Here is a 57,671-nt window from a genome sequence, read left to right as displayed (position 1 = left end):
CTGGCTGCATGGTGGGAAAAAAACAGTGGCAGTTGTCCGCAGGTACCGGCAGGTACCCGCCTGGGTGCTCCTTTACAGCGTCCTTCAAAAATCATTTGTATTGGTCTGAACTATGCTGACCACGCAAAAGAAACAAACGCACAGATCCCACAGGAGCCAATTGTATTCTTTAAGAGTACTTCCTCCCTGGTAGGTCCTAATGATGATCTGACCATTCCACGCAACAGTGAGAAAACTGACTGGGAAGTAGAACTGGCAGTAGTGATCGGTAAGAAAGCCAGCTACGTTGAAGAAAAAGACGCGCTGGATTATATCGCTGGTTACGCATTGCATAACGATTACAGCGAACGTGCTTTCCAGCTGGAACGCGGCGGACAATGGGTAAAAGGTAAGAGCTGTGATACATTCGCTCCGCTGGGCCCATGGCTGGTAACCAAAGATGAAGTAAAGGATGTGGATAACCTGCGCCTCTGGCTGACCGTAAACGGTAAGACTATGCAGGACGGTACTACCGCTAACCTGATCTTCAAAATACCTTTCCTGGTTTCTTATCTGAGCCAGTTTATGACCCTGCTGCCAGGTGATGTGATCTCTACCGGTACACCAGCAGGTGTTGGTTTGGGTATGAATCCACAGGTATACCTGAAAGCAGGTGATGTGATTGAACTGGGTATCGACGGACTGGGTACTTCAAAGCAGACAGCTGTTGCATTTAAATAACTGAACAATTAGGAATTAGGAATTAAGAATTAGGAATTGTGAATGAAGTGTGTACATCAGGTACAATTGATTGTATCTTTTACGTTCTTCATTCCTGATATCTGTTTTCAGCGGTTTATCGCCAATTCCTAATTCCTAATTGATAATTCCTAATTGTTTATGAAACGTTATTGCCTCGCACTTGATCTTGTAAACGATCCTGTGCTGATAGCAGAATACGAAGCCTATCATCGTGAGATATGGCCGGAAATAAGAAAGAGTATCGTTGACAGCGGTATCACCAATATGGAGATCTATCGCATTATGGATCGTCTTTTTATGATCATGGAGGTAAACGAAAGTTTCTCTTTTGACGCAAAAGGAGCGGCAGATGCGGCAAATCCGAAAGTGCAGGAGTGGGAAAAGCTGATGTGGAAATATCAGCAGGCCCTGCCGGTAGCTAAACCGGGTGAGAAATGGGTGATGATGGACAGGATCTTTTCACTACAGTAATGTAGAAAGACTGCAGTAGGGAAGTATAGCTTTATAGCCACTGATAAGGAAGATAAACGTTATGAAATAATGATTATAGACGCACACCAGCATTTCTGGCAATATCACCCTGTAAAGGACGCCTGGATCACAGATGATATGAAAGTGATTCAGGAAGATTTTCTGCCACAGCACCTTTTGCCTGTATTACAGGAAAATGGTGTGGATGGTTGTATCGCGGTACAGGCAGATCAGTCAGAGACTGAAACCGGCTTTCTGCTGGAACTTGCAGATCAACACGCTTTTATCAAAGGAGTAGTAGGATGGGTGGACCTTCGTGCGGAAAATCTTTCCGACAGACTGGCCCATTATCGTCAGTATGAAAAACTGAAAGGTTTCCGACATATTGTGCAGGGAGAACCTGATCCTTCTTTTATTCTCAGGGAAGATTTCTGTAAGGGAATACGGGCACTGGCTGCGCATGATTTCACATACGATATACTGGTGTATCCTGTGCAACTGCCCGCAGTCGCAGCATTTGTACAACAGTTCCCTGATCAGCGGCTGGTCATTGATCATATGGCCAAACCTTACTTTAAAACAGGTGATATCAGCGCCTGGGAAACACATATGCGGGCAATCGCGCAGCAACCTAATGTCTACTGTAAACTCAGTGGACTGGTGACAGAAGCAGACTGGCAACAATGGGAAGCAGCCCATTTTGCACCTTTCCTGGATGTTGCGCTCGAAGCTTTTGGGGCAGAACGACTGATGTTCGGTTCCGACTGGCCGGTATGCAAGCTGGCTGCCAGCTACACAGAAGTGAAAGCAATTATTACCGATTATATCAGCCGTCTTTCCGATGCGGAAAGAGCGGGCATTATGGGCGGAAATGCGGTGAGGTTCTACGGACTGTAGCACCTTCGCCTATTTAAAATTATTTAAACCATTGACATGGATCTTGGATTAAAAGACAAAGTATTTATAGTAACGGGAGGAGCGAAAGGAATAGGAGAAGCGATCTCAAAACTGATCGCCGCTGAAGGTGGTATTACTGTTATTGCTGGCAGAAGCACGGAGGACAACAATAAAACTGTAGAGGCAATCATCGCTGCCGGCGGACAGGCAGTTGAAGTAACCGGAGAACTGGGTGAAGTGGACGCCTGCAAACGTGTGATCGACTTCACTATACAGCGGTTCGGACGTATCGACGGACTGGTAAACAATGCCGGTGTAAATGATGGCGTCGGACTGGAAAATGGTAGTCCGGAGAAGTTCATGGCTTCTTTGCAGAAGAACATTTCCCACTACTACAACCTGGCGCACTATGCGTTGCCATACCTGAAAGAAACAAAAGGTAATATCGTCAATATTGGGTCTAAAGTGGCAGACACCGGTCAGGGTAATACTTCCGGTTATGCTGCATCCAAAGGTGGTATCAATGCCCTGACACGCGAGTGGGCGGTAGAACTGCTGCCTTATGGTATCCGTGTGAATACAGTGATCCCTGCAGAAGTATGGACGCCATTGTACGAAACCTGGATCAATTCTCTGCCAAATCCTGAGGAAAAACTGGCTTCTATCGTTGCCAAAATTCCTTACGAAAGACGTATGACCACTTCAGAAGAAATAGCGAATATGACCGTTTTCCTGTTGTCAGGCGTATCATCCCATACCACCGGCCAGATCGTTTACGTGGATGGAGGTTATACACACCTTGACAGATCCATCAGCTAGTTGCCAACAGCAATTTTCATCATATAAATTATACTTATGGCCGGAGCCGCAATGCCCACTTCCACAGTTAAGGCAAACATCGATACAAAGAAGAGTTACCTGTTTCCGTTTATACTGGTAACGAGTTTATTTTTTCTATGGGCGCTGATCCATAATATGAGCCCTATCCTCATTCCACACCTGAAGAAAGCTTGTCAGCTGACAGACATGCAATCTGCATTTATTGACTCTGCGGTCTTCGCGGCCTACTTCCTGATGGCATTGCCGGCAGGTGCGGTCATGAAAAAGTTCGGCTATAAAGCGGGTATCATTCTGGGCCTGTGCCTGTATGCAGTGGGTGCATTTCTCTTTCTTCCGGCCGCCAGCACCCGTGATTATACTTTCTTTCTGGGTGCTTTGTTTATTATCGCTACTGGTCTTACTTTCCTTGAAACGGCTGCAAATCCTTATGTATCAGTATTGGGTAGTCCTGAAACAGCTACTACCCGTCTGAACCTTGCCCAATCCTTTAATGGTGTGGGTGCGATGATTGCACCGATATTAGGCGCGAAATTTATTCTTTCCGGTACAGAACTTTCTAAAGAACAACTGGCCGCGATGTCTCCGGATGCATTGCAGCAATACCTGGTTGGAGAAGCGAGTACCGTGAAGATCCCTTACCTCGTGATCGGCGTGGTGGTATTACTGATTGCGGCGCTTTTCGTTGTGACGAAAATGCCGGAAGTCGTTGAACAGGAGGATGAGAAATTTGATGAAACAGCAGGTACAAAAGGCAGTATTTTCAGACACAGACATCTGATCGCTGCGGTTGTGACAATGTTCTTTTATATCGGCGGACAAGTAGGCGTTAATGCTTTCTTTATCCGTTTTGCGAAGTATACTGCGGGTATTGGTGAAAAAGAAGCTGCTGTGTTGCTGGGTTCTGTAGCAGGTCTGGGCTTTATGATCGGTCGTTTCTTTGGTACTTTCCTGATGCGTACAGTTAAACCACAAACATTACTGGCACTCTACGGTGTGGTGAATGTGGCACTGATACTGATCGCTATGACGACCAAAGGACAGGTCGCTATATGGACTGTACTGGCGGTACCATTTTTTATGTCTATCATGTTCCCGACAATATTCTCACTGGGTATCAAGGGACTGGGTGGTGATACAAAATTCGGTTCTTCACTGATCATTATGTCTATCGTAGGTGGCGCTATTTTTCCGCCGCTGATGGGGCTGATCTCTGATAATTCAAATATCCAGATGGCCTATATCCTGCCATTGATCTGCTTTGCAGTAGTGGTATGGTTTGGTACAAAAGGGTACAAACTCGATAAAGCACACTAGCTCATTCGTGATATTAATCAAGAGGTTGTTTCAATCGTACATCTGAAGTACATTGAAACAACCTCTTTTCTTTTATTACTTTTATTACTTGTTCAGCAGCTCACTGAGTTTTTGTAATAACTCTTCGCCGCGCAGATTTTTAGCTACGATGATGCCATTTTCATCTATCAGGAAATTGGCGGGTATCGCTCTTACACCATATGTCTTTGCAATTTCGCTTTTCCAATAGGTCAGTTCTGATACCTGTGTCCAGTGTAACTGGTCTTTTTCTATTGCGTTGATCCATCCTTCCTTACTTTTATCCAGTGATACACCGAATACGCTGAAGCCTTTATCCTTGTATTGCTGGAAGGCAGCAACCACATTCGGATTCTCTCTGCGGCATGGTCCGCACCAGGATGCCCAGAAGTCGATCAGCACATATTTGTGGTGATCATCGGAGAGTTTTACCGGTTTACCTTCTGTATCGTTTGCTGTAAAGTCAGGCGCTTTTTTCCCGACAGCCACGGTCTTCAGTACTTCCTTAAACGCCTGTAGCGATTTAACGTATGGCGTTTGGTGCAGAGATGGGTCGAGCAATTGTATATTTTGTTCTATTTCTTCGGCTGTCAGTCGATAAGCATAGTTTCTATACAATAAATAGGCGGATACCAGTGATTTTGAATGGTCTTTGATATACTCGCTGATATTGACGTCTTCCAGTTTTTTAAACGCGGTAAACTGGTCCTGCAGGGCAGAGCCGGATACTTCAGCATGACTGTAATAAGCAGCAGAATCCAGTTTCACCTTCACCTGGCGCTGGTCCAGGAAAACATATAGGTTTGGTCCGGTGGTATCCAGGGTCAGGCCATAGAGTTCAGGCAGTTTGAGACTGGTGCGGAACGAGAATTTACCATTTTTGATCTTAGCTGAATCGATGGTATTGAATGTCTTGTTATCAAAGCGTTGCAAATAGACCGTTCCTGTGGTTGCGGGTGTTTCACCCTGAAGATCCAGTTTTTGGGTTGTCTGTGCGCTGGTGCTCATGCCTGTAAGCAATAGTGCCACTGGTAGTAACTTTTTGTATTTCATGATTTCGTTTTGCCAGTTTATAACTTGGGTTTATACAACGATTCCTGCCCCAGAAAACATTCCTGTATTTGGTGGTGAAATACATCGGTTTTTTACCAGAAGAGGGAGTATTAGTTGGCGGTTTTAAAAGTCTACTTGTTTTGTAGACATTGCAAATGTATAGATTTATTTTTTAACACCAATGATAATTCCCGAAGCCCAAACCTGCTTTGTCAGTACCAGATCTTCTCTTGCTTCCAGGTCTTTTATCAGCTGTGTGGCTTTTTCCTGGTGTCCTTCCGGCCAGTTAGGCTGTGGCAGCATATCGTCGATGATATAGAGGCCGCCTTTGTTCAGCATGGCCAGTGTTTCTTCCAGCATGAGGTATTTTCCGTGCCAGGTATCCGCGAAGATAAAGTCAAATTTCCGGCGTCTGTTTTCCTTTAACCATTCTCCTCCGTCAGCATTGACAAGTTTTATTCTGCTGTCATCGTTCAGAAAACGGATAGCGATATCCAGGTATTCCTGTGCATTATCAACTGATATCAATGTACTTTCTTTATCCATACCATCCAGTATCCATGAGGTAGAAAGTCCGGTACCTGTACCAAGTTCAAGAAAGCTGCCGTAGGGTTTCGCTGCCGCCAGGCTGCGGAGCAGGGAGCATGTCAGTGGGTCAGAAGCCATCGTAAATCCGGATGCGTTCGTTGCATCAACAATGTACTGATAGTGGTCAGGGTATTGCTGGAGTATGTCCTGTGTCATGAGCTGTTTATTAAATAGGTCCTACGACAAGTTAGTAAAAAAAATCACTTACTTTCGGTATTATGAAGCGCCTGTTATCTCTGATATTCCTGTTTACCTATACGGGCACAGCCGCACAGCAGGTGCAGCTGGATATCAACCACGTAGTAGGAGGGCTGCCGATGCAACTCAAAACAGCTACTTACAGCAACACTGCAGGCGATACCTTCAATATCACGCTTTTCAGATATTACCTGAGTAATTTCTCTTTCTCTGATGCAACCGGAAAGACAGTGGCTGCGGAGAAGGGATATTTTCTTGTCAGTGAAGATAGTATTCCATCCAGAAAATTAGTGTTGCAGCAGTGTCCGAAGGGGCGTTATACGCAGCTGCATTTCATGATAGGCGTAGATAGTGTATTGAATTTCAGCGGACCACAATCAGGCGCGCTTGATCCGATGTATGGGATGTTCTGGACCTGGAATAGTGGCTATATTATGGCCAAACTCGAAGGTAATTCTCCTTCCTCCCGTTTGCCTAACCACATGATACAGTTTCACATAGGAGGCTATAGAGCACCACATGTCACACAGCGCATGGTTACCCTGACGCTGCCGGAACCTTTGGTTGTAGGTCAGGGAAAGACACCACATTTATCACTGGAGGCAGATGTTGCTACCTGGTTTGATGGTGCTTATAAAGTCATTTTCACACAGTTAGCCGGATTCATGGCGCCAGGTACAGCGGCGGACAGGATCGCGGATAATTATCAGCATATGTTTTCCGTTAAGAAAATAGTAAATCAGTAACGGCACATGACCCGGAAGGTGATATATCTGCTTTGTGCTTTCTGCCTGTGGTACTGGCTCATGGGAGAAGATCGTGATGCACTGACGGCTCACGCTCCGGTGGTGGAATACTATCAGCTGAAAATACCGGACAGCCTGCCCCCGCCGGTCTACAATTTCAAAAACAACCCGCTTACAAAAGAAGGGATCGCCTTAGGCAGACACCTGTTTTATGATCCCAAGCTCTCCGTAGATAGTTCTATTTCCTGTGGTTTCTGTCATCAGCAGTTTGCCGGTTTTGGTCACTATGACCATGCCCTCAGTCATGGGGTACTGGGCAGAACGGGCAACCGGTCGGTGCCTACATTGTTCAACCTGATCTGGCAAAAGGACTTCATGTGGGATGGAGGCGTCAATCATCTCGATATTCAGCCTTTAACGCCCATTACAGACGAGAACGAGATGGGAATGGATCTCAGGGCATTAATTGATCGTTTGCAGGGAAATCAGACCTATAAAAAGCTTTTTAAGGCAGCCTATGGTTCTGAGGAGGTGACCAGTGAGCGGATGTTTAAGGCACTGTCACAATTTATGGCGACCATGCTCTCCTTTGAATCAAAATATGATAGCGTGATGCGCCGGGAGCCGGGCGTGACTTTCACAGCAGAAGAGCAGGGTGGGTACCGGACGTTCATGCAGAAATGTGCCAGCTGTCATAAACCGCCTTTGTTCACTGATTACAGTCTGCGGAATAACGGACTGCCATATCTGCCTTCTATGAACGATGTAGGCCGTATGCGTATCACCAACAATACAGCCGATTATCTGAAGTTTAAGGTGCCATCGCTGCGCAATGTACTTGTTAGTTCACCCTACATGCACGATGGCCGTTTCTTTGATATTTTCCAGGTATTTGATATGTACGATCATGGGCAGGAAAAAGGGAATACCATTGATCCTCTTGTGAAGAACGGTATTCCCCTGAATCCGAAAGAACAGCGTCAGCTGTATATGTTTCTGAATACGTTGACCGACAAAAAATTCATTAAAAACCAGGACTTCAGCGAAATCCTGATCACCGATTAAGGCTTACAGTTTCCATTGCTCTATCAGTGTTGCTACCTGCTGTTTATAAGTCGCCAGATCTGCCAGTGTTTGCTGAATGAAACTGTTATCATCCAGTTTACCGACCACGGCTTCCATCTCTGCTTCATTTTCATAAGTCATCTGACGGAATGGATTCTGGTAATCTTTTGCGCGGGAGCGGTAGATATTTTCCGTTAGGTAAGTCTGCATATGCAGGGACTGCATCAGACAATCTTTCAGGAAAGCAGGTGTGAAATCCCGGGCTTTCTTCTCTTCTATATATAACAGGGAAGCAATCGCATGCTGCAGTTTATCTGTTGCATAATGTGCGCCGATCGTCTTATAGTTTTCATGCAGTTCAGACCAGCCTTTGATAGTACCTGTGCGTATCTGATTTTTCAGATCTGCCAGTGTTTCTTCTTTCATCAGTTGTCCGCCTACATTATGCCATGGACCCCGTTCTGCTGTTTCAACAATACCGCGCAGTGTTGTGAAGTTGTGCGTTTCATCCTGTGCGATATAGCTGAAGATATTTCTTATGGCGTAGAGGTTGATCAGTTCTCTGAAGAGTGGATATGAACGGTGTACTTTCAGCAGTTGTACTTTACGCGAACTGTTTTCCACATTGGACGCATAGATCGTTAATCTGCCTGCTTCTTCCGGATCATGCATCAACAGGTCTTTTCCTTTTTCCTGGAAGTCATGTACAGACAGCGAACTGTTATCATGTTCATGTTTCAGGTACCATGCCTGGCCGGTAGCGATCTCCATCAGTGCCATCGAGTGGATCATTTCTTCCACACTATCCGGCGCGAGGTAATCGTATTCTATCAGCTGTGTTTTATCTGTACGTTTATCGCGGTCGATATATTTCCAGGAGTTACGGGCCAGTGCATACATGTTGTGCATGAACCAGTAGCCTGTCATGATCCGGAGTGTATTGTGCTGTTCGTCATTCAGTACAAGACTGAATGGGAAAGGCACATCCATTTCATACATGTAGGTGCCTTTGGCGATCAGCATAAAGCTGGCAAAGCGTGAGTTATGTTTGAGGCTCACACAGAGTCCCGGCCAGAAGCCGCGTCCTGCGATGACTTCGCCATCTGCGCCGCGTGAGTTATGATTGGAACCTATTGTAGCGCCGGCTGCCATATTACTCTGTCCCATGATCAGTGCTGCACACAGGAAGGAGTTGTTATGGTGTTGCTCATGTGCCGGAAAGATCAATGAATTCAGTACTTCACAACAGGAGATGGTTGCATTGTTGCCCAGGTAGGAGTTAATCAGACGTGCGCCGTATTTCAGCTGCGAATGAGAGGCCATCACGAAACGTACCGCTTTCACACCATAGAATACACGACAGCCGTAACCAACGATGCCATTTACCAGTTCGCAGCCTTCTCCGATCTGGCTGGTGGCTTCTGCCGAACTGTTGATAGTAACATTCTTGATCTTATTGGCGCCTTTCAGATAAGCATCCGTACCGATCGTCACATCTTTGATGATCTTACAGTTCTTGATCACACTGCGGTCGCCTACCATACCGTAGTAACCGCGTTTTTTATCAAACTGATTTTCTGTGAATACCTTGAACTGTTGTTGCAGGGCTGCATCGTCGCGATTGCGTGTCCAGAGCCAGGCATCACCCGGTAACATACCATCGAAAGGCATCACGCTTCTGCCACCGTTTTCATTGCAGAGTTCCAGCCAGATACGCAGTGATTCTGACTCGCCTTCCTTCACGATACCGTTACCGAATTTGGCGTGATCAGTCGTTGTCATTTCATTGACATTACAGATGATCACTTCGTTGCCGATAATATAGTGAGATAGATAGTTGACGTTATGGATAACTGCATTGTCGCCGAAATCGCAGGAGGAGATCGTGCTGTTATACAGACCAACGGGTAGTCTCAGGTTATGGAATTCAAGATAGTAAGGTTCCAGTTTTCCGATACGCACCACACCAAAGAAGTGGCAGTGTTTTACCAGTTGCGGATTGAATTCGTTGGCAACAAAAATGTTATTCCAGTCATCTGAGGTATTATCATTACGCACCAGTATTTCAATCTCAAGCGCCGTGAGTTTACGGTAGTTGGTTTGCTGTTTACCCAGTTGACTGTTCCGCAGGTAATACTCGTCTTTGCCTTCAGGCAAATAAGGAGCCGCTACAAAATTGTAGCCTAACTCGGTGAGTGGCTTCTTCTGTATTACATTCATCAAAAAAGAGTTGAAGTTTTACTATTCTACGGTTACTGATTTGGCCAGATTTCTTGGCTTATCCACATCAAATCCTTTTAGTACACCGATATGATATGCAAGCAGCTGCATTGGAATTACGGATACAATAGGTGCTACCAGTTCATCAGCAGCAGGCACTTCGATGATATCATCTGCCAGACCGCGGATCGTCTGATCGCCTTCTGTTACGACTGCGATCACTTTCCCTTTACGCGCCTTTATTTCCTGGATATTAGATACTACTTTCTCGTAATAGCTGTCTCGTGTAGCAACAAAAACAACAGGCAGGTTTTCATCAACCAGTGCAATCGGCCCGTGTTTCATTTCAGCAGCAGGATAACCTTCTGCATGGATGTAAGAGATCTCTTTCAGCTTTAAAGCGCCTTCCAGTGCTACCGGGAAATTATAACCACGGCCCAGGTACAGGAAGTCGCGTGCGTCTTTGTATTTATCTGCCACCTGTCTGATCTGCTCATTCAGTTTCAGCACGGTTGCTACTTTATCAGGAATAGCATCCAGTTCATCGATCAGGTGCTGTAAGCGTTGCTGTGTAATGCTGCCTTTTTCCTGTGCGACTTTCAGACCTATCATACACAGTACTGCCAGTTGCGCGGTGAATGCCTTGGTGCTGGCAACTCCTATCTCAGGACCGGCATGTGTATAGGCGCCGGCATCGGAGATACGTGCGATAGAAGAACCTACCACGTTACAAACGCCGAGTATGATCGCGCCTTTCTGTTTTGCGCTTTCGATGGCGACAAGGGTATCGGCTGTTTCACCTGACTGAGATACGGCAATGATCACATCACCTTCTCCTACTACCGGATTGCGATAGCGGAATTCGGAAGCATATTCCACTTCCACAGGAATGCGGCATAATTCCTCGATCATGTATTCAGCTACCAGTCCGGCGTGCCAGGAGGTGCCACAGGCAACGATGATGATACGTTTTGCCTGACTAAGCATAGCTGCATGCTCACGGATACCGCCCAGTGTCAGTGTACCACGTTTCGCATCCAGACGGCCACGCAAGCTGTCGAAGATGGTTTGTGGCTGTTCAAATATTTCTTTCAGCATGAAGTGATCATATCCGCCTTTCTCAATGGCAGCCAGTTCGATATCCAGTTTCTGGATATAAGGCGTCTGCCGTTCATTGGAAATATTCTTCAGGATCAGTTCATCTGCTTTGATAATAGCAATTTCGTAATCGTTTACATACACTACTTCTTTGGTGTACTCCACGATAGGGGAGGCGTCGGAAGCAAGGAAGTGTTCTCCTTTACCTACACCGATCACCAGTGGACTACCCTTACGGGCAGCAATGAGGGTATCCGGATTATCCTGGTCAACGATCACGATCACATAAGCGCCTACGACTCTTTTCAGGGCAATACGCAGGGCTTCTTCCAGACCGCATTGGTTGCTCGTCTGTATCTCTTCTATGAAGTGGATCAGGACTTCTGTATCTGTATCGCTTTTGAAGATATGGCCTTTCTTCAGCAGCTCCTGTTTAAGCTGGGCATAGTTTTCTATGATACCGTTGTGGATCATAGCGAGTTTGCCATTGCCGGAAGTATGAGGGTGAGAGTTACGATCACTGGGTTCGCCATGTGTGGCCCATCTGGTGTGTCCTATGGCTATATGACTGTGTGTGTCTTTCCCGCTGAGAAAGTCTTCCAGTTCTGCTACTTTTCCTTTCTTCTTATAGACTTTCAGTTCTCCATTCAATAGTGCTACGCCTGCACTGTCATATCCGCGGTATTCTAATCTTTTCAGTCCTTTTAATACGATTGGGTAGGCTTCCCGTTGGCCTATGTAAGCGACTATTCCGCACATAAAATGTTTTTCAGTTTACATGGATAAAGCGTGCAAGTTGTATAAAAAATGTGAAAAACGTATAAAAGATTGCGAATTATGGCCCAGAATAACAAAATGAGCCTCATGCTCTTAGTCGTCAGAATATTCTTTAGGTACTATTACTTATACTTTTTGGGCCACTCACCATCATCAAATTGTATGCCTGCCTGGAAAATTCGTAATTTGTCCCCTTTAACCGAACATGAGGTCCTATGAGATATGTAATAATACTATTACTAAGCTGCCTGGCATGTGAACAGGCGCCACCTGAAAAACAAGCGATTCCGGTTGCGGAAGACAGCACTTTTCTTACCGGCACTTTCTACCTGGTGCGTCATGCTGAACAGGCTGGAGTGGATTCTGCGCTGGCTGAAACAAGCCATCAGCAGGCAGGTGCACTTTACCGCTTACTGCAGGACTCAGGTATCCAGAAGATCTACTTTACCCGTTATCCCGGTAGTCTGGACATGGCGGACTCTATGTATCAGTATCTGAGTCTTGACACCGCTTCTTATGTAGCTGATTCCTCCGGAGAGGGTTTATTATATGAGATCACCCGTCAGAAAGACTGGGGAAAGAAACTGCTGGTGGTGGGGAATAACCGCGCGCTGGTGCCGATCATGCATTCGCTGAAGGCAAAGCCTAAGATTGACTCTGTTGCCGGAAAAGATTACAGCAGTCTGTTTATCGTCAGAAAGTATAAGGATAGTGTACGTTGTAAAAGACTGAACTATTGACATAAAAAAACCGGAATAGGAAGGAGGTCTGATATCTGCCCTGCTATTCCGGTCCGGTCACTTTGTGACACTTTTATAAAGTATTGTCAGCGTGGTTGTTATGAGTTTGCTATATCGATGACCAACCGTTTCAAGCCATTGTATATGAAGTTGTTACGGACATGAGGTGGACTTGATGCGTATCTGAGCGTTTTTTATCAGAGCATTACTCCCTTCAACAGCGTATAAGCTACTGAGAAATAGATCAGCAAACCAGTCACGTCTACCAGTGTCGCCACAAAGGGCGCTGATGACGTAGCCGGATCTGCCCCCAGCTTTTTCAGGAGCAATGGCAGCATAGAGCCTGAAAGCGTTCCCCATAGTACGACCCCGATCAACGAAATACCTACTGTTAAGCCGATCAGTATAGTATGATCGCCGTAGGTATGAAAGAAGGCATTCCACAACAGGATACGGATAAATCCGATCAACCCTAACACACTGCCCAGCAACAGGCCGGAGATGATCTCTCTGCGCATCACCTTCCACCAGTCAGCAATACTGATCTCACCCAGCGCCATCGCCTGAATGATCAGGGTGGAGGCCTGAGAACCACTATTACCACCACTGGAGATGATCAGCGGTACAAAGAGGGCCAGTACCACTGCCTTAGCTATTTCGTCCTCAAAGAAGCTCATTGCGGTCGCTGTCAGCATTTCTCCGATAAAGAGTACAACCAGCCAGCCGATCCTCTTTTTCATCAGCTTAAGGAGGGGAATATCCAGGTATGGTTCATCCAGTGCCTCGGTACCACCGATACGCTGGATGTCTTCTGTATGTTCTTCATTAGCGATCCAGAGGATGTCATCGATGGTGATGATACCCAGGAGGATGCCTGTGTCATCCACGACCGGTAGTGCGACCCTGTTTTCCATACGGAACACCTGGATAGCTTCTTCCTGGTCATCGCTGACATGTAAGGCGACGAAGCGGTCATCCATCAGGGTATGCACCACGGTATCGGGTGCTACCAGCAGAAACTCCCTGATCCGGAAGTCATCTATCAGTTTTCCCTTTTCGTCTACCACATAGATCACGTCGATGGTCTCACTGTCTTTACCGTATTCCCTGATATAGCGTAGTACCTGTTTCACGGTCCATTCCTCCCGTACAGCGATGTACTCAGGCGTCATGATACGTCCCACGCTGGTTTCAGGATAGCCCAGCAGGCTAAGGGTGATCTTACGTTCTTCCGGGTCAAGGAGCTTGATCAGCTCTTTTACCACGTCGCTATGTAATTCCCCCAGGAAGGCGGTACGGTCATCCGCTGGTAGTTCATTCAGCAGCTCAGCGACTTTTGCAGCGGGCAGTTCCCGGATCACGTCTTCCTGTATATGAAACTCCAGGATCCTGAATGCTGCAGAAGCACGGCCTATGGACAACTGATTCATGATCACGTCAGCATGCTCCGGCAGCTCGTGAATGAGCTCGGCGATGTCTGTGATAAGCTGGTCATCCAGGTACACTTTCAGTTCCGGGTAGTTCTGCTCAGCGACCAGCGTCTCAAATTTTTCCAGTAATACTTCATTTTCCATATTCCAAATGCTGTCAGTGAGGCGAAATTAAAGAAAGTTGAGGTCCAGATTACAATATCTCTCCTACATGTTTGCGGATATTGGTCGAAATCGTGTCCGTAGGCAGGTCATTCGCGTCAAATCCAAAGGGGTCTTCTATCTCTTCCGCGATCAGCTCAAGGCTGGCCAGTACATAGAAAATGAATACCACCACAGGTATAATAAGATAGTGCAGGGTAAATACGTAGCCCAGGGGCAGGGTCATTACAAAGAAAAAGATAAACTTTTTAATGAAGACACTGTAGGAAAAAGGAATAGGGGTATTCCTGATCCGCTCGCAGGCACCGCAGATATCCGTAAAGGCCAGCAGTTCGGAGTTCAGCGTAAGCAACTGTTCTCCGCTTATCTGTCCCTGACGGTACAGTTCATGGACATGCGCCATGATCTGGCCGGCTATCTGATTAGGTACATGTTTATCCTGCTGCAGCTGCATATTATCTGCCTGTTGAAACTCTTCGGGCTTATACAGGTTACGCAGATGGTTCTTCAAACCAAAGGCATAATTGGGGATCATGATCCGGAAGAACTCACGGGAAGCGGTATTCGAAGCTGGTAACATGGCATTCAGTTTAAGTGCCAGGTTACGGCTGTTGTTCACCAGTGCTCCCCACAGCTTGCGGCCTTCCCACCAACGGTCATAGGCCGTATTGGTGCGGAATACAAGCAGGAGGGAGATGACAAAACCCAGTAATGAATGGATCAAGGTGATCTGTTTCAGATCACTGTTGGGGGACAGCTTCAGTAATTCCAGTTCCAGAAATGCGATCAGTGCAGAATAGGCAGACAGGGCTATAAACATGGGAAACAGCTTCCGGACAGTGTCTGCCTTATGGAAGCGGAAGATAAAAGTAAACCAGGCTTTTGGGTTGTAATCAATCATATTTAAGTGTATACATTTTCGCAAACCTAAAAATTTTACACATGATTTTGATAACTTCCTGCTTTACCTTTATTTTACGCTTCCTTACATTATATTATGATCAAGCCATATTTATACGTCGACAAGACAAAAGGCAAGGGCCGCGGAGTGTTTACAAAAGAAAGAATACCAGCTGGCACACGCATAGAAACCTCGCCTGTACTTGTTTTGTCCTATGACGATACCGAGATTGTCGATAAAACGAAACTGCACAATTACATTTTCTTATGGGGTGTTCGTGAAACCCGTTCCTGCATTGCGCTTGGTCTCTGTTCCATCTATAATCACTCTTACGATCCTAACTGTGTGTACGAAATGGACTTCGAAGAAGAAACTATGAGTATCATCACCCGTAGAGAGATTAAAAAAGGAGAGGAACTCTGTATCAACTACAACGGTGATGTGACCGATTCATCGCCGGTTTGGTTCGACGTCAGAAAGAAATAGCCGGAAAATAAGGCCCAGCCGCCTTTTCCGAAGAAATAAATAAGGAATTGAGAAATTCCTTATTATTGTATCAAAATATATAAGTGCTTATATAATTTTACTATGAGCTTTTACGCATCACTGGGATACCTGGTTTTTGGCAGCCGTCTCAGACGGTTGAGTGAATACTTCCTTATGGAGGTCAATAAGGTCTATGAACAGGCTGGTATTGCCTTTGACGCCAGCTGGTTCCCGGTTTTCTATATCCTTTCCCGTCAGCAGAACATCCCGCTGATCGACATTGCCGAACAACTGGAAGTCTCTCACTCGGCTATCAGTCAGCTGATCACCAACCTTAAAAAGAAAGGCCTGGTGAACACCGCCCCCTGTCCTGATGACGGACGCCGGCAGCTGGTGATGCTCACAAAACAGGGAGAGGAATTGCTTCAGCAGGTACAGCCCATCTGGACTGCTATTACTACGGCTATGGAAGAACTGACGGAAGAGCACAAACAAAGTAAACAGCTGCTGGAAGCCATCAGACAGGTGGAAAGCGCTGTACAGGGAACGTCCCTGTCCGCAAGGATACAGGCGTCTATGAAAAACTGATCACGACTCAATCCAATCAACAATGATACACCAATTCAAGTACGGTATTGATCAGCTCACCGTGGCGAAGGCGCTGGATATCGCGTCAGGAAAGCTCTCCGGTATACTGGTACCGGAAGTGACTGAACGCATTAAGGCCAGCGCTGCCCACGTGCAGACCATTGTCGCCGCTCACAGCACCGTATATGGTATCAATACAGGCTTCGGGCCGCTCTGCGATACCAAGATATCCGAAGAAGATACCCGTGCCCTGCAATACAATATTCTTCAAAGTCATAGCGTAGGGGTTGGTAATCCCATCCCCGAACTGGTAGCCCGCGTCATGCTGGTCACCAAAGTACAGGCCCTGGCACAGGGATATTCAGGGGTAGCATTGGCTACGCTCGAACGTATCATCTGGCATATAGAACATAATGTAACGCCCGTGGTACCTGAAAAAGGTTCTGTTGGTGCTTCGGGTGACCTGGCGCCTTTGTCACATCTCTTTCTGCCGCTGATCGGTCTTGGAGAGGTATACTATAAAGGTCAGCGACAGCCTTCCGCAGCTGTTTTACAGACGGAAAAACTGGAGCCGGTTATATTGGGTCCTAAAGAAGGACTGGCGCTTATTAACGGTACGCAGTTCATTCTCTCCTTTGCCGTTACTGCTTTACAGCGTATGCATAATGCACTGGAAGCTGCTGATATCATTGGCGCATTATCGCTCGAAGGACTCATGGGTACTGCCCGTCCTTTTGATCCGCGTTTACATGCGATCAGACCCTTCCCCGGTAACCAGCTGGTGGCACACCGACTGAAGACCATGCTGGAAAACTCCGGTATTATGGCGGCTCACGTTGATTGCGGTCGTGTACAGGACCCTTATTCCCTGCGTTGTATGCCTCAGGTACATGGGGCATCCCGTACCGCATGGCATCACCTGCGGGAACTGACTGTGATCGAACTGAATGCAGTGACGGACAACCCGATCATCTTTAGTGCGGAGGATACGATCAGTGGGGGAAACTTCCATGGTCAGCCGCTGGCGATACCACTTGACTATGCGACTGTCGCCGCAGCAGAACTGGGTAATATCTCCGATCGCCGTTGTTATATGATGATCGAAGGCCGCTATGGATTGCCAAAACTCCTGATCGAAGATGCCGGACTCAATTCCGGTTTTATGATACCACAATACACAACGGCTGCCCTGGTAACAGAGAATAAGACCCTTTGTTTCCCGGCCAGTGCCGATAGTGTACCGACTTCCCTTGGTCAGGAAGACCATGTATCCATGGGTTCTATCAGTGGTCGTAAACTGCACCAGGTGATTGATAACCTGGAATATATACTGGCAGTCGAACTGCTCTATGCTGCACAGGCGGTGGATTTCAGACGGCCTTTACAATCAGGGCCTATCCTGGAAGCTGTACATTCCTTTGTACGTGAAACAGTTCCCTTCGCAGCCAAAGACAGGATCTTTGCTTATGATATCAAACAGCTGCATGGGCTGATCACCAATCAATCTTTAGTGAACGTGGCTAACAATGCCGCACTTGACAATCACCTTTCTCTAAACGGTATTTATCATGAACAGTTCGGACTTTATTAAGACATATGCGGCACACCCGCATTATAAAGCGCCCCGTGGCAATCAGCTGCACGCGCGCTCCTGGCAGACAGAAGCGCCTTTACGTATGCTGTTGAATAACCTCGATGCAGAAGTGGCGGAGAATCCTGATGAACTGGTGGTGTATGGTGGTATCGGTCAGGCAGCACGTAACAAAGAAGCCTTACAGAAGATCATTGAAATCCTGCTGGAACTGGACGAAGACCATTCTTTGCTGGTACAATCAGGCAAACCTGTAGGCGTCGTACGTACCCATCCGCAGGCGCCACGTGTCATGCTGGCGAATAGTAACCTGGTGCCTAAATGGGCTACCTGGGAACATTTCAATGAACTGCGTGCAAAAGGATTGATGATGTACGGACAGATGACCGCAGGTAGCTGGATCTATATCGGAACGCAGGGGATCTTACAGGGTACTTACGAGACGTTTGTAGCCTGTGGTCGTCAGCATTTTAATGGTGACCTGAAAGGTAAACTGCTTGTGACTGCCGGTATTGGTGGTATGGGTGGCGCACAGCCACTGGCAGCAACCATGGCAGGGGCCGTATTCCTGGGCGCAGATGTGGATGAATCACGGATCCGCAAGCGTCTGGCCACTCGTTATATCGATCGTATTACACACTCCTACGAAGAAGCGATTGCCTGGGCAATGGATGCTAAAGCCAAAGGTGAGGCATTGTCTATCGGCCTGGTAAGTGATGCGGGAGATATGCTGGAACGTTTACTGAAAGACAATATTATTCCTGATGTACTGACTGACCAGACCTCTGCGCATGATCCTATCAATGGATATGTGCCGAATGGTTTGTCGTTAGAAGAAGCAACGGCATTACGTAAAAAGGATCCGGCAGATTATAAGGCCCGCTCTTTGAAGAGTATGGCCCGTCACGTATCCTTTATGCTGGCTTTACAGGAAAAGGGCGCTATTACCTTTGACTATGGTAACAACCTGCGTGAGTTTGCACGTGAAGGCGGAGAGCCCAATGCATTCAACTTCCCCGGATTTACGCCTGCTTATATCCGCCCATTGTTCTGTGAAGGGAAAGGCCCTTTCAGATGGGTGGCTTTATCCGGCGATCCTGAAGATATTTATACAACCGACAAGGCATTGATGGAAGCCTTTCCGGAGAATACAGCGCTCATTAACTGGCTGAAGAAAGCACAGGCACAGGTAGCCTTCCAGGGATTGCCTGCGCGTATCTGCTGGCTGGGACTCGGTGAAAGAGAAAAAGCAGGTCTTATCTTTAATGAACTGGTGAGAACAGGTAAGGTGAAAGCGCCTATTGTGATCGGCCGTGACCACCTGGATTGTGGTTCTGTTGCATCTCCCAACAGGGAAACAGAAGCTATGAAAGATGGCTCGGATGCTGTGTCTGACTGGACCTTGTTAAACCTGATGGCGAATACAGGCGGCGGCGCCACCTGGGTATCTTTCCATCATGGTGGCGGCGTGGGTATGGGGTATTCACAACATGCGGGCATGGTCGTACTGGCGGATGGTTCTGAACGTGCAGAAGCCTGCCTGAAAAGAGTATTATTCAATGATCCGGCATTGGGCATCTTCCGTCATGCGGATGCAGGGTATGAAGAAGCAAAAGCAACTGCCAGAAAATTCAATATCTGATCTATGGAACTGATAGGCCCTTTTTCACAGATATTACCACTGACTGCACTGCCTTTAAAAGGTGCATTGCAGGATGAACAACTGACCATCATTCCGCATGGCGGTGTTGTGACAGACGGTGGTAAAATTATTGCTACAGGCGATTTCAGAGCATTGCAGCATCAATATCCGGATTGTGATGTTACCCACATTACAGTACCTGCTGTATTGATGCCGGGATTCCTCGACTGTCATACACACATCTGTTTTGACGGTACCCGTAATCGTGATTATGCGATGCGCATCGGAGGGAAGTCATACCTTGATATTGCGCGCGCAGGTGGGGGTATCTGGGATTCTGTCACTAAAACAAGAATGGCAGATCATGAGACCCTGGTGAAGAATACGGCAGCACGCGCCAACAGACATCTGCATGAAGGCGTGACGACCATTGAAGTGAAAAGCGGATATGGATTGAATATGGACGGTGAACTCAGTATGCTGCGTGCGATTCAATCTGCCGCTGGTCATACCAAAGCAACACTTATTCCTACCTGTCTGGCAGCGCATATGCGTCCGAAGGATTTTGAAGGTACAGAAGAGGCTTATCTTGAATGGATATTGACTGCGTTACTTCCCCTTGTCCAGACGGAACAACTGGCGCAACGTGTGGATATCTTCATAGAAGAAACAGCCTTTTCAGCAAACGCTTCAAAACACTTCCTGCAACAGGCAGCTGAAATGGGTTTTGCAGCTACTGTACATGCCGATCAGTTTTCAACCGGTGGCGCTGCCGTAGCTGTTGCAGCCGGTGCTTTATCAGCGGATCATCTGGAGGCAAGTGATGATGCCGCTATTGCTTTACTGGCTGCGGCTGATATTGTCGCTGTTGTGTTACCTGGTGCTTCTTTGGGACTGGGTATGCATTATGCACCGGCAAGACGTTTGCTGAACGCAGGCGCCTCCCTGGCTATTGCGAGTGACTGGAATCCGGGGTCTGCACCGATGGGCGATCTGCTGATGCAGGCGGCTGTGTTAAGTGCAGCAGAAAAATTATCAGCAGCAGAAGTATTCGCAGCATTGACAAGCCGCGCAGCGAAAGCATTACAACTAAATTATGTAGGGCAACTGGCAAGTGGTTTTATTGCAGATATGCAGGCCTATCCGACGGCAGATTACCGTGATATTTTATACTATCAGGGGAAAATGAAACCGATCAAAGTCTGGAAAGAAGGAGAACGGATCATGTAAGTACTGGTAGTTGGCAACATATTAAAAAGGGAGCATCATTCAGTTGATGCTCCCTTTTTGGTGGTGGCAAATGCTGTTGTGAAATGATTATTGTTTGATCACTTTGCGTGTAATGGCTTTTTCGCCATAAGTAAGCTTCAGCGTATACACTCCTTTAGGCAGATGACTTGCTGCGAGGCTGGTATTGTATTGACCAGCATCCAGGCGACCGCGTTTCAGGATCGCTACCTGTTTGCCATTGATATCATATACTGCCAGTAATACATCTGCTGGTTTATCCAGGAAGAAGCTTACGGTGCTGTTATCATCAAATGGGTTTGGATAACTGGTCAGTGTGGTCACCAGTTTTACCGGTGCTTTTTCTGGCGCACTGGCTGCCAGTTTAGCTGCTGATGCTGTAGAAGAGATCACCAGCTGTGGCGCTGTCAGACCTGCTTCCTTCGATCTCCAGATCACACGTGGATCAGCGCCGGTGCTGCTCAGCAGGGCCAGTGAAATACCATTACGTCCTGCTGCTTTTTCTGTCTGCACGTAGTTGGTGATATCCCATGAATAGTATCTGCCAACAGAGTCAGTCACGACAGTGGTCTGTAATGCAGTTGTGCCGGTGGCCGGTTTGTTATTCCAGGTGAGCGCAGCTTCTGTCCAGCTGGTATTAGCGACTGCATACACACCTATGGGCAGATTGGCTACGCGGTTATCTTCAATTTTACCATATACTTTTAATACGGCAGAAGAGATGTTGTTTACACCACTTACATCAAAACGAAGGAAGCTTTGTCTGTCGTAACCAGCAGTGGCGGTAGCATTTATTTTGGATGCCAGTACTGCCGCATCAGTAGTGCCGTGGGTAATAGCAGCGTAATCACCGTTTCTTACATAAGCATCCTGTAAAGGTGCGAGTGTTGATTGTTGTGTGGAAGACGAGGTAATGATACGTACTTCTGTCAGACTATTCCAGGCGCTTGCGCTATTACCATGGCCCACGATCCGCACATGTTTTGCACTGCGTGGTGTGAAGGTGAATGATTCCAGTGCGTTGGAAGTGCCACTGCTTTGCAGACCTGTTGCCGCAGAAACCCAGTTGCTGCCATCAGTGCTGGTCAGGATGTCAAAGAAGGTACGTCTTACGGTACCACTGTAGAAGGCGATATTGACACCGCTTACAGTGGTGGTGTTGTCCAGACAGAATTGTATCCACTGACCATCACCTTCTGCTGACCAGCGGGTGTTATAATCATTATCCTGTACGTTGGCTGGTACGTTACCATCGTTTGCGCTGGCAGATACAGGTACGCATACATTACCTCCCGGGAAATCATCCGCAGGATTCAGGATACGTTCACGGATCCATGCACCGGCAGGTTTGAGTCTGGCGGTTGTCCACGGACCATTCGAGCAGGTACCGGTTATCCATACAGCACCGGAACGGAAGTCATCAGAGTAGTTCCAGTTGGTCCAGCTGATCTTCTTACGCGCCATCAGATCGATGTATTGTTGCGCCATGGTGAAGTCATTCGCACCGTCTCCGCTGGCTTCCTGTGTACCGAATTCTGTTACGAATACAGGCAGTCTGTCAGACGCTGTGTTCAGCTGATTGAGATAAGCGGTGCGATGATCTTTTGCATAGAAATGGAAAGTATACATCAGGTTACCCTGTGTCAGCGGATTGTTGAAAATATCCTGTAAGGAACCATCACCGGACAGGCCCATGGTAGACCATCCATGTGTACCCACCAGTATTACGGCGTCATTGTCGATGGCGCGTATGAATGGGATCATCTGATCAGCATAGGTTTTGATCTTTGCCCAGGTAGCACCCGAGTTAGGTTCATTACAAATGTCGTAGATGATGTTGTTTTTGTTCTTGTGTGTGTTGGCGATGGCAGAGAAGAAAGTCTTTGCTCTGGCGAGGTTGTAGTTAGGATCGCCTGGTGTGAGCTGATGCCAGTCCACCAGTGCATACATACCACGTGCCGTGGCTTCTTCTATGAGGCGGTTCACCTGATTGGTAAAGCCGGTCGGATCGGTTTCATAACCGCCTTCCTGTACATAGAGGGAGATACGCAGGATGTCAGCGCCCCAGTCGTATGCCAGCGCATCGAGTGAAGCGGCTGTCAGACAGCTTCCCCAGCCATACCACTGGATACCGTGTGTGCTCATACCTCTGAGCTGGATCGGGTTGCCATACTGATTGCATAATTTGGTACCGATCACCTGCAACTGACCGTTTTTCTGAACGGGCGTCTGTGCATGTGTTTGTGAACTAAAACCCAGCAGGCATAGTAAAAATGCAGCCAGCCGGAAAGAAAGGGCAGATCCATTCTTTGTCATTTGGATAGTTGTTTTGAGGGTGATAAAAAATAAAAACTATGTTGATATTGTAATGGTTACATACGGTGGAAATTGATATGGTTACTACATAGGTTTTCGCTACAGGTTATAGGCTGTTCAGTCGCTACAGGTCTTTATGCAATCGTTTGCGCAATATAGTGAAAAATATCAATAGGCAGCTCTCAGGTAAGAAATTAGGAATTAAGAATTAGGAATTGTTGTGAATGGTCTTCCAGATAATAGAATAAGGTCTTTTATGATAAGTTGAGTGGGGGTGAATTTTTGAATGATTTATGAAGTAATAAAAACGGGGGCTTCTATGATAAGTTGATTGGCAGACATGAATTTCTGTGGACAGACAATTTCCGCATGTAATTCCTAATTCCTAATTCTTAATTCCTAATTGTAACTTTGTCTTCTATGATGAAGCCAGATTTTTACAGACAGCCTGCGGGGTGGACAGGACGGATAGATGGTACAGACGAAGAATTACTGCGCTGGCACCAGCGTGTTACGCCTGTGAACCTGTTGACCGGATCATTGCCTTCCTTAAAGCCACATCAGCAGGGTGTAGCATTTCTTGGGTTTGCGAGTGATGAAGGCGTGCGCCGCAATAAAGGCCGTGTAGGCGCAGCTGAAGGGCCGGCTGCACTAAGAACAGCCAGTAGCAATTTTCCTGTTCATTTTGACAGTGAACTGATACTGGCAGATGTTGGAGATGTGATATGTAAGGATAATCTGCTGGAAGAAGCACAACAGACATTATCTGATACTGTGCTGACTATACGCAAGGCTGGTTATTTGCCGGTATTACTGGGTGGTGGTCATGAGATCACTTATGGACATGCGCATGGTATTTATCAGCACCTGCTTGCGCGTAAACGTGGCGAGAAACTGGGACTGCTGAATTTTGACGCACATTTTGACCTGCGGATGAAAGGAGAGGAGGGTAGTACTTCAGGTACAGGGTTCTGGCAACTTGCGCAGGACTGTAAACTGGAAGGTTTGCCTTTTTATTATCTCGCACTGGGTATCCAGGCCAATAGTAATACGCAGCAGCTGTTCCGTATTGCGGGTGACCTCGATGCGCAATATGTGGATGCGGATGCTTTTCACCTGCAGGATAAAGCGCTTTTACATGCCGCTATCGGTCAGTTCTTAAGAGATGTGGACCATGTATACCTCACCATCGATCTGGACGTATTTTCGGCTGCTTTTGCCCCTGGTGTAAGTGCAACTGCTTATAACGGTATAAGACCTGATGGTCTGTTCCTGGAATGTTACCGCAATATTCTGCAGAGTGGTAAGCTCGCAGGTATTGATATCGCAGAACTGAACCCTTCTCTGGATGTGGATAACCGTACTGCGAAACTGGGTGCTGCCTTATTATTTGAAATGATCAGCAATCTGCATTATCATTAGTAGTAACATATAGTTGCGGTCTGCAATATCTTGTCACAATCCCCCGTAACGCGTTGCGTATTTCCCGCAATTCTTTCCGGGGGATTGTCTTTTCTTACAGGGCTTTTTTATATTTGGAGCACTAAAACAAAATTGCCATGAAATTGATCCCAAAAGTAGCTGTAATAGCTACTGTCATGTTATGTTCCTCGCTTTTGGCAGGTGCCCAGAAAATTAAAGTACAGGAAGGCGATGTCGCCGTTTTAAAAGAACAAACTGAGATTAACACAGAATTTACGTACGACCATGTAAAGGTGGGCGAGTTCGATAATGAAGATGATTATATCCAGAAGAAGAAAGACGAATACAACAAGAAAGAAGCTGGTAAGGGCGACACCTGGGCAACTGCCTGGAAAGCCGACAGAGCGGCCCGTTTTGAACCAAGATTTAATGAAATGTTCACAGAGGGTTCCAATGGTATCAAAGCGGGTAATTTTCCTGCTGCAAAGTATACGCTGATCTTTAAAACGACCTTTGTTGAACCTGGTTTTAATGTAGGGGTGATGCGTAAGAATTCTTATATCAATGGAGAGATCTGGATCGTTGAGACGGCTGATAAGAGTAAAGTGGTGGCAAAGGTTTCTGTGGATAAGGCGCCTGGCAGAATTGCCTTTGGAATGGACTTTGACACCGGTGCACGTATTACAGAGTCATATGCAATGGCCGGCAGATCGTTTGGACGGTATGTGAGGAAATGAAATTAGGAATTAGGAATTACGATTCAAGGAGTTACTCTATATTAAAAAGGGTGCCGTTATTCAGGCTTGAATAACGGCACCCTTTTTAATATAATTTCAATCAATTAGAGAAACCAATTCCTAATTCCTAATTGTTAATTTAGAATACGATCGTCTTATTGCCATGTACGATCACCCGGTCTTCCACATGTGCTACTACGGCTCTTGTCAGTACCTGTCTTTCGATATCGCGTCCCAGCATCACCAGGTCGTTGACCGCATGACGGTGACTCACACGGGCTACATCCTGATCGATGATCGGCCCTTCATCCAGGTCGTCTGTCACATAATGTGCTGTGGCGCCGATCAGTTTTACGCCGCGTGTATAAGCATTTTTATACGGATTGGCGCCTGCGAATGCGGGCAGGAAGGAGTGATGGATATTGATGATCTTTCCGGGGAATGTGCTGACGAAAGAAGGAGAGAGTATCTGCATATAACGCGCAAGCACGGTAAAATCGGCTTTTGCGTCCTGGATCAGCTGAATGGCTTCTTTTTCCCTTTCGGCCTTATTTTCGGCATTTACGGGCAAATAATGGAAGGGAATACCAAAATCTTCTGTCAGTTTTCGCAGGTCTTCATGGTTGGAGATCACCAGTGGGATATCTACCGGTAATTCCCCGCTGCGCCAGCGCCATAGTAATTCCATCAGGCAGTGGTCGTAGCGCGATACCATGATCGCCATTTTCTTGCGGTGAGAAGTGTAATCAATACGCCATTCCATTTTCAGGGGAGCGGCTACCTTTTCCTGGAATTGTTTTTCCAGTTCTTCCATGGTAACAAGGGTGTTTTCCAGGTGGAAAACCATACGCATAAAGAACAGGCCTTCTTTCGGATCGGTGCTGTGCTGGCTTGCATCGAGAATGTTTGCTCCACAGGTAAAAAGGAACTGGGACACACCGGCAACTATGCCGGGCCGGTCAGGACAGCAGATGAGCAACCTGCCGGTAATATCGGTCTGCATAAAAATAGGTATATATATTCTCAGTAAAATACTAAAGTTATTTTACTTTTGGGCCCAATTTTGACGCATGAAGAAGATAGGATTGATGTCAGATACCCATAGTTATCTCCATCCCGATGTATACAGATATTTCGAAAAAGTGGACGAAATCTGGCATGCCGGAGACATTGGTAACCTGGAACTGGCGGATAAACTGGAGGCTTTTAAGCCCTTCCGTGCTGTATATGGGAATATTGATGGCGCCGAACTGCGGGTGCGCTATCCGCTGCATCTCCCTTTTGAAGTGGAACAGGTGAAGGTGTTTATGACGCATATTGGCGGATATCCGGGCAAATACGCTCCGGGAATCAAGGATCTGTTGAAGGAGCATACACCCAAATTATTTATTTGCGGGCATTCTCATATATTAAAAGTAATGCCCGACCCCGCTATGAATCTGGTGCATATCAACCCGGGAGCGTGCGGTATACAGGGATGGCATAAAGTCAAAACCCTGGTGAGGTTTGATCTGTCAGCAGGAAATATCAGTCAGCTGGAGGTAATTGAGCTGCCAAAGTAAGTGGAATGCAATGCATAATATATTTAGAACTGTGAAATGATGTTGAGATGGCTAACTTTATTGTCGGTGTGTCTGCTTTTTTGTGTTGCTGTTTCTGCACAGCAGAGAACCACGCTGTTTAAAAAAGCTACCCGATGGCTGGAGACGGAAAATGATTCCAATTATATCGAAGAGCATACAAAGGATATCACTTTTCGCATTTTCGGCTCCCGTAAATACAATAACTACGATATCGTGGATAACGGCATCGTAGACGGTAGTATTACGGATAATGGCCTCGTTAACTCCAAAAATTCCAAAGAAGTTTTATATCGTCCCAATACGCCTTTTAACGTCGGTGTCGGCGTCAACTATCGCTTTATTGCGGTGAATATTGCTTTTAACCTGCCCGCTATCAACAAAGACAGGGGAGAGTATGGTAAGACCAAAATGCTGGACCTCCAGACGCATATCTACACCCGTAAACTGGTAGTGGATTTCTATGGCCAGATATATGAAGGGTACTATATTGCCAATACGCGCAGACTGATCAACAGCTTCGGCTCCAATGCCGGTTCCAATAATGTGGAAATGATCCGTCCGGATGCAAAAAATGTGAATCTCGGACTTAATGTGCAGTATGTTTTCAATGCGAAACGCTTTTCCTACCGTGCGGCCTATCTGCAAAACGATTACCAGAAAAGGAGCGCCGGTTCCTTCCTGGTGGGTGGAGAGGTCTTTGGAGTGAGAATGAAAGGCGACTCAGGCCTGATCCCTTCCTATATTCAGAAAACCGGTTTCTTTAACGGAGAGAACTTCTACAGGACCCGCATCTTCAGCGGTGCTGCCAATGCGGGTTATGCACATACATTTGTCTATAAACAGCACTGGTTCACAACCCTGTCTTTAAGTGGCAGTCTGGGGGTGAATTACACGGTGATGAACCGGATCAACCAGGTTGATCTGAAAAAAGCCGGTATCCAGCTTAACAACAATATCCGTATATCCCTGGGTTATAACTCCAGCCGTTACTTTGCCGGCATTCACTATGTATACCTGACCACACGGAGTCAGTCGCCCGTGCCTGATACCTATCAGACGGTGGGGGCGGGCAATTTCCGTATCAGCCTTGCCAGAAGATTTACACTGAAGAAACAGCTTTTCTAAACGGGTTACAACGATTGCAGCTCTGTCACCAGGTTCTGACGGGCAATCATTTCGCGTTGTTCGCGGAAGCCGTCTGTCTTAAAGATGGAAGGCTGATCCAGGAAATGCTGTAATACCTTCTTTCTGCCTGCGTTATACACCTCATCAGGGTAGATACTATATTCCTCACGTATCTGTTTTGCATAACCTTCATAGACGTCGGCTGGTGTACCCAGTATTGACAGATCAAAGTCCAGGAAATAGTCCAGGTCAGGATGCGCGTTTGTATTGACATGCGTTTTGGTGGCACGAATAAGGTGCATAACGCCTTCTATATCGGCAGCGGGGTAGTTGGTCTGAAACAGGAATTCAGCCGCCGCCATAGCGCTTTGTTCCTCATTATCGACCTGTTTTACATCATAAATGAGATCATGGAAGAAAATAGCCAGCAGAAAGTTTTCATTGTCTGCAATGAGGTCGCTATGCTCCAGCTGTAACTGCAGCAGGGCGTAGAGATGGTGTAAGTTATGATAATGACGGTCTGCGGCTGAATATTGACGGGTGATCAGTTCGAATCCCTGGTCTATCAGTGCCTGGCTTTTAGTATATGGTTCCAGGAGTTGATTCCAGACGTTGTTTAAAGTATCTATCTGCATAGGGGTAAAGGTAAAAATAAAAATCCCGCCTGCCGAGACAGACGGGATTCTTTATCATTTATAGCCGGGGGCTATTGTGCTTTTTTAGCAAACTGTGCGCGGATCACGTTCAGTGCACCACCTGATTTGAACCACTCGATCTGTTGTTCATTGTAAGTGTGGTTTACCACGATTTCGTCCTTGCTGCCGTCTTTGTGGTTAGCCACAACAGTCAGCTGTTTACCAGGCGCGAAAGTAGTCAGACCCAGGATATCGAAAGTATCATCTTCCAGGATCTTATCGTAGTCTTCCTTATTAGCGAAGGTCAGTCCGAGCATACCCTGTTTTTTCAGGTTTGTTTCGTGGATACGGGCGAAAGATTTCACCAGGATGGCACGAACGCCCAGGTGACGTGGTTCCATTGCTGCGTGTTCGCGGCTGGATCCTTCACCATAGTTTTCATCACCTACCACAACGGAACCGATGTTAGCAGCCTTATAAGCGCGCTGTACAACAGGTACGCCTGCGTATTCGCCGGTCAGCTGGTTCTTAACGCTGTCAGTTTTGTCGTTGTATGCATTCAACGCACCGATCAGCATGTTGTTGGAGATGTTGTCGAGGTGACCACGGTATTTTAACCACGGACCTGCCATAGAGATGTGGTCAGTGGTACATTTACCTTTTGCTTTGATCAGCAGTTTCAGGCCTTTCAGATCAGTACCTTCCCATGCAGCGAATGGCGCCAGCAGTTGCAGACGGTCGCTGGTTGGGGATACGATCACCTGTACACCGCTACCATCAGCAGCAGGCGCCTGGTAACCTGGATCATCTACATCAAAGCCTCTGGTTGGCAGTTCGAAACCGGTTGGTTCGTCCAGCATTACTTCCTGGCCATCTTTTGTTTTCAGCTTGTCAGTCAGCGGGTTGAACGTCAGGTCACCAGCGATGGCGAAAGCAGTAACGATTTCAGGAGAAGCAACGAAAGCGTGCGTAGCTGCCAGACCATCATTCCTTTTCGCAAAGTTACGGTTGAAGGAAGTGATGATGGAGTTTTTACGGTTAGGATCATCGATGTGACGAGCCCACTGACCGATACAGGGGCCGCAGGCGTTTGCCAGTACAATACCGCCGATCTGGTCGAATGTATTTAACAGACCGTCTCTTTCGATGGTATAACGTACCAGTTCAGAACCCGGTGTGATGGTATATTCCGCTTTAACGTCGAGGTTTTTATCCACCGCCTGTTTCGCCAGGGAAGCAGCGCGGGAGATATCTTCGTAAGAAGAGTTGGTGCAGGAGCCGATCAGGGCAACTTCCAGTTTCTCCGGCCAGTTGTTTTCCCTTACTGCCTGTGCGAATTTGGAGATAGGCCATGCCAGGTCCGGTGTGAACGGACCGTTTACATGTGGCTCCAGTTCGTCCAGGTTGATTTCGATCACCTGATCGTAATATTTGGAAGGATCTGCATAGACTTCCGCATCCGGGCGCAGGTGTTCTTTTACGCCATCAGCCAGTGTTGCGATGTCCTGACGCTCAGTTGCATTCAGGTAAGCAGCGATCTTGGTATCATAGGCGAATACGGAGCAGGTAGCACCTATTTCCGCACCCATGTTACAGATCGTACCTTTACCGGTAGCGCTCAGACTATCAGCGCCTTCACCGAAGTATTCAACGATGCAGCCTGTACCACCTTTTACAGTCAGTACACCTGCAACTTTCAGGATCACGTCTTTAGGAGAGGTCCAGCCACTCAGTTTACCGGTCAGTTTTACACCGATCAGTTTAGGCATTTTCAGCTCCCATGGCAGACCGGCCATTACGTCTACTGCATCAGCGCCACCAACACCGATAGCCAGCATGCCCAGACCACCGGCATTGGGTGTATGGGAATCTGTTCCGATCATCAGACCGCCTGGGAAAGCATAGTTTTCCAGTACAACCTGGTGAATGATACCAGCGCCTGGTTTCCAGAAACCGATACCGTATTTGTTAGAGATAGAAGACAGAAAATCGTATACTTCCCTGTTAGTATCCACAGCAGTTGCCAGGTCTTCTGCAGCACCTGTTTTAGCCTGAATAAGGTGATCACAGTGTACGGTCGAAGGGACAGCTACTTTATCACGACCACAGGTCATGAACTGCAAAAGAGCCATCTGTGCGGTAGCATCCTGCATCGCAACGCGATCGGGTGCAAATTCCACATAAGATTTTCCACGCTCAAATGCCGCAGTGGTTGGAGCATATAAGTGTGCATATAAAATCTTCTCAGACAGTGTGAGCGGGCGTCCCAGCATTTTACGGGTAGCTTCCACCTTACCCGGCAGTGCCGCATACACTTTTTTAATCATTTCGATATCAAACACCATGGAAAAAAAATTTTTGACCTATTAGAAAATGCATCGCAAAATTAATTAAATTAAGCCAGTTTATAAAAGACATGTAGGCGACAGTCTACGAAGGCTCGACACACAAAACGCCCGGTTACCCTACCGGTTCACAAAGGAAATGCCACTAATTCACTGCCAACGCACTATCAGCCAACTCCGGGGCTGAACTTGGACTTGTTTTTGACCCGGGATTGTAATAAATTTGATATATGAATCGATTTAAAGATTTCGTGGAATGGCAGGCCTTTGGGGTCTGCACAGCTATCGGCAATAAGCTTGGGATAGCTACCTCACGTATCCGCTTGTTTTTTATCTATACCTCATTCGTTACGATGGGTTCTCCGCTTATCGTTTATATGATCATGGCATTCTGGGTTAATATGAAAAATTATATCCTGAACGCCCGCAGAAACCCCCTTAGGTACTTATAATTTCCATTCAGGCTTATCAGTTAACCTCGGGCAATTTAAATAATTGACAGATGCATCCCGCGTCGGGACATGCTATTGGCATCTCATGCGATGATATGTACAATACATCACTATAACTGCTGCCATTTTTTATACATTTCACTGGTGTTATATCTCCTTTTCTGCAGATACAAAGTATCCGCTCCTGATACCTTTACAGCTTAATAATTCTTTCTTATTTCTTCGATATACTACGTTACTACGCCTACATTATGCCGTTACCCCTTCGCTCTTAAGCGTACAGATAGCGGCGTAATGACGGTATACCTTCGTTGCAGAGCGGCAAACAAAGCGATAAGGGATTATAAATTAGTCGTTTAGCACTATTTTGAGCGAAGAAGGCTTATAAAGGGAACATTTACAATGTGTTATACGGCATATGATGCTTTTGTAAATATTAAAGCTGCAGGAACACCCTCTGTTTCGCGTTTTAGACCAGAACGGAGTATGAGTGAATAGATTTTTTTACATTTTTTTCTCATTTATTTTCAATTGATTGTAAGTAGTTAGGTTGCAAGTCGTCTTAAAATTCAATATATCTTTAGAATCCGGCTATACCTTGCCTGTACAATTACTATAAAATTTTAACCAAATACACTGAAAAATGAAAATGCCTGCACTGAAGCACCTGGCAAGTGGTATGCTGCTTTTAAGTACCGCGTTATTGATGTCTGCCTGTTCGAAAGATGACAATCAGGGTAAAGCGCGTATTCAGGTCGCTCTGACCGATGATCCCGGAGATTTTAAAGCTGTTTATATCGATGTTCAGGAAGTGAACGTCAATTACAATGATAGTGATGACAATGGCTGGCAGGCTTTGCCTGGCATGAAAAAGGGACGGTATAACCTGTTAACGCTTGTTAATGACAGGGACACTGTACTGGCGGATGCGGAAATCAATTCCGGAACTATTAAGGAAATCAGACTTGTATTAGGAGATGATAACTGGGTGGTGACCAACAATGGGGATTCTATCAGGTTACAGACGCCCAGTGGACAGTCTTCCGGTGTAAAACTAAAAATCAACATGCCGGTATCAGGCGGTATTCTTTACAGATTGCTACTGGATTTTGATGTGGCAAAATCTATACACGAAGCGGGCAATTCAGGGAAATATATCCTGAAACCTGTTATCAGAACTGTACTGGAAGCACAGGGAGGTAGTATTCAGGGCGTCGTATTGCCGGCAGTGTTGCCTTCAGCAATATTGGTGCTGAACGGACAGGATACGGTAGCAAGTACCTATTCCGGTATTGGTGGCGCTTATATCCTGAAAGGAATCGCTGCGGGTAGCTATTCACTGCACTATATTTCTGTTGATACTACGCTGCAACCAGCAGTGAAACAGAGCGTGGTAGTAGAAACAGGTAAAGTAACGAAAATAGATACACTGACTTTAATACATTAATCTTAACAGCCAATCTTTTTAATAGTGTAAACAAAAAATCCATCTGCCAGCGGCGGATGGATTTTTTGTTTGAGTGATTATCTTAATCCAGATGGAAATTTGTCATTGCGTGATAATGGTTCTGCAACTGATTCACCGTGATGGAACCTTTAATTTCCCTGTGTTCATCCCGGTAATCCAACCTGGTGGCCGGGTGACCGTCATCAAGGGTGTGCAGTTTTACGGAGAATGGCCCGCGTACATAAATTTCGCCGCCGCCGTTTACTGAGAGAGATTCGTCTTTTTTGAACTTTAGTTTCAGTAACTGTTCTTCATTTAGTGGAATTGAATAAAGGTCCTGGAGGTCATACCAGAATTCCTGTTCTCCGGTTAATACACATACCTGTTTGTCTTCGCGGTTAACTTCCAATACCTGACCTTCCACCGTCTTTCCTTCATACTCCACTAAAACTGTATCTCCTGCTTTTACATCATGTAAATTGATCATGGTGAGTAAAATTTTTGGGTGTTTAGTATTATAGTTATAGTCTGAAAATGAGTTGGTCGTAGTCTTATCCTAAGATAAGAAATAGTCCATAGACTATAACTATTTTCCTGTCTTGTTTTTATACAAAAGGCAGGCCAGCTATCGTCTATGGACTATCAACTATAATACTGGGAACGGTCCCTTATCTTACTACTTCACGGATCCTTACCAGGTCTTCCAGTAATCCTTCCAGCAGATCCAGGTGCAGCATATTGGCGCCATCAGATTTAGCTTTGGATGGATCAGGGTGTGTTTCGATGAACAGACCATCTGCACCGGTAGCAATAGCTGCCTTGGCGATAGTGCTGATTAGTTTCGGGTTACCTCCGGTTACGCCGCTGGTCTGGTTAGGCTGTTGCAGGGAGTGTGTACAATCCATGATAACAGGTACGCCATGTTCACGCATGATAGGAATATTGCGGTAGTCTACTACCAGGTCCTGATAACCGAAGGTGGTACCGCGTTCGGTCAGCCAGACCTTATCATTACCTGCCTGTTTTACTTTTTCAACGGCAAATTTCATGGCTTCGCCGCTTACAAACTGGCCTTTCTTCACATTCACCACTTTACCTGTTTCCGCAGCTGCGATCAGGATGTCGGTCTGGCGGCAAAGGAACGCCGGGATCTGCAGTATATCCACATACGCAGCAGCCATAGCAGCTTCCGCAGCAGAGTGAATATCTGTTGTAACAGGCAGATCAAATGTTTCTTTGGTTTTTTGCAGCAGGTCCAGTCCTTCCACATCACCAACGCCTGCGAAAGAGTTGATGCTGGTACGGTTTGCTTTACGGTAAGACGCTTTAAAAATATATGGAATATTCAGTCTTTTGCAGATTCCTGAAACTTTTTCAGCTACATGCATCAGCAGCGCTTCATCCTCTACTACACAAGGACCGGCTATCAGAAAAAAGTTGTCAGGATTGTATTGATCCTTAAAAAGGGATTTCAGATGTGTTGTTGCTGACATGATTTTTGTATTTGAGATCGCAAAGTTACGCTATTCTAAGGGATTACTTTTCAGTTGAAGTGTATGGGCTATTTTCTATAATTGTCATAATATTGTAATCTGAAACCATGGAATGTTCGCTGGGCGTGCATCTTTTACAAAGTAATTTTCCGGATTGTTACCGCATTGTCATGCGCTGAAGGGAGCTGTTCTGAATTACTACAGAAGCTGTTAATATTACGTCTTAATTAAAAAAGCCATTCATTCGAGATAGCATGAAGAAAGATAAAATACTGGTAATCGGCGCCTGCGGGCAGATTGGTGTTGAACTCACACTCGCATTAAGAAAGATGTACGGAGATGCAAACGTAATCGCATCCGATCTTCGCGAAGAACACGACCTGCTGAAGGGGACCGGTCCTTACGTATCCCTCGATGTTATGAACAAAGAGATGCTCCACGTACTGGTTATCCGTCATAATATCACGCAGATCTACCTGCTGGCTGCGATCCTTTCTGCTACCGGTGAAAAGAACCCACTGCTGGCATGGCACATTAACATGGCGAGCCTGCTGAACGTACTGGATATTGCGAAAGAAGAAAATATCGACAAAGTATACTGGCCAAGTTCCATTGCGGTATTCGGTCCGAATTCACCAAAACAGGATACGCCTCAGCACACCATCATCGAGCCGACGACCATTTATGGTATCAGCAAGTTTGCAGGTGAACGCTGGTGTGAATACTACAGCCACCGTTATGGCGTAGACGTTCGTAGTCTGCGTTACCCGGGTCTGATCAGTTATAAATCAGCGCCAGGTGGCGGTACTACCGATTACGCTATTGAGATCTTCCATGAAGCACTCGAAGAAAAGAAATATACCTGCTTCCTGTCAGAAGGCACTTACCTGCCAATGATGTACATGCCGGATGCTATCCGTGCTACCATCGAGCTGATGGAGGCCGATAAAGATAAAGTGAAGGTGCGTTCTTCCTATAACCTTGGTGGCATGAGCTTTTCTCCGAAAGAGATCGCTGCTGAGATCAAAAAGCACATCCCTGAATTTACCATCAGCTATGAACCAGATTACCGCCAGCAGATCGCTGATGGCTGGCCACAGAGCATGGATGACAACCTGGCCCGTCAGGACTGGGGTTGGAAACCGGAATACAACCTGGAGAATATGACAGTGGATATGCTGAAGAACCTTAAAAAGTAAGCGCTTATTCCTACATTTGGCTCAACGCAAACCTTCAATTTTCGCGTATGAAGCTGGAGAACGGGGAATATCTGGGTAAAAACAACCGTACTTTTCATGTGGATGGACTTATCATCAATAAGACCAGCTATCATGAGAAGGTATTTGAAGGATGGCATTTTCATCAGAACAACCATCTTTCCTTTATCCTGGAAGGAGGCAACCGTGAGTATCGTAAACAAACGGATCAGGTGTTGCGGCCAGGTAATATGGTGTTTTATCCGGGAGGTGAGTGGCACCGCAACAGCCATACACAACATCCTTCGCTGAATATCAATCTTGAAATAGAAGATCATTTTTTACAACATTATGAGGCCAGCTTTACTGCCGGGCCTCATAATGCTTTTAAGGCACTGGATAACCTGCATCAATCGTTCTCTCCCGCTCATAATCCCCTTTTCCATACCCAGGCAAAACTGACCGCACTTCGTATTTATCACGACTGCCAGGTGGCAGACCAGCATAGCAGCCTGTCTGTTCATCAGCAATTATTATCATTATTACAGACAGCCGGAACGCGTGAAAAAACGGACAGACAACTATTCGGCGGACGTGTGGATAAAGTCATTGAATTGCTGCATGACCGCTGGAATGAGCACATCTCTTTGCAGGATCTCAGTACAGTTACTGCCTTGCATCCTGTTACCGTATCCCGGCATTTTACTGCTTATTTTGATTGTTCGCTGGGAGAATATATGCGCAGGATCAGGGTGGAAAGATCCCTGCTGCTTGTCAGACAGCCCACATTATCATTGACAGAGATCGCCTATCAGTGTGGTTTCTTTGATCAGAGTCATTTTATACGGGCATTTAAAGCGCAGACCGGCTTTTTACCCAAAGCATTCAGGAAATTTTAATCCGTTCCACAGCGCCCGCTAAATCCATCCAATTTTAAGCATACGGGATCATTGAACTTCGCAGAAAAAGAAAGTATATGTATTTCCGGAGCAGCTGGTTAACAGTTATTTATATCGTTTTTTATATGGCGGCTTATGCACAGGCCCCTGCTAAAAAAGAGATCGCCGATGCGGTGGATAAAATGGCGGTCCTTTTGCAGGACCGGTATGTTTCCGCTGAGAAAGGAGGGGCTATTGCCAGTCATCTGCAGGCACAGCTGAAAGCAGGTAAATTTACTGCTGTAAAAAGCTGGCAGGAATTTGCGCAGCTGGCGACTAAAAGTTTACAGGACTTTAGTCATGACGGGCATCTGTATGTCAGGAATGACCCGATTAGATGTCAGGAGTTACTGGCTGCTGATAAAGCAGCGGCACCAGCAGCAGTTGGTGGTAATACACCTGGTGAAGATCCTTTTTTTTATAGTCCGGTAGCAGCAGATCATAACTATGGTTTTGAAAGTGTGCGTATCGCTGCTGATAATGTGGGGTATTTACGGCTGGCCGAAATCAATATTTCCCGTAAAAGTCTGGCTACATTATACGCGGCTATGGCGTTTGTGGCCAATACAAGAGCGCTGGTAATAGACCTGCGGAATAACGGTGGGGGAGGGAGTGATACCGGCGCTGTATTTGAAAGCTATTTTCTGCCGCCAAAAACGCCTTTACTGACCTTTACCAGCCGGACAGGTGAACATACCTCCGATAGTACCGTATCGTGGCTAAAAGAGCCCCGTTATGAGCGTCCCGTTTTTATTCTGATCAATCGTAAGACAGCATCTGCCGCAGAGGCGTTTGCGTTTGTATTGCAGAAAATGAAAAGGGGGACGGTGATAGGGGAGGCATCTGCCGGCGCTGCGAATATGAATGTCTGGCTACCGGTGAATAAGGACATCTTTATCTCGGTTTCAGAAATGGCGCCGGTCTGGCATGGTACGACAGCTACCTGGGAGCAACAGGGCGTACAGCCTGATTGTGCAGCGAAGACGGAAGCAGAAATTGATGCCTGTATTCATGCGAAGATCGGGCGGCCACAGTTCAGGCCTGTTCATTAAAAGTATCCGCATAAAAAAAGACGAATGCAATTTGCATTCGTCTTTTCTATTTTGAGTAGTTGAGATTTTTATGCTACGAATCCAACAGCGACCGTTGAATTGCTCATTTCATCGATCAGGATGAAGGCGCCATTTGCAGGATTAGCATCATAACTATCTGCAAATATCGGATGTGCTGTTTTCAGTGTGATCTTACCAATATCATTCAGGCCCATTTCTTTCCTGTCTTCCAGGATGGTATTGGAGGTTACATCGATCACGTGCTGGATCTGCTGTACTTTCGCCTTCACACGGTTTACGCCATGTTGCAGCAGATACGTTTTACCAGGCACCAGTTTGGTCTGATCCATCCAGCATACCTGTGCATCGATCTCTTTCAGCAGGGAAGGTGCATTTTCTGGTCTGGACAGCATGCTGCCACGGCTGGTATCAATTTCATCTTCCAGTGTGATGACAACGCTCTGACGCGCTTCTGCGGTAGTGAGTTGTGTTTCGAACTGCTCGATGGTTTTGATACGGCTTTTCTGCTGAGAGGGCAGGGAGATGATCTCATCACCTACGTTGAAATGTCCGCTTACCACTTTCCCTGCGAAACCGCGGAAGTCATGGTAGGCATCTGTTTTCGGACGGATCACGGACTGTACTTTGAAACGTGCAGGGTGACTGCTGTCTGCGTGATCGAAGGTGATCTGTTCCAGGTATTCAAGAAGGGATTCTTCGGAGTACCAGCTGATCTTTTCAGAACGGGTGGCCAGATTTTCTCCGTAGATGGAAGAGATCGGGATGTATTTGATAGAAGGCGCTTTGAATGGCGCTTTAGCGATCAGTTGCTGGAAGTCTTCCACGATCTGGTTAAAGCGTGCCTCGCTGTATTCTACCAGGTCCATTTTATTCACGCATACTACCAGGTATGGGATACGCAGGAGGCAGGCGATGAAGAAGTGGCGGTAAGTTTGTTCGACGATACCTTTACGTGCATCGATCAGGATCAGGGATACCTGTGCATTGGAAGCACCGGTCACCATGTTACGGGTATACTCGATGTGACCAGGTGTATCGGCGATGATGTATTTACGGGTAGGAGTGGAGAAGTAGATATGTGCCACGTCGATGGTGATACCTTGTTCACGTTCAGCCACGAGGCCGTCTGTCAGCAATGACAGGTCGGTAAAATCAAGTCCTTTGCGTTTGCTGGCAGCATGTAAAGCTTCCATTTTATCCTGTGGGATAGAATGAGTATCATAGAGCAGCCTGCCTATCAGGGTGCTTTTACCATCATCTACACTGCCGGAAGTGGTTATACGTAAAACCTCCATGTTATATTTTTTGAGTGGTGGCGCATTGTGGTGTTCCACCATAATTTTTATACAAGTTAATAAGTGCGTATGCGACAGGAAGGACTAGAAGTAGCCTGCCTGTTTTCTCTTTTCCATTGCTGCTTCAGAGCGTTTATCATCAATACGGGCGCCTCTTTCAGATATCTTGGCTTCGAGTATTTCGGAGATGATATCTTCCAGTTTATCTGCCTCAGAGATAACAGCAGCGGTACAGGTCATGTCGCCTACTGTGCGGAAGCGTACTTTCTGGCGGAAAGGCGTTTCTTCTTCTGTTGTATTGAGGAATGGGGAGGTAGGCCAGTACATACCATCTCTTTCAATGATATCTCTTTCGTGGGAGAAGTAGATGGATGGAATTTCCAGCTTCTCTCTGCGGATGTAGTTCCACACGTCCAGTTCTGTCCAGTTGGAGATCGGGAATACGCGTACGTTTTCACCCATCTGTATTTTACCGTTGAGCATATCGAACAGTTCAGGACGTTGCATTTTAGCATTCCACTGACCGAATTCGTCCCTTACGGAGAAGATCCTTTCTTTCGCACGGGCTTTTTCTTCATCACGACGTGCGCCGCCGATGCAGGCGTCGAATTTCAGTTCTTCGATAGCGTCCAGCAGGGTGACAGTCTGCAGAGCGTTTCTGCTGGCATATTTACCAGTTTCTTCCTGTACTTTACCCTGGTTGATGCTATCCTGCACATATCTTACTTTAAGATCAAGACCCAGTGATTCCACCAGCCAGTCACGGAACTGAATAGTTTCGGGGAAGTTGTGGCCGGTATCTACGTGTAATAAGGGAAAAGGAACTTTACCAGGATAAAATGCCTTTTGCGCCAGGCGCACGATCGTGATAGAGTCCTTACCACCTGAGAACAGGATAGCAGGGCGTTCGAACTGTGCAGCTGTTTCACGTAAAATATAGATGGCCTCGTCTTCCAGTGCCTGCGGAAACTCCCACTGTATTTTATTGGTCATAAGTCTTTTTTTTAAAATGTCCCTCGGGGACCAGATGAATCAAATCAGTTACAAGTTATAAAGGGAATGTCAGATCAGCCATGTAAGCCGCATTCTTTTTTTGACAGTTCCCACCACCATCTGCCGGCACGGGGATGCTCGCCCGGTTCGATGGCACGGGTACAGGGGGCGCACCCGATAGAAATGAAGCCTTTGTCGTGCAATTTGTTATAGGGAACATTTTGCTCCTGCAGATAATTGATCATTTCGTCATAGCTCCAGTTGATCAGTGGATTGTATTTGTACAGCTGACGTTGTTCGTCCCATTCCAGGGCGTGGAGCGCCTGACGGTTTTCAGACTGTTCTGCACGGAGGCCGGTGATCCAGACCTTTACACCCTGCAGGGCGCGGTTCAGCGGTACTACTTTACGGATATTACAGCATTCTTTACGGTTTTCAACAGATTCATAGAAGCTGTTAGGACCTTTTTCCTGCAGTAATTTCTCTACTGATGCAGTTTCCGGGAAATAAACTTCAAATGTCTTTTTGTAGCGGGCGCGGGTGAGGTCCATCAGGTCATAGGTTTCCTGAAACAAACGGCCGGTGTCCAGTGTGAAGACCCTGACAGGCAGGTTAGCACGCCAAATCATGTCTGCAATCACCTGATCTTCCTGTCCAAATGAGGTGGAAAAGGCCACCGCTCCGGGAAATTCTGCTGCCAGATACTGCATGGCAGCAATTGGATCTAGCCCTTCCAGTGCTGTACTGATATTCTCCATGTGATCTATCTCAATAAACTGACATTCATCCGTAGTTGCCTGCGAATGCCAGTGATACTTCCTTTAATTATAATTGACAACTGGTGTTGTATACAAAAATACATAAACTCTATAAAAAAGATAGGGTTTTTTTAAATGGAGGATATTGGGGTAATTAAAAGTGTATTAATATTTGATTGCTAATTGATTATGTTGTTCAGGGTGAAGTGATCTGGAAAATGACTGCTATTGCCTGGGTCGCTTGCGTCTGGTATTTTCTATGGGGGAAGATAAGGACAGATAGCGTGTTTAGGGGGTGCGGATAAATGGAGATAGCAGGTGGGAGGGCAATTGATTATGATGCCAGCTAAGGGGGTGGACCATTGGAAGTAACTGGTGTAAAGTTGGGCAGCGATGAGGAATAGATACCGATAAAAAAAGCCGGAGCGTGAACTCCGGCCTTTCAGCTATAATATTGAGACATTTCTGGTCAATATATCCTTCAGTGTTTTGGTCTCAAGGATTTTCAGCGTCGCATCTCTTACTTTCCCCATTACGTCGTTCAGGCCGCACACGGCTTCATCCCGGCAATTCTCACATTTTTCATAATAGTTGAGACTTACGCAGGGGAGTAGCGCGATGGCGCCATCCAGCAGGCGGATGATCTTCGCAAGAGGGATTTCCTTGGGTGTTTTCAGCAGGTAATAGCCACCGCCTTTACCTTTTTTACTACCGAGAATTCCGGCATTTTTCAGCTCCAGCAGGATATTCTCAAGGAATTTGATGGAAATGCTCTTTTCCTGTGCTATTTCAGATATCAGAATTGGTCCTTTATCTGCATTCTCTGCCAGGTGTATGAGCGCGTGAAAAGCGTATTGCGTTTTTTTAGACAACATATCGATTCTCCCAGATGATCTAAGAATAATACTGCAAAGATAACAGCTTTTTCTCTTTTACAGGCTCAGTACGTCTTTCATACCGAATACGCCGTGTTTTCCCAGTATCCATTCCGCAGCCACAACAGCGCCGGAGGCAAATCCTTCGCGGGAATGAGCGGTGTGAGTGATACTGATGTCGTCTATGCTGGACGTATAGGTGATGCTATGTGTACCAGGAGCCGGGTCGATACGTTTAGAGACGATAGACAGCTGTTCAGGCTGTGCCTCTTCTGTATTTACCCATTCTTTTTTACGCTGTACCTTATCCATTACCTGTTCTGCCAGGGTGATAGCGGTACCGCTTGGTGCATCTCTTTTCTGTGTGTGGTGGATCTCTTCCATTTTCACACCATATTGAGGCTGGTTAGCCATCAGTTCTGCCAGGCGTTTGTTGATCTCAAAGAAGATATTCACACCTACGCTGAAGTTGCTGGCATACAGGAATGCCTGGTGTTGTTCCAGACATAATGATTTTACTGTTCCGAGATGTTCGAGCCAGCCGGTACTGCCGCAAACGACAGGTACATTAGCTGCAAAACATTTCAGGATATTGCTATAGGCAGTTTCCGGACCGGTAAATTCGATGGCCACATCTGCCTTGCTGAGTTCTTCTTTCTCAAGCAGGTGCAGATTACTCAGGTCAATACGATGAACAATTTCGTGTCCTTTGGCAACGGCGATCGCCTCAATTGCCTTTCCCATTTTTCCGTAACCGATAAGCGCTATTTTCATGATATTCTATTAGTAGAAGGGGAGATGATCATCTGGCGCCGAGAGCTAAACCCCGGCTGTACGTTTTTTTCCTGCCGATATTCACACGCAGACTAAGTCCCAGTGCCTGGTTGTTGATAACAGTGGGAACGATCTTCATACTGAGGTCATCTGACATATTGAAGTCCTTCAGATGGGCGAATACGGTTGCATCTATGATATTGAGGCCGTAGGCCAGTACGAATACGAGTACGGAGTAATCGACGTATTCCCGGTAAGCATCCCTTAGTGATTTGAGGGAGTTGGGATTACGGTACAGATTCTCGAACTGGTCTTTGGTATCGTCGTTTCCGTCCATGCGGATGCGGTAGGCATCGCGGTAGGTACGGTATTTATCCATGTTGAAAATGAAGGTACCGGTAGTGATACCCAGTGCAGCGTATACCAGCGGTAATTTCCAGTACTGGCGATTGTAGATCTGTCCCAGACCTGGCAGTACAGCGGAGTAAAAGGCTGCTTTTCGCGGATCGTGCGGTTTGCGTACAGGCGCTGGTGGCACTGAATCTCTTTTAATATACAGTTCAGTTGAGTCCACCCGGCTATCAGGTTGTTGTTTACGCAGGTATGCGGCTTTCAGGCTGTCCTGTGCGAACAGACTGATGGGCATACAGATAATAACAACCGGAATGACCAGTAAACAGATGCGTGATAAATGAAAGGAGAAAATATTCCCGGACGTTCTAGCCACCGTATAAGTCTATTTTTTCTAAGATGCTGTCAAGTTCTTCGTCGGAGTAGAACTCGATGGTCACGCTGCCTTTTCCATTCTTACTTCTGTCCAGCTTCACTTTTGTTGAAAAATGGGTCGCGAGATTGTCTTCTATTTTCTGATAAGCAGGCGGTAATGTGATTTTGCCGGCAGCTTTTTTAATGTTGTTCTTGTCGAGGCTGGCAGTTTTACGTACTAACTCTTCTGTCTGGCGTACAGACAATCCATCCCGCATGATCTCATTGAAAACGAAGAGTTGTTTTTCTACGTTTTCCACGGCGATCAGGGCTCTGGCGTGTCCCATACTGATCTGGCCATTGCGTACAGCAACCTGGATATCAGGTGGCAGTTTCAGCAGGCGTATATAGTTGGTAACGGTACTTCTTTCTTTACCCATACGGTCGGCTACCTGCTCCTGGGTGAGTACACACTCTTCCATGAGGCGTTTGTAGCTGAGGCCGATCTCTATGGCATTCAGATTTTCGCGCTGTAAGTTTTCCAGCAGGGCCAGTTCCAGCAGTTCCTGATCATTTGCCTGACGGATATATGCCGGGATGTCTTTCAGACCCGCCATTTTACTCGCGCGCAAACGTCTTTCACCTGCTATCAGCTGATACTTCTTAGGCCCTATCCTGGACACGGTAATAGGCTGTATTACATCGTGCAGCGAGATGGACATACTTAATTCCTGTAAAGCTTTCTCATCGAAATCCCTACGCGGCTGTTTCGGATTGATCTCTACCTGTTCGAGCGGGATACGCTCCATACCGGTAGCCTGTGCCACGACCTGTTCACCCAGCGCGCTGGTGGTCTGTTTCAGGTCAGTATCAATATTTTGCAGCAGCGAGCGGATACCTTTCCCCAACGCCTCTTTCTTATTAGGATTGCCCTTACTCTGATTGCTCATTGTTAATTGCTAAGATTTTATCTTCCAGGTTAATACGTGTAAAGTTATTCTTTTGCAGAATTTCCTTTGCCAGGTTGAGATAGTTGATCGCACCGGTACTTGCCGCATCATACATGATAACGGATTTACCGAAGCTTGGGGCTTCACCCAGTTTGGTATTACGGTGAATGATCGTGTTGAATACGCTTTCCTCGAAGTGTTGTTTTACTTCGTCTACTACCTGGTTGCTGAGACGCAGACGGCCATCGTACATGGTCATCAGGATGCCCTCAATAGCCAGGTTGGTGTTCAGACGGCTCTGGACGATCTTAATGGTATTTAACAACTTACCCAGACCTTCCAGCGCGAAGAACTCACACTGTACGGGGATGATCACGGAGTCAGACGCCACGAGTGCGTTCACAGTGATCAGACCCAGGGAAGGGGAGCAGTCTACTATTACGAAATCATAGTCCTCTTTTACAGCATCGATCACCTGCTTCATCACCTGTTCCCTGTTCGGGTGGTTGATGAGCTCCAGTTCTGCACCTACCAGATCAATATGGGAAGGCAGCACTTTCAGGTTTGGTGTATCCGATTCCAGGATCACATCTTTGGCCTGCCCGTCATTTACCATACAGTCATATAAACTCTGCTGTATATTACGCAGGTCAAAACCTAAACCGGTGGTGCTGTTAGCCTGCGGATCCGCATCTACCAGCAATGTTTTATACTCCAGTACAGCCAGGCTGCTTGCCAGGTTAATGGCACTGGTAGTTTTCCCTACCCCACCTTTCTGATTAGCGATTGCAATTACTCTTGCCATTGTTGATTAGGTATTTCTTAGGTTTTCTATAGGACAATAAATAGGCATGGCTGAGGATGTCCCGAAGACCCGTTCACCATGTGAAAGAATATGCTTTTGCTAAAGATCAATGCTACTTCCTATTGCCGGCAGTAACAATTCCAGGCCTGCGGCCGCAAACTGCTGCTGCGTCTTCTCCTTATCTATCTTGATATATCCAAAGGTGTCATAATGAACCCCGATAATACGCCTGCACTCAACAAACCCTGCCGCCACAATTGCATCGTCAGCTCCCATTGTGAAATTATCGCCTATTGGTAAAACTGCAAAATCCAGTTTAGCAAACTTTGGTATGAGCTGCATATCTAAAGTCAGCGCTGTATCTCCTGCAAAATAAAAATTTCCTTCGTCAGTTGTAAATACGAATCCCATTGGATTACCTCCATAGGAACCATCCGGCATACCACTGGAGTGATGGGCAACCACACATTTCACCGTCCCGAAGTCAAACTGCCACTTACCGCCCGTGTTCATTGGATGTACCCGCTCAAGACCCTGTCTGCCCGCCCAGCTGGTCAGTTCATATGCACCAACGATCGTTGCATTTGTACGTTTTGCCAGCACTACCAGGTCAGCCACATGATCGTCATGCCCATGGGAGCAAAATATATAATCTGCTTCTATCTTGTTGATATCCACCGTTTTTGCCAGCTCGTTGTGTGTAATGAACGGGTCAAAAACAATCTTCTTTCCTTTAATCTCTATCCCAAAGCTTGAATGGCCGTAATAGGTAAACTTCATCCTGCAGGTATCTATATGAACAATAGTATATAACTAACCAAGTGTACAAAAGTACAACGAATAGCCTATAATAAGGTCTAAGCCGCTATTTATTTATTCACAGCGATTATCTAAATAACTTGTTAATTAGTTTAAAATGAATCACTTAATAAAATTTGTTAAAGTAAATCCAAAATCTCCCCTGCTGTACAATATCCGGGATGGCCGTACGTCATAACAGGATACTGCCTTCGGTACCAAAAAAAATGTAAGCTGTACCGAAGGGTTTATTTTTGCAAGGACAAATAAATCATATGCGCACCGGATGGAATTCGATAGTACTGATATTCATACTTTTATTACTGGATCTGTACGTTTTCATGGCCATTAGAGCCATTTTTAAGAGCTCTTCTAAGAAAGTCCGCAATATAGCAACCGGGACTTACTGGACAGTTTCTGCCCTGGTCCTCATGACAATCGCACTTTTACCTTACCTGAACTGGCAGGACTGGCCGGCCAATACCCGGTCATATATCCTGACCGTACTCTTCGGGATCGTTTTTGCCAAAGTACTGGCAGCCGTATTTATGCTGCTGGATGATCTGCGTCGTGGTATCCAATGGATTGTCAGTTATTTCACCAAAAGATCCCAGCGTACGACCTCCTTACCGGGTGGTATCTCCCGTTCCCGCTTTTTCTCCCAGGCAGCCCTGCTGCTCGGAGGTGGTATGTTTGCTACCCTGATGTACGGACTGTCCAACAAATACAACTACCGGGTACATAAACTGAAACTCTCCTTTAAAAATCTGCCGCCTGCTTTCAAAGGGCTGCGGATCGTGCAGATCTCTGATATTCACTCTGGTAGTCTGACCGACAAGGAAGCCGTGATCAAAGGGGTGGAAATGATCAATGCCCAGAAGGGGGATATCATACTCTTTACCGGTGACCTGGTCAATGACCGTGCTTCCGAGATGGATAACCTGATGGACGTGTTCCGCCAGGTGAAGGCGCCAATGGGGGTTTATTCTACCCTGGGTAACCACGATTATGGCGATTATTATGCCTGGCCGGATAAGGATGCCAATGGTTACAGTGCATTGCGGACGAAGAACCTGGAGCAGCTGAAACAGGTGCATGCGGATATGGGCTGGCGACTGCTGATGAATGAACATGTGACGCTGGCGCGTGGCGGACAGGAAATTGCGTTGCTGGGTATTGAGAACTGGAGTGCCATGAGCCGTTTCCCTAAATACGGTGATATGAAAAAAGCCTATACGGGCGCTTCACACCTACCCTTTAAAATACTGATGTCGCACGACCCGACCCATTGGGATGCCCAGGTCAGGACAGAATACCCTGATATTGACCTGATGCTGGCCGGTCATACCCATGGGATGCAGTTTGGTGTGGAAATCCCTGGTTTTAAATGGAGTCCTGCCCGTTTTATCTATAAAGAATGGGCCGGTCTGTATAAAGAAGGCGATCAGCGGCTGTATGTCAACAGGGGCTTTGGGTTCCTGGGGTACCCCGGCCGTGTCGGTATCCTTCCGGAGATCACTGTTATCGAACTGGCTTAAGTGATTGCGGTGTCCGGTCGGGCCGGACACCATAATCACCGACCGGCGGCCGGTTTCCATCGACTATCAGCTAGGGGCTATCGACTATTTGCGTTATCTTGCAGGCGTATAAAATGCTCCATGCATGCGCTGCTGCTTTATTATCATATTTCTGTTATGTAGTCAGGCTGCTATGTGTCAGTCCCTTGCCGAGTTGGAAAAACAACTGGATTCTCTGCTGAGAAAGCGGGAAAAAAGTGAGCTGATCGTAGGGATCGGCTATGGAAACAGTCCGGCGTACGGGAAGAAAACAACGACCTATGAGACGCCGGTCATCATGAAGCCATTTTTGTCACCCACGCTTTCCTATTATCATAAATCAGGACTCTTTGCAAGCGCCAGTTCCTATTATCTTTTTGAGGCAATCGGTAAACCCTGGTTCGAATGGGACCTGTCCGTAGGATATGATTATTCTAAAAACAGGAAATTCCTTACCGGTATATCGTATACCCGTTATATTTTCACTGATTCCTCTGATATTCCGGTTACACCGATCAATAATGAGTTGTTCGCCTATTTTTATTATCGTGACTGGTGGTTACAACCTGGTATCAGTCTTGACCTCGGATGGGGCAGTGCGGAGGAAACTTTTGCCGGCGGCCGTTTAAGCAGGAATCTGTCGGGAACAGATTTTAATATCGTAGGAGCCGTACGTCACCCTTTTATCTTCCTGGATGTACTGAAACACGATGATGCCGTGCTGCTGACGCCATCGATCGGCGTGACCGCCGGAACCGCCAATTACTACAGCAACCTCAAAGCTTTTCAATATATGTCCCGTTCCCCTAAACTGCACACGGAGTGGAACAGAAATCCATCGGGGGGCGACAGACCACCATCTGCTGATGCAGTCAGAAATTTCCTGAGTTCTTCTACAAAAACCGGTTTTGAACTGAGGGCTATTGACCTTACCCTCAATGCTTCCTATGTGATCGGAAAGGTGACGATATCCCCGGCCTATACCGTTTTTAAACCATTCCAGGGAGAGGATAAAAGCCTGATCGGATACTTTACCGCAAGATTGGGGCTTACCTTCAAATAATCTGCATACTTCTCACGTTATTAAATTTCCTATTTTATTATCCACACGTTGCCATGTGTTAATAAAAATAGCACGTAATTTGCTACGTGTTGTTTAGGGGTATGCTTTGTGAGGAACGTTATATATAATCAGATCTGGAAAAACCTTTAATAACAATACAATTTTCATCCTCTTCGAAAAAAAACAACTATATGAAAAAACTGTTTCTCGCGATCGCAGTACTCAGCGTGACTGCCGTTTCCACTGTAAATGCTCAGACAAAATTCTTAAGATTCGGTCTTAAAGGTGGTGCAAACCTGGGTAAACTGGATGGTCAGGGTTACAAAGATGGCTTCAAGCTCGGTTATCACCTGGGTGGTTTTGCACAGGTAAATCTTACAAAAGGTTTTGGTGTACAGGGTGAGTTGATCTTCTCTTCTTCTACTGTAAAAACTACAGACGATTTTAGCCAGGTGTACAATCCTGATAATCTGAATGATCCTACAAACAATGACAAAAAAATTAAACTTAACTACCTGAGCATCCCGATCCTGGCGAACATTTCCCTGGGTAGCCCACGTGTGAAACTGCAGGTTGGTCCTCAGTTCAGCGCACTGGTAAGCGACAAGAATGTGTTCAAAGGTGCAGACGAAGCATTCAAAGGTGGAGACGTATCCGGCGTTGCTGGTCTGTGGTTACAGCTGCCTATCATTAACATCAGTGCCCGTTACATCGTTGGCTTCACTGACGTTAATGGTGTGAATACCGTAACTGATAAAGGTAACTGGAAGAATCAGAGCATCCAGCTGGGTGTAGGTGTGACTTTATAAGATATTGGTCAGATCATATTACAGGTCACCTCGTCTGAAAGCGGGGTGACTTTTTTAATTTTAGCTTTTTCTGTTCGTGGCATTAATCTTGACAATATACCTATGCTTATAAAAAAGAAAGGAAAAGGGGTCGCAGGCTGACAAATTGGCCGCTTTTCTGTTTAAATTACGCAGATGAATAAATTCTATTTTGCAAACTCGGAAGAAGAGATGGAGTTCATGCCGATTATCCCTCTGAACGAGGAGACTGATGGGCTGGAAGATGATAAAATACCTGAAGAACTGGCGTTATTGCCACTTAGAAATACAGTACTTTTTCCTGGCGTAGTGCTGCCAATTACCGTTGGCAGAGACAAATCCATAAAGGCAGTCAATGATGCCTATAAGGCAGATAAGCTGATCGGCGTGGTTGCACAAAAGGATAGTACCGTTGAGGATCCCAACCTTGTAGATCTTTCCAATGTAGGCACCGTTGCCCGCATTGTTAAACTGATAAAAATGCCGGATGGTGGCACAACCATCATTATTCAGGGTCGTAAACGTTTTAAGATCAGTGAAGTAGTTTCGGAAGATCCTTATTTCAAAGCCCGCATCGAATTGCTGCAGGATGAAATAGTGACAGACGATCCGGAATTTGACGCATATATCTCCTCCATCAAAGACCTGGCAGGTCAGATCATTCAGTTATCGCCTAACCTGCCATCTGAGGCCAGCATCATCCTGAAGAACATTGAAAATGAGTCTTTCCTGGTGCACTTCGTATCCTCCAATCTGAACTGTGATCTGAAAGATAAACAGCAGTTGCTGGAAATCAATAACCTGCGCACCCGTGCAGAGTTGTTACTGAAGCTGCTACAGGTGGAACTGCAACTGGCGGAGCTGAAAAACAAGATTACCAATAAAACCAAGGCAGATCTCGATAAACAACAACGTGAATATTTCCTGCAGCAACAGCTGAAATCCATCAAGGAAGAACTGGGCGGCGATTCTAACGACCGTGAAGTGAAGGAATTGCAACGTAAGGCGGAAACAAAACAGTGGACAGAAGCTGCCGCTGAACTGTTCCGTAAGGGTATCGAGAAGCTGGAGCGTATGCACCCCAGCACACCGGATTACTCTGTGGTGTATAACCACCTGGATCTGATGCTGGATCTGCCATGGAAGCATTATACAGAAGACAGCTACGACCTGAAAAAGGCGAAAAAGATACTGGATAACGACCATTATGGTATGGACAAGATCAAGGAGCGTATCCTGGAATATCTGGCTGTACTGAAACTGAAAGGGGATATGAAGTCGCCTATCCTGTGTTTTGTTGGTCCTCCGGGTATTGGTAAAACCTCTCTGGGGCGTTCTATCGCCAGCGCTATTGGTCGTAAATATGTAAGACTCAGCCTTGGCGGTCTGCATGACGAAAGCGAGATCAGAGGTCACCGTAAGACTTATATCGGCGCGATGCCGGGTCGTCTGTTACAGTCCATCCGTAAGGTGAAAACCTCTAATCCGGTAATGATCCTGGATGAGATCGATAAAATAGGTAACGATCACCGTGGCGATCCAAGTTCTGCGATGCTGGAAGTACTGGATCCTGAACAGAACGGTACTTTTTATGACAACTACCTGGAGCTGGAATATGACCTGAGCAAGGTGTTGTTTATCGCTACTGCGAATAATATCAATGCGATCAGCCCTGCTTTACGCGACAGGCTGGAAATCATAGACCTGAGTGGTTATTCCATTGAAGAAAAAGTGGAGATCGCGAAGCGTCACCTGGTACCAAAACAGAAAGAGGCGCATGGTCTTAAGGCCCTGAAAATGCGTATCAGCAATGGTATGCTGGAAAGGATCGTGCAGGATTATACCCGTGAAAGCGGTGTACGTGAACTGGACAGACAACTGGCTTCTATCATGCGTGCGATCGCCAAAGATGTGGCGCTGGAGGAAGAAATTCCGGATAGTCTGACAGAAGAGCATGTAGAGCGTATCCTGGGTAAAGGGCGTTATTCCAATGAGATCTATAAAGTGGGTAATCCTCCCGGTGTAGCCGTAGGATTGGCCTGGACATATGTAGGTGGCGATATCCTGTTTATCGAGACCAGTCTGAGTGAAGGAAAAGGAGAGCTGAAACTGACCGGTAACCTGGGAAATGTGATGAAGGAGTCTGTAAGTACGGCTTTGAGCTATCTGCAGGCACATGCGGCTGAGTTCAAGATCGATCCGAAGTTATTCGGACAGCGTACCATTCACGTGCACGTGCCGGAAGGCGCTGTACCGAAGGATGGTCCGAGTGCGGGTATTACCATGCTGACGGCGCTGACCTCTGCTTTCACGGGTAGAAAGGTGAAGTCTTATCTGGCAATGACGGGCGAGATCACCCTGCGCGGACAGGTACTGCCGGTAGGAGGTATCAAGGAAAAGATCCTGGCTGCCAAAAGGGCGGGTATCAAGGAAATCATCCTGTGCTGGCAGAATGAAAAAGATATTAAAGAGATCAATCCCGATTATATCAAAGGCCTGAAATTTCATTTTGTAAAAGAAATGAACCAAGTTGTCGATATAGCGTTATTAAAGAAGTAACATTTCACTGCTGGTCTTTTTAACAGTTGTGACCGGCAATGGATACTAATGTTGATTGTTTTAAGGGTTTAAACCGAAGCCATTCTCCAGATGACGGGAATGGCTTCGGTATTTTTTTTAGCTTTATGCTTCCTATGAGGAAGAACATTATTGCGCTATTGCTCGCATTGCCATACCTATGTTGTCTGATACCTTCTGCCAAAGCCCAGGTGCTGGGTGGAAAGAATGTGTTTTCCTTTCTTGATCTTCCGGTGGCCCCGCACGTTGCTGCATTGGGTAGCGCGAATGTGAGTTTACAGAATAACGACATTGCCCTGTCTTCTCTAAACCCTGCCTTACTCCGTCCATCCATGGATCAGCACCTGCAGGTGAATTATACCAATTATTTCGGGGGCGTACAGTATGCCCATGCGCTTTTCGGCTATCATGCAGAGAAATACCAGACCACTTTTGCGGGTGGTATTCAATATATCAATTATGGGAGGATCACGGAGACAGATGCTACCGGCATGGCGCAGGGTACTTTCTGGCCCCGGGATATGTCGATTCAGGTGACTGCTTCCCGCCGTTATCTGGAAAGGTGGTATTATGGTATTACGATGCAATATGTACATTCTGCTTATCAGCAGTATAAGGCTTCCGGACTGGTATTCCATGTGGGGCTGAATTACCAGGATACGGCGCACCACTGGCAGGCTGGCCTGGTGTTCCGCAATATGGGCGTGCAACTGAAGACCTATACCAAGGGAAACCAGGAGCCTTTGCCTTTCGATCTGCAGGTGGGTGTTTCGAAGAAACTGGAAAGTGCGCCTTTACAGTTTTCAGCGACCATCCATCATGTGCATCAGTTTGATGTGCGTTATGCAGATCCTGATTTTCAGGAGGGAACAATTATCTCTGATGGTGATACGGCAAGTACAGGTGGAGCAGCGGATAAGATCTTCCGGCATTTTGTACTGGCTGCGCAATGGGAGATAGGGCGGTATATTGAGCTGACTGCGGCGTATAACCATCTGCGCCGGCAGGAGCTGGGGATGCCGCAGCAAAAGGGGATGAGTGGTTTTTCCGGTGGCGTGGGGATCATTACGAGAAGGTTGCAGTTAAGATATGCCCGTTCCTGGTATCAGCGAAGTGAGGCGCTCAATCAGCTGGGTATCAATTTACCGTTAAAGGAATGGCGGTATTAGGAATAAAACGAAAAAGGGATGACAGCTGCTGTCATCCCTTTTTTATGCATATCGTTATGTTGGCTATTCAACTTCTGTGAGTTGTCTTTTGTACAACTGGATGGTATTTTCCAGACCATAATACAGCGCATCACATACCAGCGCATGTCCGATAGATACTTCTTTTAACTGCGGGATATGCAGTTTGAAGAAGCGCAGGTTATCGAGGTTCAGATCATGTCCGGCATTCAGTTCCAGGCCAATGGCGGTAGCTGCGCGGGCAGTGTCCTTATAGGCATTGAATAACTGGAGGTTCTGTGGCTGTGTACGGGCACGTTCATACTCTTCTGCATATGGGCCGGTATAGAGTTCTATACGGTCAGCACCGGCAGTTTTGGCTGCTTCTACTTTATCTGCTTCTGCATTGAGGAAGATAGAAACACGGATACCGGCAGCTTTTAGTGTACCGATCACTTCACGGAGGAAGGACTGGTGCTGAATGGTATCCCAGCCGGTATTGGAAGTAATGGCATCCGGTGGATCGGGCACGAGGGTAGCCTGATGTGGTTTCACGGACAGTACGAGATCCATGAATTCTTTGGAAGGGTAACCTTCGATATTGAATTCTGTTGTTACTAAAGGTTTCAGGTCGATCACATCCTGGTAGCGGATATGTCTTTCATCCGGTCTTGGATGTACGGTGATACCGTCTGCGCCGAAACGCTCACAATCCTGCGCCACTTTCAGAATATCCGGCATATTGCCACCCCGCGCATTGCGGAGAGTAGCAAATTTGTTGATGTTTACGCTTAGCTTGGTCATAGTGCAAAATTAGTGGAATTACGTGGATACTCCATCGTGACAGATAATGGGTTATACAACTAAAAAGCAATAGCCCATAACTGTTCAGCTACGGGCTATTGCTAATATAATGATTAATCAGATTAATATCTGTAGTAATCTGGTTTGAATGGACCTTCAACAGGGATGTTCAGGTAAGAAGACTGTGTTGGAGTCAGGATATCCAGTTCTACACCGATCTTCTTCAGGTGCAGACGGGCAACTTTCTCATCCAGGTGCTTAGGCAGAACGTATACTTTGTTTTCGTAGTTGTTTGCGTGCAGCCACAGTTCCAGCTGAGCCAGTACCTGGTTGGTGAAGGAGTTACTCATCACGAAAGATGGGTGACCGGTAGCACAACCCAGGTTAACCAGGCGGCCTTCAGCCAGCAGGATGATATCTTTACCATCGATAGTGTATTTATCTACCTGTGGTTTGATTTCAACTTTGGTATTACCGTAGTTTTTGTTCAGCCATGCAACATCGATTTCGATATCGAAGTGACCGATATTAGATACGATACATTTATCTTTCATCAGTTTGAAGTGCTCACCAGTGATGATGTCGCGGCAACCTGTAGTGGTAACGATGATATCAGCTTCTTTAACAGCGTCGTTCATCTTTTTCACTTCGTAACCTTCCATTGCGGCCTGCAGTGCACAGATCGGGTCAATTTCAGTAACGATCACACGGGCGCCTGCACCTCTCAGGGATTCAGCAGAACCTTTACCTACGTCACCGAAACCGGCAACTACGGCAACTTTACCAGCAATCATCACGTCAGTAGCACGACGGATCGCATCTACGCAGGATTCGCGGCAACCGTATTTGTTATCAAATTTAGATTTGGTAACAGAGTCGTTGATGTTGATCGCAGGGATAGGCAGGGTACCTTTCTCCATACGCTCGTACAGGCGGTGAACACCGGTAGTGGTTTCTTCACTCAGACCTTTTATGTGCTGGATCAGCTCAGTGTATTTATCGAATACCATGTTGGTCAGGTCACCACCGTCGTCCAGGATCATGTTCAGCGGACGGTCAGGGCTGCCGAAGAACAGGGTCTGTTCAATACACCAGTCAAAGTCCTGCTCGTTCAGACCTTTCCAGGCAAATACAGGTACACCTGCAGCAGCAACAGCAGCAGCAGCGTGGTCCTGGGTAGAGAAGATATTGCAGGAGCTCCAGCGTACTTCAGCACCCAGGTGTACCAGGGTTTCGATCAGTACAGCTGTCTGGATAGTCATGTGCAGACAACCGGCAATACGCGCACCCTGTAAAGGCCTGGTGTTACCGTATTCTTCTCTTAAAGACATCAGACCGGGCATCTCGGCTTCTGCAAGTTCAATTTCCTTACGTCCCCATTCAGCCAGAGACATATCTTTTACCTTGTAGGCAAGGTTAAAGTCGATGTTAGAGTTTGCTACTGTAGACATTTATTCTTGTTTTGTGCAAATCTAGTGTTATTTTATGGGTTTAAACTATGCATTTGTTCTTTTTTTTTCCTTTGAACAGAACACTTGTACTTTTAGACCCTGTTTTATCTCCCCCGGACATCAATTAGATGTTGCCACTCTTATTAAACAAAAAAATAATAGTTTTTCCACCGAAAATGTGGATTTGCAAAAAGCTGACCATTAATACTTATGGTTACTTATCCACATTTCTAACCCTGATATATTCACAAAACACATAAATAAGTTTGTGTAAGTATCAAAAATCAAATATGTTTGTATTTAATATATATGTATTGTCTTTTATTTTATCAGATAATACGAGGTGGTTCCTGGGGGAGGACCTGATTGTGAATTGTTTGATGAACTGCCAAAAAATCTGGCGCGCATCACCTGTGTCCAGGATAGCCATCTTTATTGAACAATGACCTATTAAGTATTTGATGGATTATACAACTGAACACGTACTATGTTGAAGCTTCCCGATCCTATGCGACGTAGCATTGCGGCTGCGTTAAGTAAAGCGCAGAATGCCCTTTGCAGGATAGTGCTGCCATTATTTTTATTACTGTTTATCTGCAGTGAGGTAAATGCACAGACTGTTAAAGCTGTGATCAACCCCACCGGAGGTACACCGGCATTCAATGACCTGAAGATCGAGATCCTCAGTGACGGTGGTATTAAGGTCACCCGCAAAGGTTTACTCGAAAGTTATATCAGAACAGACAGCTCTCAGGGTATGAGGGCTTTTTTAGATTTTAAGAATAGCGGCTATCTGGCCAGTGCTAATCTGAAAAGTCCGACTGTCTGCTATATCTCTCCTGTATCCGGAACCGGTGAATACTGGGACCCTTATAAGGTACACATTGTAGGTACTATCGTAGACAGGTATAAGAACTATCCTACCGGACAAACCGGTACGGTTACCATCATTGTTTCCTACGTGAAGAGTACCAACTACTTCTTTATGGACTATGTACTGCATATGCCGCAGGTCAGTGGTTTTACCAAGGCCATGCTGTATCAGTCAGAACAGGTCGTAATGGGTGCTGCCGCGGGAGATGATCCTGATGCGGCCAGCCCTTGTGCGTATGGATTTATGAACGCTGCCGGAACAACCGTCGGCGTATACCGTGATGCCAGTTGTGCTACAACGCCGGAGGCGCCACGCAGCCACGTATACCGTGCACTGCGTAAATTCGACTCCTGGGAGGTTTCCCTGCCGGGTCACCGCTTTTATATAAATGACGCTGGTTCTTTCCCTTATAATACCGTTGCTGATGGTATAGATGGTAACGGCCGTTCCATGGGTATCATGAAATCGCTGGGTGCTATCTTCCGTGATGGTTCACTGGATCCCGATCCGATGAACTTTAAAACTTACCGTCTCCTTTCCGGTTATGGTACGACCATGACGGAGTTCGATACCGTAAAGGCGATGATCGATACGATCCCTGTTCCCGGATTTGCTGCTGTGAGCATTAAATTCTCCAACGGTACATTGTCCGGTAATGAGGGTAATACCGTTGATGGCGAACAGGCTGCACAGGGTCTGACCCTGACCGTATCAGGTGGTAAGCTGAATGCGCCCGCCTATGTACTGGTGAAATATGATGCAGCCTATGCATCTAACTATGCACATCCTGCTGCTCCGGGCACTGACTTTACACTCACACAGGAAGCATTCCTGGTGCCTGCCGGCGACTATACCACCCCTAAGACAGTCACTATCCCTAACCTGCATGTTATAGGAAACGATCAGCTGCAGTACAGCCGTACCTTGCGTCTGAAACTCGTAAGCACCTGTACTTCCCTGTTAAGCATTTCCGGTACTTCAGAAGTGGATTATACCATCGTGGATGATGAGCCAAGAACGCTCACCATGAATATTGACAGTACCTCGCTGTATGAGGGTAACACCTCCAAAGCGAGAATTACGCTGCCGATCGGTATTACCTGTCCGGAAGATATCGTCATCAGTTTCTCCCGTGTAGCTACATCTACTGCCGGTGATACTGACTACATTGTACCGCCGAATATCGTGATCCCTGCTAACCAGACAGGTACCGCGATCTTTAACTTCAGCGCAAAATCAGATAAAGTACTGGAAAACACCGAAAACCTGTCTCTGCGATTCCAGGGTACGATCTTAGGTATTGGTGTTGCCAGCCAGAAAGATATTCAGATCAAGGATAGTACTTTCCTCAATCCGAATTATTCACAGATCATGGCCGACTGCGTATCTCCGGATGCACCAAGACCGGTCCCTGAAGGATATAATGGTTATCTCTCCCTGCACCTGCCGCCGGGTGTTACTTCGGAGGTAACGATCAATATGCTGGATGTGTATGTGGACTGGGACAATGCAACAGCAGAAGACCAGGTGGATTTCGATCTGAACTACTATTCCGGTCTTGAGTTCAAAATTACACCGGGTACTACGGAAACAAGGATTCCTTTCTATGTATTCCCGGATAAAATAATGGAAGGTCCGGTACCTGAACATTTCGACCTGCTGATGCTGGCGATCGATGATGTAGGTGCTGGTCGTGTATATAATTATGTAGGCCCTGCTATTACTATTAAAGATGTGGATGCGGACAGCAGTCTGAAACTGATCGTGACCGCTACACCAAATACGATTAAAGAAGGAGACGCTGGTGCAGCTGTTACCATTGCT

51 protein-coding genes (2 of these 51 running past the window's edge) are annotated in these 57,671 nt (G+C 46.5%); 28 read left to right on the top strand and 23 right to left on the bottom strand.

The features are described 5' to 3' along the window. From BMZ72_RS12550 to fucP, 5 genes are all read left to right on the top strand, one after another. Positions 1-720: the 3' portion of a fumarylacetoacetate hydrolase family protein gene (locus tag BMZ72_RS12550; RefSeq protein ID WP_089808751.1), read on the top strand. Its footprint begins 132 nt before the window's first position; only the last 720 of its 852 coding nucleotides appear in the window; the start codon falls outside the window, past its left edge; its stop codon occupies positions 718-720. 159 nt (positions 721-879) lie between these two features. Then, positions 880-1,212 (top strand): L-rhamnose mutarotase, encoded by a 333-nt coding sequence (locus BMZ72_RS12545; RefSeq protein WP_012789663.1) that lies wholly within the window; start codon positions 880-882, stop codon positions 1,210-1,212. Positions 1,213-1,281: 69 nt separating this feature from the next. Further along, positions 1,282-2,109, top strand: coding sequence for an amidohydrolase family protein (locus BMZ72_RS12540; protein ID WP_089808749.1), 828 nt, complete (start codon positions 1,282-1,284; stop codon positions 2,107-2,109). 36 nt (positions 2,110-2,145) lie between these two features. Beyond that, entirely contained in the window at positions 2,146-2,928 is a 783-nt protein-coding gene (locus BMZ72_RS12535) for an L-fucose dehydrogenase (RefSeq protein ID WP_089808747.1), read from the top strand. Between the two features lie 36 nt (positions 2,929-2,964). Further along, on the top strand, positions 2,965-4,263 hold the full coding sequence (gene fucP / locus BMZ72_RS12530; RefSeq protein ID WP_089808745.1) for an L-fucose:H+ symporter permease: 1,299 nt from the start codon (positions 2,965-2,967) through the stop codon (positions 4,261-4,263). 84 nt (positions 4,264-4,347) lie between these two features. On the opposite strand, the gene BMZ72_RS12525 is transcribed toward fucP, so the two are convergent. Together BMZ72_RS12525 and BMZ72_RS12520 are read right to left on the bottom strand one after the other, a co-directional pair. Further along, on the bottom strand, positions 4,348-5,334 hold the full coding sequence (locus BMZ72_RS12525) for a TlpA disulfide reductase family protein (protein WP_089808743.1): 987 nt from the start codon (positions 5,332-5,334) through the stop codon (positions 4,348-4,350). Positions 5,335-5,499: 165 nt separating this feature from the next. Then, positions 5,500-6,078: an O-methyltransferase gene (locus BMZ72_RS12520; RefSeq protein ID WP_089808741.1), complete on the bottom strand. Its 579-nt coding sequence runs from the start codon at positions 6,076-6,078 to the stop codon at positions 5,500-5,502. Between the two features lie 62 nt (positions 6,079-6,140). Between BMZ72_RS12520 and BMZ72_RS12515 the strand changes: the two genes are divergently transcribed. Continuing rightward, positions 6,141-6,866, top strand: coding sequence for an MbnP family protein (locus tag BMZ72_RS12515; protein WP_089808739.1), 726 nt, complete (start codon positions 6,141-6,143; stop codon positions 6,864-6,866). 6 nt (positions 6,867-6,872) lie between these two features. Next, the gene (locus BMZ72_RS12510; RefSeq protein WP_089808737.1) at positions 6,873-7,931 is read left to right on the top strand and encodes a cytochrome-c peroxidase; all 1,059 of its coding nucleotides are present in this window, start codon (positions 6,873-6,875) and stop codon (positions 7,929-7,931) included. 3 nt (positions 7,932-7,934) lie between these two features. Here BMZ72_RS12510 and BMZ72_RS12505 read toward each other — a convergent pair whose 3' ends face one another. Continuing rightward, the gene (locus tag BMZ72_RS12505) at positions 7,935-10,151 is read right to left on the bottom strand and encodes a DUF4954 family protein (RefSeq protein ID WP_089808735.1); all 2,217 of its coding nucleotides are present in this window, start codon (positions 10,149-10,151) and stop codon (positions 7,935-7,937) included. Between the two features lie 21 nt (positions 10,152-10,172). Beyond that, entirely contained in the window at positions 10,173-12,008 is a 1,836-nt protein-coding gene (glmS, locus tag BMZ72_RS12500; RefSeq protein WP_089808733.1) for a glutamine--fructose-6-phosphate transaminase (isomerizing), read from the bottom strand. A 233-nt stretch (positions 12,009-12,241) separates the two neighbouring features. On the opposite strand from glmS, the gene BMZ72_RS12495 reads away from it, so the two are divergent. Then, positions 12,242-12,766, top strand: coding sequence for a hypothetical protein (locus BMZ72_RS12495; RefSeq protein ID WP_089808731.1), 525 nt, complete (start codon positions 12,242-12,244; stop codon positions 12,764-12,766). A 197-nt stretch (positions 12,767-12,963) separates the two neighbouring features. On the opposite strand, the gene mgtE is transcribed toward BMZ72_RS12495, so the two are convergent. Together mgtE and BMZ72_RS12485 are read right to left on the bottom strand one after the other, a co-directional pair. Then, positions 12,964-14,340 carry a magnesium transporter gene (gene mgtE, locus BMZ72_RS12490; RefSeq protein WP_089808728.1) on the bottom strand — a complete coding sequence of 459 codons (1,377 nt, stop codon included), beginning with the start codon at positions 14,338-14,340 and terminating at the stop codon, positions 12,964-12,966. A gap of 49 nt (positions 14,341-14,389) precedes the next feature. Beyond that, a complete protein-coding gene (locus BMZ72_RS12485; RefSeq protein ID WP_089808726.1) occupies positions 14,390-15,259 on the bottom strand; it encodes a bestrophin family protein in 870 nt (289 codons plus the stop codon). Positions 15,260-15,355: 96 nt separating this feature from the next. On the opposite strand from BMZ72_RS12485, the gene BMZ72_RS12480 reads away from it, so the two are divergent. From BMZ72_RS12480 to hutI, 5 genes are all read left to right on the top strand, one after another. After that, positions 15,356-15,745, top strand: a complete 390-nt coding sequence (locus BMZ72_RS12480; RefSeq protein ID WP_089808724.1) for an SET domain-containing protein — start codon at positions 15,356-15,358, stop codon at positions 15,743-15,745. Positions 15,746-15,847: 102 nt separating this feature from the next. Next, on the top strand, positions 15,848-16,333 hold the full coding sequence (locus tag BMZ72_RS12475; protein ID WP_089808722.1) for a MarR family winged helix-turn-helix transcriptional regulator: 486 nt from the start codon (positions 15,848-15,850) through the stop codon (positions 16,331-16,333). Positions 16,334-16,355: 22 nt separating this feature from the next. Then, entirely contained in the window at positions 16,356-17,924 is a 1,569-nt protein-coding gene (gene hutH / locus BMZ72_RS12470) for a histidine ammonia-lyase (protein ID WP_089808721.1), read from the top strand. After that, positions 17,902-19,566 carry a urocanate hydratase gene (gene hutU / locus BMZ72_RS12465; RefSeq protein WP_089808718.1) on the top strand — a complete coding sequence of 555 codons (1,665 nt, stop codon included), beginning with the start codon at positions 17,902-17,904 and terminating at the stop codon, positions 19,564-19,566. The genes hutH and hutU overlap by 23 nt, the downstream gene beginning before the upstream one ends. A 3-nt stretch (positions 19,567-19,569) precedes the next feature. Then, positions 19,570-20,796, top strand: coding sequence for an imidazolonepropionase (gene hutI, locus BMZ72_RS12460; RefSeq protein ID WP_089808716.1), 1,227 nt, complete (start codon positions 19,570-19,572; stop codon positions 20,794-20,796). A gap of 87 nt (positions 20,797-20,883) precedes the next feature. Here the strand turns inward: hutI and BMZ72_RS12455 are convergent, their stop codons facing one another. Next, on the bottom strand, positions 20,884-23,130 hold the full coding sequence (locus BMZ72_RS12455) for a cellulase family glycosylhydrolase (protein WP_089808714.1): 2,247 nt from the start codon (positions 23,128-23,130) through the stop codon (positions 20,884-20,886). Positions 23,131-23,550: 420 nt separating this feature from the next. Here BMZ72_RS12455 and hutG point away from each other — a divergent pair, with 420 nt between their 5' ends. Then, positions 23,551-24,552: a formimidoylglutamase gene (hutG, locus tag BMZ72_RS12450; RefSeq protein WP_089808712.1), complete on the top strand. Its 1,002-nt coding sequence runs from the start codon at positions 23,551-23,553 to the stop codon at positions 24,550-24,552. Positions 24,553-24,689: 137 nt separating this feature from the next. After that, entirely contained in the window at positions 24,690-25,289 is a 600-nt protein-coding gene (locus BMZ72_RS12445) for a hypothetical protein (protein ID WP_089808710.1), read from the top strand. A gap of 139 nt (positions 25,290-25,428) precedes the next feature. On the opposite strand, the gene purU is transcribed toward BMZ72_RS12445, so the two are convergent. After that, positions 25,429-26,292, bottom strand: a complete 864-nt coding sequence (gene purU / locus BMZ72_RS12440; RefSeq protein ID WP_089808708.1) for a formyltetrahydrofolate deformylase — start codon at positions 26,290-26,292, stop codon at positions 25,429-25,431. 67 nt (positions 26,293-26,359) lie between these two features. On the opposite strand from purU, the gene BMZ72_RS12435 reads away from it, so the two are divergent. Then, the gene (locus BMZ72_RS12435; protein ID WP_089808706.1) at positions 26,360-26,851 is read left to right on the top strand and encodes a metallophosphoesterase family protein; all 492 of its coding nucleotides are present in this window, start codon (positions 26,360-26,362) and stop codon (positions 26,849-26,851) included. A gap of 39 nt (positions 26,852-26,890) precedes the next feature. Continuing rightward, positions 26,891-27,997, top strand: a complete 1,107-nt coding sequence (locus tag BMZ72_RS12430) for a DUF4421 domain-containing protein (protein WP_177222775.1) — start codon at positions 26,891-26,893, stop codon at positions 27,995-27,997. Positions 27,998-28,002: 5 nt separating this feature from the next. On the opposite strand, the gene BMZ72_RS12425 is transcribed toward BMZ72_RS12430, so the two are convergent. Both BMZ72_RS12425 and BMZ72_RS12420 read right to left on the bottom strand, forming a co-directional pair. Further along, positions 28,003-28,632, bottom strand: a complete 630-nt coding sequence (locus BMZ72_RS12425; protein WP_089808701.1) for an HD domain-containing protein — start codon at positions 28,630-28,632, stop codon at positions 28,003-28,005. Between the two features lie 71 nt (positions 28,633-28,703). Next, positions 28,704-30,977, bottom strand: a complete 2,274-nt coding sequence (locus tag BMZ72_RS12420) for an aconitate hydratase (RefSeq protein WP_089808699.1) — start codon at positions 30,975-30,977, stop codon at positions 28,704-28,706. Between the two features lie 230 nt (positions 30,978-31,207). Here BMZ72_RS12420 and BMZ72_RS37185 point away from each other — a divergent pair, with 230 nt between their 5' ends. Both BMZ72_RS37185 and BMZ72_RS12410 read left to right on the top strand, forming a co-directional pair. Continuing rightward, positions 31,208-31,429: a PspC domain-containing protein gene (locus tag BMZ72_RS37185; RefSeq protein ID WP_012789688.1), complete on the top strand. Its 222-nt coding sequence runs from the start codon at positions 31,208-31,210 to the stop codon at positions 31,427-31,429. Positions 31,430-32,072: 643 nt separating this feature from the next. Next, complete coding sequence (locus tag BMZ72_RS12410) at positions 32,073-32,876, top strand: DUF4382 domain-containing protein (RefSeq protein ID WP_255373188.1); 804 nt, start codon at positions 32,073-32,075, stop codon at positions 32,874-32,876. Positions 32,877-32,958: 82 nt separating this feature from the next. Here BMZ72_RS12410 and BMZ72_RS12405 read toward each other — a convergent pair whose 3' ends face one another. Beyond that, a complete protein-coding gene (locus BMZ72_RS12405) occupies positions 32,959-33,363 on the bottom strand; it encodes a hypothetical protein (protein ID WP_089808696.1) in 405 nt (134 codons plus the stop codon). Between the two features lie 181 nt (positions 33,364-33,544). After that, positions 33,545-34,369 carry a 3-deoxy-8-phosphooctulonate synthase gene (gene kdsA / locus BMZ72_RS12400; RefSeq protein ID WP_089808694.1) on the bottom strand — a complete coding sequence of 275 codons (825 nt, stop codon included), beginning with the start codon at positions 34,367-34,369 and terminating at the stop codon, positions 33,545-33,547. Positions 34,370-34,623: 254 nt separating this feature from the next. On the opposite strand from kdsA, the gene BMZ72_RS12395 reads away from it, so the two are divergent. The 3 genes from BMZ72_RS12395 (at position 34,624) to BMZ72_RS12385 (ending at position 37,555) form a co-directional block, all read left to right on the top strand. Continuing rightward, the gene (locus BMZ72_RS12395; protein WP_089808692.1) at positions 34,624-35,568 is read left to right on the top strand and encodes an NAD-dependent epimerase/dehydratase family protein; all 945 of its coding nucleotides are present in this window, start codon (positions 34,624-34,626) and stop codon (positions 35,566-35,568) included. A gap of 47 nt (positions 35,569-35,615) precedes the next feature. Further along, the gene (locus tag BMZ72_RS12390) at positions 35,616-36,464 is read left to right on the top strand and encodes a helix-turn-helix transcriptional regulator (RefSeq protein ID WP_089808690.1); all 849 of its coding nucleotides are present in this window, start codon (positions 35,616-35,618) and stop codon (positions 36,462-36,464) included. 77 nt (positions 36,465-36,541) lie between these two features. Next, a complete protein-coding gene (locus BMZ72_RS12385; protein WP_089808689.1) occupies positions 36,542-37,555 on the top strand; it encodes a S41 family peptidase in 1,014 nt (337 codons plus the stop codon). A 68-nt stretch (positions 37,556-37,623) separates the two neighbouring features. On the opposite strand, the gene BMZ72_RS12380 is transcribed toward BMZ72_RS12385, so the two are convergent. The 9 genes from BMZ72_RS12380 to BMZ72_RS12340 form a co-directional block, all read right to left on the bottom strand. Next, positions 37,624-38,871, bottom strand: a complete 1,248-nt coding sequence (locus BMZ72_RS12380) for a sulfate adenylyltransferase subunit 1 (RefSeq protein ID WP_089809808.1) — start codon at positions 38,869-38,871, stop codon at positions 37,624-37,626. Positions 38,872-38,955: 84 nt separating this feature from the next. Next, positions 38,956-39,864 carry a sulfate adenylyltransferase subunit CysD gene (gene cysD / locus BMZ72_RS12375; protein ID WP_089808687.1) on the bottom strand — a complete coding sequence of 303 codons (909 nt, stop codon included), beginning with the start codon at positions 39,862-39,864 and terminating at the stop codon, positions 38,956-38,958. 74 nt (positions 39,865-39,938) lie between these two features. Further along, complete coding sequence (locus tag BMZ72_RS12370; protein ID WP_089808686.1) at positions 39,939-40,622, bottom strand: phosphoadenylyl-sulfate reductase; 684 nt, start codon at positions 40,620-40,622, stop codon at positions 39,939-39,941. 446 nt (positions 40,623-41,068) lie between these two features. Then, positions 41,069-41,497: an RrF2 family transcriptional regulator gene (locus BMZ72_RS12365; RefSeq protein WP_012789698.1), complete on the bottom strand. Its 429-nt coding sequence runs from the start codon at positions 41,495-41,497 to the stop codon at positions 41,069-41,071. A gap of 57 nt (positions 41,498-41,554) precedes the next feature. Further along, positions 41,555-42,271 (bottom strand): 4-hydroxy-tetrahydrodipicolinate reductase, encoded by a 717-nt coding sequence (gene dapB / locus BMZ72_RS12360; protein ID WP_089808684.1) that lies wholly within the window; start codon positions 42,269-42,271, stop codon positions 41,555-41,557. 28 nt (positions 42,272-42,299) lie between these two features. After that, positions 42,300-42,998 (bottom strand): DUF5683 domain-containing protein, encoded by a 699-nt coding sequence (locus tag BMZ72_RS12355; protein ID WP_143087679.1) that lies wholly within the window; start codon positions 42,996-42,998, stop codon positions 42,300-42,302. Beyond that, a complete protein-coding gene (locus tag BMZ72_RS12350) occupies positions 42,991-43,926 on the bottom strand; it encodes a ParB/RepB/Spo0J family partition protein (protein WP_089808680.1) in 936 nt (311 codons plus the stop codon). The genes BMZ72_RS12355 and BMZ72_RS12350 overlap by 8 nt, the downstream gene beginning before the upstream one ends. After that, positions 43,910-44,731 (bottom strand): ParA family protein, encoded by an 822-nt coding sequence (locus tag BMZ72_RS12345; RefSeq protein ID WP_089808678.1) that lies wholly within the window; start codon positions 44,729-44,731, stop codon positions 43,910-43,912. The genes BMZ72_RS12350 and BMZ72_RS12345 overlap by 17 nt, the downstream gene beginning before the upstream one ends. A gap of 99 nt (positions 44,732-44,830) precedes the next feature. Then, positions 44,831-45,511, bottom strand: a complete 681-nt coding sequence (locus tag BMZ72_RS12340) for a metal-dependent hydrolase (protein WP_089808675.1) — start codon at positions 45,509-45,511, stop codon at positions 44,831-44,833. 293 nt (positions 45,512-45,804) lie between these two features. Here BMZ72_RS12340 and BMZ72_RS12335 point away from each other — a divergent pair, with 293 nt between their 5' ends. The 5 genes from BMZ72_RS12335 to porQ all read left to right on the top strand — a co-directional run bounded on the left by BMZ72_RS12335 (position 45,805) and on the right by porQ (position 52,721). Then, the gene (locus BMZ72_RS12335) at positions 45,805-47,067 is read left to right on the top strand and encodes a metallophosphoesterase (RefSeq protein WP_089808673.1); all 1,263 of its coding nucleotides are present in this window, start codon (positions 45,805-45,807) and stop codon (positions 47,065-47,067) included. A 124-nt stretch (positions 47,068-47,191) separates the two neighbouring features. Then, positions 47,192-48,148, top strand: coding sequence for a hypothetical protein (locus BMZ72_RS12330; protein WP_089808672.1), 957 nt, complete (start codon positions 47,192-47,194; stop codon positions 48,146-48,148). A gap of 191 nt (positions 48,149-48,339) precedes the next feature. Then, positions 48,340-48,957 carry a porin family protein gene (locus tag BMZ72_RS12325; RefSeq protein WP_089808670.1) on the top strand — a complete coding sequence of 206 codons (618 nt, stop codon included), beginning with the start codon at positions 48,340-48,342 and terminating at the stop codon, positions 48,955-48,957. Between the two features lie 174 nt (positions 48,958-49,131). After that, positions 49,132-51,534 (top strand): endopeptidase La, encoded by a 2,403-nt coding sequence (gene lon, locus BMZ72_RS12320; RefSeq protein ID WP_089808667.1) that lies wholly within the window; start codon positions 49,132-49,134, stop codon positions 51,532-51,534. 134 nt (positions 51,535-51,668) lie between these two features. After that, positions 51,669-52,721, top strand: coding sequence for a type IX secretion system protein PorQ (gene porQ / locus BMZ72_RS12310; protein WP_177222774.1), 1,053 nt, complete (start codon positions 51,669-51,671; stop codon positions 52,719-52,721). A gap of 63 nt (positions 52,722-52,784) precedes the next feature. Here porQ and BMZ72_RS12305 read toward each other — a convergent pair whose 3' ends face one another. Both BMZ72_RS12305 and ahcY read right to left on the bottom strand, forming a co-directional pair. Continuing rightward, complete coding sequence (locus BMZ72_RS12305) at positions 52,785-53,522, bottom strand: pyridoxine 5'-phosphate synthase (protein WP_089808661.1); 738 nt, start codon at positions 53,520-53,522, stop codon at positions 52,785-52,787. Positions 53,523-53,644: 122 nt separating this feature from the next. After that, entirely contained in the window at positions 53,645-54,973 is a 1,329-nt protein-coding gene (gene ahcY, locus BMZ72_RS12300; protein WP_089808659.1) for an adenosylhomocysteinase, read from the bottom strand. Between the two features lie 487 nt (positions 54,974-55,460). On the opposite strand from ahcY, the gene BMZ72_RS12295 reads away from it, so the two are divergent. Then, positions 55,461-57,671, top strand: partial view of a T9SS type B sorting domain-containing protein gene (locus BMZ72_RS12295; RefSeq protein WP_089808657.1) — the start only. The gene runs 3,858 nt beyond the window's last position; only the first 2,211 of its 6,069 coding nucleotides appear in the window; the start codon lies at positions 55,461-55,463; its stop codon lies beyond the right edge, outside the window.

The organism is Chitinophaga sp. YR627, assembly GCF_900114995.1.
Classification (GTDB): Bacteria; Bacteroidota; Bacteroidia; order Chitinophagales; family Chitinophagaceae; genus Chitinophaga.
This window is presented reverse-complemented; position numbering and strand designations above follow the sequence as displayed.

Bases quoted from the DNA above. Each gene is read 5' to 3' on its own strand.
- BMZ72_RS12545 (WP_012789663.1), top strand. From the start codon at position 880: ATGAAACGTTATTGCCTCGCACTTGATCTTGTAAACGATCCTGTGCTG.
- BMZ72_RS12540 (WP_089808749.1), top strand. From the start codon at position 1,282: ATGATTATAGACGCACACCAGCATTTCTGGCAATATCACCCTGTAAAG.
- BMZ72_RS12535 (WP_089808747.1), top strand. From the start codon at position 2,146: ATGGATCTTGGATTAAAAGACAAAGTATTTATAGTAACGGGAGGAGCG.
- fucP (WP_089808745.1), top strand. From the start codon at position 2,965: ATGGCCGGAGCCGCAATGCCCACTTCCACAGTTAAGGCAAACATCGAT.
- BMZ72_RS12525 (WP_089808743.1), bottom strand. From the start codon at position 5,334: ATGAAATACAAAAAGTTACTACCAGTGGCACTATTGCTTACAGGCATG.
- BMZ72_RS12520 (WP_089808741.1), bottom strand. From the start codon at position 6,078: ATGACACAGGACATACTCCAGCAATACCCTGACCACTATCAGTACATT.
- BMZ72_RS12515 (WP_089808739.1), top strand. From the start codon at position 6,141: ATGAAGCGCCTGTTATCTCTGATATTCCTGTTTACCTATACGGGCACA.
- BMZ72_RS12510 (WP_089808737.1), top strand. From the start codon at position 6,873: ATGACCCGGAAGGTGATATATCTGCTTTGTGCTTTCTGCCTGTGGTAC.
- BMZ72_RS12505 (WP_089808735.1), bottom strand. From the start codon at position 10,151: ATGAATGTAATACAGAAGAAGCCACTCACCGAGTTAGGCTACAATTTT.
- glmS (WP_089808733.1), bottom strand. From the start codon at position 12,008: ATGTGCGGAATAGTCGCTTACATAGGCCAACGGGAAGCCTACCCAATC.
- BMZ72_RS12495 (WP_089808731.1), top strand. From the start codon at position 12,242: ATGAGATATGTAATAATACTATTACTAAGCTGCCTGGCATGTGAACAG.
- mgtE (WP_089808728.1), bottom strand. From the start codon at position 14,340: ATGGAAAATGAAGTATTACTGGAAAAATTTGAGACGCTGGTCGCTGAG.
- BMZ72_RS12485 (WP_089808726.1), bottom strand. From the start codon at position 15,259: ATGATTGATTACAACCCAAAAGCCTGGTTTACTTTTATCTTCCGCTTC.
- BMZ72_RS12480 (WP_089808724.1), top strand. From the start codon at position 15,356: ATGATCAAGCCATATTTATACGTCGACAAGACAAAAGGCAAGGGCCGC.
- BMZ72_RS12475 (WP_089808722.1), top strand. From the start codon at position 15,848: ATGAGCTTTTACGCATCACTGGGATACCTGGTTTTTGGCAGCCGTCTC.
- hutH (WP_089808721.1), top strand. From the start codon at position 16,356: ATGATACACCAATTCAAGTACGGTATTGATCAGCTCACCGTGGCGAAG.
- hutU (WP_089808718.1), top strand. From the start codon at position 17,902: ATGAACAGTTCGGACTTTATTAAGACATATGCGGCACACCCGCATTAT.
- hutI (WP_089808716.1), top strand. From the start codon at position 19,570: ATGGAACTGATAGGCCCTTTTTCACAGATATTACCACTGACTGCACTG.
- BMZ72_RS12455 (WP_089808714.1), bottom strand. From the start codon at position 23,130: ATGACAAAGAATGGATCTGCCCTTTCTTTCCGGCTGGCTGCATTTTTA.
- hutG (WP_089808712.1), top strand. From the start codon at position 23,551: ATGATGAAGCCAGATTTTTACAGACAGCCTGCGGGGTGGACAGGACGG.
- BMZ72_RS12445 (WP_089808710.1), top strand. From the start codon at position 24,690: ATGAAATTGATCCCAAAAGTAGCTGTAATAGCTACTGTCATGTTATGT.
- purU (WP_089808708.1), bottom strand. From the start codon at position 26,292: ATGCAGACCGATATTACCGGCAGGTTGCTCATCTGCTGTCCTGACCGG.
- BMZ72_RS12435 (WP_089808706.1), top strand. From the start codon at position 26,360: ATGAAGAAGATAGGATTGATGTCAGATACCCATAGTTATCTCCATCCC.
- BMZ72_RS12430 (WP_177222775.1), top strand. From the start codon at position 26,891: ATGTTGAGATGGCTAACTTTATTGTCGGTGTGTCTGCTTTTTTGTGTT.
- BMZ72_RS12425 (WP_089808701.1), bottom strand. From the start codon at position 28,632: ATGCAGATAGATACTTTAAACAACGTCTGGAATCAACTCCTGGAACCA.
- BMZ72_RS12420 (WP_089808699.1), bottom strand. From the start codon at position 30,977: ATGGTGTTTGATATCGAAATGATTAAAAAAGTGTATGCGGCACTGCCG.
- BMZ72_RS37185 (WP_012789688.1), top strand. From the start codon at position 31,208: ATGAATCGATTTAAAGATTTCGTGGAATGGCAGGCCTTTGGGGTCTGC.
- BMZ72_RS12410 (WP_255373188.1), top strand. From the start codon at position 32,073: ATGAAAATGCCTGCACTGAAGCACCTGGCAAGTGGTATGCTGCTTTTA.
- BMZ72_RS12405 (WP_089808696.1), bottom strand. From the start codon at position 33,363: ATGATCAATTTACATGATGTAAAAGCAGGAGATACAGTTTTAGTGGAG.
- kdsA (WP_089808694.1), bottom strand. From the start codon at position 34,369: ATGTCAGCAACAACACATCTGAAATCCCTTTTTAAGGATCAATACAAT.
- BMZ72_RS12395 (WP_089808692.1), top strand. From the start codon at position 34,624: ATGAAGAAAGATAAAATACTGGTAATCGGCGCCTGCGGGCAGATTGGT.
- BMZ72_RS12390 (WP_089808690.1), top strand. From the start codon at position 35,616: ATGAAGCTGGAGAACGGGGAATATCTGGGTAAAAACAACCGTACTTTT.
- BMZ72_RS12385 (WP_089808689.1), top strand. From the start codon at position 36,542: ATGTATTTCCGGAGCAGCTGGTTAACAGTTATTTATATCGTTTTTTAT.
- BMZ72_RS12380 (WP_089809808.1), bottom strand. From the start codon at position 38,871: ATGGAGGTTTTACGTATAACCACTTCCGGCAGTGTAGATGATGGTAAA.
- cysD (WP_089808687.1), bottom strand. From the start codon at position 39,864: ATGACCAATAAAATACAGTGGGAGTTTCCGCAGGCACTGGAAGACGAG.
- BMZ72_RS12370 (WP_089808686.1), bottom strand. From the start codon at position 40,622: ATGGAGAATATCAGTACAGCACTGGAAGGGCTAGATCCAATTGCTGCC.
- BMZ72_RS12365 (WP_012789698.1), bottom strand. From the start codon at position 41,497: ATGTTGTCTAAAAAAACGCAATACGCTTTTCACGCGCTCATACACCTG.
- dapB (WP_089808684.1), bottom strand. From the start codon at position 42,271: ATGAAAATAGCGCTTATCGGTTACGGAAAAATGGGAAAGGCAATTGAG.
- BMZ72_RS12350 (WP_089808680.1), bottom strand. From the start codon at position 43,926: ATGAGCAATCAGAGTAAGGGCAATCCTAATAAGAAAGAGGCGTTGGGG.
- BMZ72_RS12345 (WP_089808678.1), bottom strand. From the start codon at position 44,731: ATGGCAAGAGTAATTGCAATCGCTAATCAGAAAGGTGGGGTAGGGAAA.
- BMZ72_RS12340 (WP_089808675.1), bottom strand. From the start codon at position 45,511: ATGAAGTTTACCTATTACGGCCATTCAAGCTTTGGGATAGAGATTAAA.
- BMZ72_RS12335 (WP_089808673.1), top strand. From the start codon at position 45,805: ATGCGCACCGGATGGAATTCGATAGTACTGATATTCATACTTTTATTA.
- BMZ72_RS12330 (WP_089808672.1), top strand. From the start codon at position 47,192: ATGCGCTGCTGCTTTATTATCATATTTCTGTTATGTAGTCAGGCTGCT.
- BMZ72_RS12325 (WP_089808670.1), top strand. From the start codon at position 48,340: ATGAAAAAACTGTTTCTCGCGATCGCAGTACTCAGCGTGACTGCCGTT.
- lon (WP_089808667.1), top strand. From the start codon at position 49,132: ATGAATAAATTCTATTTTGCAAACTCGGAAGAAGAGATGGAGTTCATG.
- porQ (WP_177222774.1), top strand. From the start codon at position 51,669: ATGAGGAAGAACATTATTGCGCTATTGCTCGCATTGCCATACCTATGT.
- BMZ72_RS12305 (WP_089808661.1), bottom strand. From the start codon at position 53,522: ATGACCAAGCTAAGCGTAAACATCAACAAATTTGCTACTCTCCGCAAT.
- ahcY (WP_089808659.1), bottom strand. From the start codon at position 54,973: ATGTCTACAGTAGCAAACTCTAACATCGACTTTAACCTTGCCTACAAG.